Annotated in this window: 53 protein-coding genes (1 of these 53 only partly in view); 21 read left to right on the plus strand and 32 right to left on the minus strand. The window is 73.2% G+C overall.

Annotated features, from left to right (window positions below):
- The 3 genes in view from ACLJOU_RS12100 to ACLJOU_RS12110 are tightly spaced (each overlapping or abutting the next) and all read left to right on the plus strand, a layout consistent with a single transcriptional unit that may run on beyond the window.
- Window positions 1-2555, plus strand: the 3' portion of a protein-coding gene (locus ACLJOU_RS12100; protein ID WP_410566564.1) for an FtsX-like permease family protein. It extends 28 nt beyond the left edge of the window; 2555 of the gene's 2583 nt are visible here — the last part of the coding sequence; its start codon lies off the left edge, out of view; its stop codon occupies window positions 2553-2555.
- The gene (locus tag ACLJOU_RS12105; protein WP_410566565.1) at window positions 2548-3240 is read left to right on the plus strand and encodes an ABC transporter ATP-binding protein; all 693 of its coding nucleotides are present in this window, start codon (window positions 2548-2550) and stop codon (window positions 3238-3240) included. The genes ACLJOU_RS12100 and ACLJOU_RS12105 overlap by 8 nt, the downstream gene beginning before the upstream one ends.
- Window positions 3237-3905, plus strand: a complete 669-nt coding sequence (locus ACLJOU_RS12110) for an ABC transporter ATP-binding protein (protein WP_410566566.1) — start codon at window positions 3237-3239, stop codon at window positions 3903-3905. The genes ACLJOU_RS12105 and ACLJOU_RS12110 overlap by 4 nt, the downstream gene beginning before the upstream one ends.
- On the opposite strand, the gene ACLJOU_RS12115 is transcribed toward ACLJOU_RS12110, so the two are convergent.
- Window positions 3886-5070 (minus strand): FAD-dependent monooxygenase, encoded by a 1185-nt coding sequence (locus tag ACLJOU_RS12115; protein WP_410566567.1) that lies wholly within the window; start codon window positions 5068-5070, stop codon window positions 3886-3888. The genes ACLJOU_RS12110 and ACLJOU_RS12115 overlap by 20 nt on opposite strands.
- Window positions 5071-5243: 173 nt before the next feature.
- On the opposite strand from ACLJOU_RS12115, the gene ACLJOU_RS12120 reads away from it, so the two are divergent.
- Window positions 5244-5600 carry a VOC family protein gene (locus ACLJOU_RS12120; protein ID WP_410566568.1) on the plus strand — a complete coding sequence of 119 codons (357 nt, stop codon included), beginning with the start codon at window positions 5244-5246 and terminating at the stop codon, window positions 5598-5600.
- 94 nt (window positions 5601-5694) lie between these two features.
- Here ACLJOU_RS12120 and ACLJOU_RS12125 read toward each other — a convergent pair whose 3' ends face one another.
- Window positions 5695-6534 carry an oxidoreductase gene (locus ACLJOU_RS12125; RefSeq protein ID WP_410566570.1) on the minus strand — a complete coding sequence of 280 codons (840 nt, stop codon included), beginning with the start codon at window positions 6532-6534 and terminating at the stop codon, window positions 5695-5697.
- A gap of 98 nt (window positions 6535-6632) precedes the next feature.
- Between ACLJOU_RS12125 and ACLJOU_RS12130 the strand changes: the two genes are divergently transcribed.
- A complete protein-coding gene (locus ACLJOU_RS12130) occupies window positions 6633-7535 on the plus strand; it encodes a LysR family transcriptional regulator (protein ID WP_410566572.1) in 903 nt (300 codons plus the stop codon).
- A 3-nt stretch (window positions 7536-7538) separates the two neighbouring features.
- On the opposite strand, the gene ACLJOU_RS12135 is transcribed toward ACLJOU_RS12130, so the two are convergent.
- Window positions 7539-8168, minus strand: a complete 630-nt coding sequence (locus ACLJOU_RS12135; protein ID WP_410566574.1) for an FMN-dependent NADH-azoreductase — start codon at window positions 8166-8168, stop codon at window positions 7539-7541.
- Between the two features lie 62 nt (window positions 8169-8230).
- On the opposite strand from ACLJOU_RS12135, the gene ACLJOU_RS12140 reads away from it, so the two are divergent.
- Window positions 8231-8863, plus strand: a complete 633-nt coding sequence (locus ACLJOU_RS12140; RefSeq protein ID WP_410566576.1) for a TetR/AcrR family transcriptional regulator — start codon at window positions 8231-8233, stop codon at window positions 8861-8863.
- A gap of 43 nt (window positions 8864-8906) precedes the next feature.
- Entirely contained in the window at window positions 8907-9986 is a 1080-nt protein-coding gene (locus ACLJOU_RS12145) for a GDSL-type esterase/lipase family protein (RefSeq protein WP_410566578.1), read from the plus strand.
- A 21-nt stretch (window positions 9987-10007) separates the two neighbouring features.
- On the opposite strand, the gene ACLJOU_RS12150 is transcribed toward ACLJOU_RS12145, so the two are convergent.
- The gene (locus ACLJOU_RS12150) at window positions 10008-10475 is read right to left on the minus strand and encodes a winged helix-turn-helix transcriptional regulator (protein ID WP_410566580.1); all 468 of its coding nucleotides are present in this window, start codon (window positions 10473-10475) and stop codon (window positions 10008-10010) included.
- Between the two features lie 48 nt (window positions 10476-10523).
- Here ACLJOU_RS12150 and ACLJOU_RS12155 point away from each other — a divergent pair, with 48 nt between their 5' ends.
- The gene (locus ACLJOU_RS12155) at window positions 10524-11753 is read left to right on the plus strand and encodes an MFS transporter (RefSeq protein ID WP_410566582.1); all 1230 of its coding nucleotides are present in this window, start codon (window positions 10524-10526) and stop codon (window positions 11751-11753) included.
- Here the strand turns inward: ACLJOU_RS12155 and ACLJOU_RS12160 are convergent.
- From ACLJOU_RS12160 to ACLJOU_RS12175, 4 genes are read right to left on the minus strand one after another with little or no spacing between them, the layout of a single operon-like run.
- Entirely contained in the window at window positions 11644-11943 is a 300-nt protein-coding gene (locus ACLJOU_RS12160) for a hypothetical protein (RefSeq protein ID WP_410566584.1), read from the minus strand. The genes ACLJOU_RS12155 and ACLJOU_RS12160 overlap by 110 nt on opposite strands.
- Window positions 11930-12154 carry a hypothetical protein gene (locus ACLJOU_RS12165; RefSeq protein ID WP_410566586.1) on the minus strand — a complete coding sequence of 75 codons (225 nt, stop codon included), beginning with the start codon at window positions 12152-12154 and terminating at the stop codon, window positions 11930-11932. Before ACLJOU_RS12165 ends, ACLJOU_RS12160 begins: the two co-directional genes overlap by 14 nt.
- Before the next feature lie 46 nt (window positions 12155-12200).
- Window positions 12201-12656 (minus strand): Lrp/AsnC family transcriptional regulator, encoded by a 456-nt coding sequence (locus tag ACLJOU_RS12170; protein WP_043786019.1) that lies wholly within the window; start codon window positions 12654-12656, stop codon window positions 12201-12203.
- Window positions 12653-13795 (minus strand): M24 family metallopeptidase, encoded by a 1143-nt coding sequence (locus ACLJOU_RS12175; RefSeq protein WP_410566588.1) that lies wholly within the window; start codon window positions 13793-13795, stop codon window positions 12653-12655. Before ACLJOU_RS12175 ends, ACLJOU_RS12170 begins: the two co-directional genes overlap by 4 nt.
- A 484-nt stretch (window positions 13796-14279) precedes the next feature.
- On the opposite strand from ACLJOU_RS12175, the gene ACLJOU_RS12180 reads away from it, so the two are divergent.
- Entirely contained in the window at window positions 14280-15224 is a 945-nt protein-coding gene (locus tag ACLJOU_RS12180; protein WP_410566590.1) for a 5'-3' exonuclease H3TH domain-containing protein, read from the plus strand.
- 80 nt (window positions 15225-15304) lie between these two features.
- On the opposite strand, the gene ACLJOU_RS12185 is transcribed toward ACLJOU_RS12180, so the two are convergent.
- From ACLJOU_RS12185 to ACLJOU_RS12200, 4 genes are all read right to left on the minus strand, one after another.
- A complete protein-coding gene (locus tag ACLJOU_RS12185) occupies window positions 15305-16522 on the minus strand; it encodes a GNAT family N-acetyltransferase (RefSeq protein ID WP_410566716.1) in 1218 nt (405 codons plus the stop codon).
- Between the two features lie 53 nt (window positions 16523-16575).
- Window positions 16576-17778: a GNAT family N-acetyltransferase gene (locus ACLJOU_RS12190; protein ID WP_410566592.1), complete on the minus strand. Its 1203-nt coding sequence runs from the start codon at window positions 17776-17778 to the stop codon at window positions 16576-16578.
- Between the two features lie 69 nt (window positions 17779-17847).
- The gene (locus tag ACLJOU_RS12195; RefSeq protein ID WP_410566594.1) at window positions 17848-18612 is read right to left on the minus strand and encodes a DUF4333 domain-containing protein; all 765 of its coding nucleotides are present in this window, start codon (window positions 18610-18612) and stop codon (window positions 17848-17850) included.
- Window positions 18613-18770: 158 nt separating this feature from the next.
- A complete protein-coding gene (locus tag ACLJOU_RS12200; protein ID WP_410566596.1) occupies window positions 18771-21548 on the minus strand; it encodes a DEAD/DEAH box helicase in 2778 nt (925 codons plus the stop codon).
- 119 nt (window positions 21549-21667) lie between these two features.
- Here ACLJOU_RS12200 and ACLJOU_RS12205 point away from each other — a divergent pair, with 119 nt between their 5' ends.
- Entirely contained in the window at window positions 21668-22243 is a 576-nt protein-coding gene (locus ACLJOU_RS12205) for a hypothetical protein (protein WP_410566598.1), read from the plus strand.
- A 222-nt stretch (window positions 22244-22465) separates the two neighbouring features.
- On the opposite strand, the gene ACLJOU_RS12210 is transcribed toward ACLJOU_RS12205, so the two are convergent.
- The 7 genes from ACLJOU_RS12210 to ACLJOU_RS12240 all read right to left on the minus strand — a co-directional run bounded on the left by ACLJOU_RS12210 (window position 22466) and on the right by ACLJOU_RS12240 (window position 27373).
- Window positions 22466-23347, minus strand: coding sequence for a diacylglycerol/lipid kinase family protein (locus tag ACLJOU_RS12210; RefSeq protein ID WP_410566600.1), 882 nt, complete (start codon window positions 23345-23347; stop codon window positions 22466-22468).
- The gene (gene tatC, locus ACLJOU_RS12215; RefSeq protein WP_410566601.1) at window positions 23347-24318 is read right to left on the minus strand and encodes a twin-arginine translocase subunit TatC; all 972 of its coding nucleotides are present in this window, start codon (window positions 24316-24318) and stop codon (window positions 23347-23349) included. Before tatC ends, ACLJOU_RS12210 begins: the two co-directional genes overlap by 1 nt.
- 87 nt (window positions 24319-24405) lie before the next feature.
- Window positions 24406-24717 (minus strand): Sec-independent protein translocase subunit TatA, encoded by a 312-nt coding sequence (gene tatA / locus ACLJOU_RS12220; RefSeq protein WP_410566603.1) that lies wholly within the window; start codon window positions 24715-24717, stop codon window positions 24406-24408.
- Between the two features lie 31 nt (window positions 24718-24748).
- On the minus strand, window positions 24749-24961 hold the full coding sequence (locus ACLJOU_RS12225; RefSeq protein WP_410566605.1) for a bacteriophage holin: 213 nt from the start codon (window positions 24959-24961) through the stop codon (window positions 24749-24751).
- A gap of 9 nt (window positions 24962-24970) precedes the next feature.
- Window positions 24971-25951, minus strand: coding sequence for a helix-turn-helix transcriptional regulator (locus tag ACLJOU_RS12230; RefSeq protein ID WP_410566607.1), 981 nt, complete (start codon window positions 25949-25951; stop codon window positions 24971-24973).
- A complete protein-coding gene (locus tag ACLJOU_RS12235) occupies window positions 25948-26931 on the minus strand; it encodes a helix-turn-helix transcriptional regulator (RefSeq protein ID WP_410566609.1) in 984 nt (327 codons plus the stop codon). The genes ACLJOU_RS12230 and ACLJOU_RS12235 overlap by 4 nt, the downstream gene beginning before the upstream one ends.
- Window positions 26932-26941: 10 nt before the next feature.
- Window positions 26942-27373, minus strand: a complete 432-nt coding sequence (locus ACLJOU_RS12240; protein WP_410566611.1) for a winged helix-turn-helix transcriptional regulator — start codon at window positions 27371-27373, stop codon at window positions 26942-26944.
- 123 nt (window positions 27374-27496) lie between these two features.
- Here ACLJOU_RS12240 and ACLJOU_RS12245 point away from each other — a divergent pair, with 123 nt between their 5' ends.
- Both ACLJOU_RS12245 and ACLJOU_RS12250 read left to right on the plus strand, forming a co-directional pair.
- On the plus strand, window positions 27497-28417 hold the full coding sequence (locus ACLJOU_RS12245; RefSeq protein WP_410566613.1) for a zinc-binding dehydrogenase: 921 nt from the start codon (window positions 27497-27499) through the stop codon (window positions 28415-28417).
- 9 nt (window positions 28418-28426) lie between these two features.
- Entirely contained in the window at window positions 28427-29128 is a 702-nt protein-coding gene (locus tag ACLJOU_RS12250; RefSeq protein WP_410566615.1) for an SDR family oxidoreductase, read from the plus strand.
- Here the strand turns inward: ACLJOU_RS12250 and ACLJOU_RS12255 are convergent.
- Together ACLJOU_RS12255 and pafA are read right to left on the minus strand one after the other, a co-directional pair.
- The gene (locus ACLJOU_RS12255) at window positions 29125-30147 is read right to left on the minus strand and encodes a WD40/YVTN/BNR-like repeat-containing protein (RefSeq protein WP_410566617.1); all 1023 of its coding nucleotides are present in this window, start codon (window positions 30145-30147) and stop codon (window positions 29125-29127) included. The genes ACLJOU_RS12250 and ACLJOU_RS12255 overlap by 4 nt on opposite strands.
- Before the next feature lie 63 nt (window positions 30148-30210).
- Window positions 30211-31569 (minus strand): Pup--protein ligase, encoded by a 1359-nt coding sequence (gene pafA, locus ACLJOU_RS12260; RefSeq protein WP_091311474.1) that lies wholly within the window; start codon window positions 31567-31569, stop codon window positions 30211-30213.
- Between the two features lie 197 nt (window positions 31570-31766).
- On the opposite strand from pafA, the gene ACLJOU_RS12265 reads away from it, so the two are divergent.
- From ACLJOU_RS12265 to ACLJOU_RS12275, 3 genes are all read left to right on the plus strand, one after another.
- Window positions 31767-33191 (plus strand): bifunctional phosphatase PAP2/diacylglycerol kinase family protein, encoded by a 1425-nt coding sequence (locus ACLJOU_RS12265; RefSeq protein WP_410566718.1) that lies wholly within the window; start codon window positions 31767-31769, stop codon window positions 33189-33191.
- Window positions 33192-33294: 103 nt separating this feature from the next.
- Window positions 33295-34536 carry an alpha/beta hydrolase gene (locus ACLJOU_RS12270; RefSeq protein ID WP_410566620.1) on the plus strand — a complete coding sequence of 414 codons (1242 nt, stop codon included), beginning with the start codon at window positions 33295-33297 and terminating at the stop codon, window positions 34534-34536.
- Between the two features lie 4 nt (window positions 34537-34540).
- Window positions 34541-35317 (plus strand): class I SAM-dependent methyltransferase, encoded by a 777-nt coding sequence (locus ACLJOU_RS12275; protein ID WP_410566622.1) that lies wholly within the window; start codon window positions 34541-34543, stop codon window positions 35315-35317.
- A gap of 365 nt (window positions 35318-35682) precedes the next feature.
- Here ACLJOU_RS12275 and prcA read toward each other — a convergent pair whose 3' ends face one another.
- The 4 genes from prcA to dop all read right to left on the minus strand — a co-directional run bounded on the left by prcA (window position 35683) and on the right by dop (window position 39292).
- Entirely contained in the window at window positions 35683-36489 is an 807-nt protein-coding gene (prcA, locus tag ACLJOU_RS12280; protein ID WP_410566624.1) for a proteasome subunit alpha, read from the minus strand.
- 52 nt (window positions 36490-36541) lie between these two features.
- Window positions 36542-37396 carry a proteasome subunit beta gene (prcB, locus tag ACLJOU_RS12285; protein ID WP_410566626.1) on the minus strand — a complete coding sequence of 285 codons (855 nt, stop codon included), beginning with the start codon at window positions 37394-37396 and terminating at the stop codon, window positions 36542-36544.
- 113 nt (window positions 37397-37509) lie between these two features.
- The gene (locus ACLJOU_RS12290) at window positions 37510-37704 is read right to left on the minus strand and encodes a ubiquitin-like protein Pup (protein WP_003075646.1); all 195 of its coding nucleotides are present in this window, start codon (window positions 37702-37704) and stop codon (window positions 37510-37512) included.
- Between the two features lie 85 nt (window positions 37705-37789).
- Window positions 37790-39292, minus strand: coding sequence for a depupylase/deamidase Dop (gene dop / locus ACLJOU_RS12295; protein WP_410566628.1), 1503 nt, complete (start codon window positions 39290-39292; stop codon window positions 37790-37792).
- Between the two features lie 41 nt (window positions 39293-39333).
- Between dop and ACLJOU_RS12300 the strand changes: the two genes are divergently transcribed.
- The gene (locus ACLJOU_RS12300) at window positions 39334-39852 is read left to right on the plus strand and encodes an NUDIX hydrolase (RefSeq protein WP_410566630.1); all 519 of its coding nucleotides are present in this window, start codon (window positions 39334-39336) and stop codon (window positions 39850-39852) included.
- Here the strand turns inward: ACLJOU_RS12300 and ACLJOU_RS12305 are convergent.
- Genes ACLJOU_RS12305 through ACLJOU_RS12315 form a run of 3 tightly spaced genes read right to left on the minus strand, consistent with a single transcriptional unit; the run spans window position 39843 to window position 41799 of the window.
- Window positions 39843-40472 carry a hypothetical protein gene (locus tag ACLJOU_RS12305; RefSeq protein WP_410566632.1) on the minus strand — a complete coding sequence of 210 codons (630 nt, stop codon included), beginning with the start codon at window positions 40470-40472 and terminating at the stop codon, window positions 39843-39845. The genes ACLJOU_RS12300 and ACLJOU_RS12305 overlap by 10 nt on opposite strands.
- A gap of 53 nt (window positions 40473-40525) precedes the next feature.
- Window positions 40526-41467, minus strand: a complete 942-nt coding sequence (locus ACLJOU_RS12310; RefSeq protein ID WP_410566634.1) for an aldo/keto reductase — start codon at window positions 41465-41467, stop codon at window positions 40526-40528.
- The gene (locus ACLJOU_RS12315) at window positions 41464-41799 is read right to left on the minus strand and encodes a hypothetical protein (RefSeq protein ID WP_410566636.1); all 336 of its coding nucleotides are present in this window, start codon (window positions 41797-41799) and stop codon (window positions 41464-41466) included. Before ACLJOU_RS12315 ends, ACLJOU_RS12310 begins: the two co-directional genes overlap by 4 nt.
- Window positions 41800-41874: 75 nt before the next feature.
- Here ACLJOU_RS12315 and ACLJOU_RS12320 point away from each other — a divergent pair, with 75 nt between their 5' ends.
- A complete protein-coding gene (locus ACLJOU_RS12320; RefSeq protein ID WP_410566638.1) occupies window positions 41875-42213 on the plus strand; it encodes an ArsR/SmtB family transcription factor in 339 nt (112 codons plus the stop codon).
- Window positions 42214-42279: 66 nt separating this feature from the next.
- A complete protein-coding gene (locus tag ACLJOU_RS12325) occupies window positions 42280-43161 on the plus strand; it encodes a TIGR03620 family F420-dependent LLM class oxidoreductase (protein ID WP_410566640.1) in 882 nt (293 codons plus the stop codon).
- On the opposite strand, the gene ACLJOU_RS12330 is transcribed toward ACLJOU_RS12325, so the two are convergent.
- Window positions 43150-43974, minus strand: coding sequence for a DUF3626 domain-containing protein (locus ACLJOU_RS12330; protein WP_410566641.1), 825 nt, complete (start codon window positions 43972-43974; stop codon window positions 43150-43152). The genes ACLJOU_RS12325 and ACLJOU_RS12330 overlap by 12 nt on opposite strands.
- Window positions 43975-44050: 76 nt before the next feature.
- On the opposite strand from ACLJOU_RS12330, the gene ACLJOU_RS12335 reads away from it, so the two are divergent.
- Complete coding sequence (locus tag ACLJOU_RS12335; protein ID WP_410566643.1) at window positions 44051-44977, plus strand: DMT family transporter; 927 nt, start codon at window positions 44051-44053, stop codon at window positions 44975-44977.
- A 52-nt stretch (window positions 44978-45029) separates the two neighbouring features.
- Here ACLJOU_RS12335 and arc read toward each other — a convergent pair whose 3' ends face one another.
- Window positions 45030-46832, minus strand: a complete 1803-nt coding sequence (arc, locus tag ACLJOU_RS12340; protein WP_410566645.1) for a proteasome ATPase — start codon at window positions 46830-46832, stop codon at window positions 45030-45032.
- Between the two features lie 367 nt (window positions 46833-47199).
- Here arc and ACLJOU_RS12345 point away from each other — a divergent pair, with 367 nt between their 5' ends.
- Together ACLJOU_RS12345 and ACLJOU_RS12350 are read left to right on the plus strand one after the other, a co-directional pair.
- On the plus strand, window positions 47200-48114 hold the full coding sequence (locus tag ACLJOU_RS12345; RefSeq protein WP_410566647.1) for a hypothetical protein: 915 nt from the start codon (window positions 47200-47202) through the stop codon (window positions 48112-48114).
- Between the two features lie 13 nt (window positions 48115-48127).
- Complete coding sequence (locus ACLJOU_RS12350; RefSeq protein WP_410566649.1) at window positions 48128-48580, plus strand: hypothetical protein; 453 nt, start codon at window positions 48128-48130, stop codon at window positions 48578-48580.
- Between the two features lie 13 nt (window positions 48581-48593).
- On the opposite strand, the gene ACLJOU_RS12355 is transcribed toward ACLJOU_RS12350, so the two are convergent.
- Window positions 48594-49424: a tRNA (adenine-N1)-methyltransferase gene (locus ACLJOU_RS12355; protein WP_410566651.1), complete on the minus strand. Its 831-nt coding sequence runs from the start codon at window positions 49422-49424 to the stop codon at window positions 48594-48596.
- Between the two features lie 65 nt (window positions 49425-49489).
- Window positions 49490-50641, minus strand: coding sequence for a site-2 protease family protein (locus ACLJOU_RS12360; protein WP_410566653.1), 1152 nt, complete (start codon window positions 50639-50641; stop codon window positions 49490-49492).
- Between the last annotated feature and the right edge of the window lie 196 nt (window positions 50642-50837).

Below are 50837 nucleotides of genomic sequence, written 5' to 3' on the forward strand. Positions count from 1 at the left end.
AGGCCGCCCTCTCCAGCCCGCTGACGCTGATCGTGGCGGCCGTGACTTCCCTGCTGGCGTGCTTCCTGGGCACGGCCGCGGTGCTCCAGGCGTCCGCGGCCGGCGGCGCGGCGGTCCGGTACCAGACGGGCATCACCTGCCCGGACAGCTACGGCCCGATGTTCGGCAAGGGCAACATGCCGGTGCAGGACATTCCCGCGGTGACCGGCGCGATCCAGCGGCACGCCGCCGCGCACGGGTTCGGCGCGCCCGTCGTCGGCCAGTTCACCACCGTGCTGCGGGGCACCGAGTTCAACGGCGACCCGCACTACAAGATCCGCCTCGGCTACCGCGACCAGGCCGGCCTGGACAACCTGACGCTGCAGCAGGGCACCCGCGCGCCGGGGCTGTGGCTGGGCAACGTGGTGGCCGACGCCGAGCACATCGGCCTCGGCACGAAGCCGAGCCTGCAGGGTGTGCCGCTGCCGCCGGTCACCGGCATCTACCGCGACCTGCTGGACCCGCCGCCGCGGTGGTGGTGCTCGCAGCAGTCCGGGGCGGTGATCGACCGGCTGGTGGACGACCCGATCGACTCGATCGTCTTCGCCACCGACCGCAAGACCTTCGACGACGCGATCAAGGCGATCGGCCTGCCGACGATGCAGTACTTCCACGTCTCGTTCTACGAACCGGCGCCGACGACGCTGAGCGCGGCGGAGGACCTGCTGCAGCGCTCGAAGGACCTCGTCGCCGACGTCCGCGCCGACCTGACCGCGCAGGGCCTGGGTTCGCTGATCGCCGCCGACGTCCCGACGTTCGAGCGCTCGGTGCAGATCTCGCGCCAGGCGCAGGACAACGTGTTCGTCTCGATCCTGCCGCTCGCGCTGATCAGCGTCCTGGTCGGCTGCGCGGGGCTCGGCACGGTGGCGCTGCAGTGGTACCAGCGGCGGCACGCGCAGCTGCGGCTGCTGTCCGCGCGCGGCAGCGGCCCCGCGGCGCTCGGCGGGCTCGCCGTCGCGGAGCTGGGCCTGCCGGTCCTGCTCGGCGGCGTGGCCGGCGCGGTCGCCGCACGGCTGCTGCTCCGCGTGTACGGGCCACCCGGCGCCCCGGACCCCGCGGCCGTGCTGACGGCCACCGGGGTCGCGGCCGGGACGCTGGCCGTGTCGCTGGTGCTGCTGGCGCTGGTCGTGGCGGTGCGGGTGCACCGGGAGTTCGAGCTGGGCCGGGTGCGCCGCGGCGGCCGGAGAGTGCGGTGGCTGGCCTACTTCCCGTGGGAGCTGGCCACGGCCGGGATGGCTTGGCTGGGCTGGACGCGGCTGGCGCGCTACGGCACGACGTCACGGCTGGGCAACCCGCTGCCGCAGGTGGACCCGCTCGCCCTGACCTACCCGGTGTTCGTGGTGCTGACGGTGGGGCTGCTGACCGCGCGGCTGGCGTGGCTGGCGCTGCACGCCTCGCACCGGGCCCGGTTCTGGTCGCGCCCGGCGCTGCAGCTGGCGATCCGGCGGCTGGCCGGCGCCCGCGCCCCGGTGACCGGGGTGCTGGTCATCGGCACCCTCGCCATCGGCACGCTGGCCACCGGCATCGGCATCGCCCACGGCCAGGAGGAGGCCCTGGACACGAAGTCGGCCATCTTCGTCGGCAGCAACGCCCGCCTCGACACCGACAGCCCGATCGGGATGGGCGCGGTCGCGATGCCCGCCCCGCTGGCCGGGACCAGCACGGTGGTCGGCGAGCTGACCGGGACCGGCAGCGTGGTGCTCGTGGTCGACCCGGCGACGTTCACCCGCGGCGCCGCGGTGGACCGCGTGCCCGGCGACGACCTGACCGCGCTGCTGCAGAAGATCTCGCGGCCCGACCCCCGCGGCACGCCGGTGATCCGGGTCGGGCACACGACGAAGCAGAACGCCGAGCTGCCGGACGACCTGCCGGACGCGGTCGTCGCCGGTGACCTGCCGGTGTTCCCGATGATCGGCACCTCCCCCGGGTACGTCGTCTCGCGCACGGTGCTCAGCCACGCGCAGCTGGACGGCATTCCGAAGTGGAGCGTGCTGACGACGGCACCGATGGCGGAGGCGACGGCCGCGCTGCGGGCGGCGGGGGTGTTCATCCCCAACCGGATCAGCCGCGAGTCCGCATTGGACGGTCTGCCGTTCTTCGTGGTGTCGTGGACGTTCTCGTTCGTGGCGCTGCTGGGCGCGGTGCTCGGGGTGGTGGCCATCCTGGCGCTGCTGGTGGCGGTCGAGGTCCGGCGGCGGCAGAACGCCCTGGCCGGGGCGCTGGTGCTGCGGATGGGCATGCGGCCGCGGACGCTGCTGGCCAGTCACCTCATGGAACTCGGCGCGCTGAGCGGGCTGGCGATCGTCGTCGGGGTCGTGTGCGGGGTTTCGGTGGCGGGCCTGTCGGTGCCGCGGTTCGACCCGGCGACGTTCCTCGCGCCGCGCTCGGAGCTGCCGGACCCGCTGCCGTTCGTGCTGACCGTCGTCGTGATCGGCGTGGCGGTGGTCGCGCTGGCCGGCTGGATCGCAGTGCGCTCGGTGCGCACCGCCCGGACCGCGGAGCTGATCCGTGCCTGAGAAACCCATTTTTTCGCTGCGGGGCATCGGCGTCGACTACCCGACACCCGCCGGGATGGTCACCGGCGTCGACGACGTCAGCCTCGACGTGCCCGCACGCGGGATGACCGTGCTCGCCGGGCCGTCGGGGTCGGGGAAGTCGACGCTGCTGCGGGTGCTGGGCCTGTTCGAGCAGCCCGCGCGGGGCACGCTGACGTTCCAGGGCGCCGACGTCCGCAAGCTCAAGCATCGCGAGCGGCGGGCCCTCCGGCGCCACCACCTCGGGCTGGTGTTCCAGAACCCGGGCGACAACCTGCTGGCCTACCTGACCGTGGCCGAGAACCTGCACGCCGCGGCCGAAGCGGCCGGGACCGAGTGCACCGCGGAGGACATCCTCGGGCAGCTGGGCCTGCACGGCACCGGCAGCTGGAAGATCTCGGCGCTGTCCGGCGGGCAGCAGCAGCGGCTGGCGTTCGGGTGCGTGCTGGCCGCGCGCTCGACGGTGATCCTCGCCGACGAGCCGACGTCGCAGCTGGACGAGGCGTCGGCCGACCTGGTGCTGGAAACCCTGCAATACCTGGTGGACCAGGACTTCGCCGTCCTGGTCGCCTCGCACGACGAACGCCTCATCGACCTGGGCGCGCGGGTGGCCCGGCTGCACAAGGGCGCGCTCGAGGGCATCGAAGAACGGGAGCTGCCGGCATGACAGTCGTGGAAGCGGTCGGGCTGCGCCGCAGTTTCGCCCACCCCAGCGGGGACATCGAGGTGCTGCGCGGGCTGGAGCTGCGGGTCGCGGCCGGCGAGCTGGTGACGGTGTCGGGCCGGTCGGGCTCGGGCAAGAGCGCGCTGCTGGCGCTGCTGTGCGGGTTCGACTCCCCCGACTCCGGCTGCGTCCTGCTGGACGGCGTGCCGATCAGCGGCGCGCCGTCGTGGCACACCTGCGCGGTGCTGCCGCAGGCGCTCGGGCTGGCCAACGAGCTGACGATCGCCGAAAACGTCGCGCTGCCGCTGCGGCTGCGTTCGGACGTCCCGCGCCCCGCCCCGAAGGCGATCGCCGCGCGGGTCACCGAGCTGCTGGACGAGCTGGGCATCGGCGAGCTCGGCGACCGCTACCCCCTCGAGGTGTCGTTCGGGCAGCAGCAGCGGGTGGCGCTGGCCCGCGCGGTCGCGGGCCGGCCACGGGTGCTGCTCACCGACGAGCCGACCGCGCACCTGGACGCGGGCTCGACGCCGCGGGTGCTGCGGCTGCTGCGCCGCTGCGCCGAGGAAGGCGCCGCGGTGATCGTGGCGACCCACGACGACGAGGTCCACCGCATCGCCGACCGCCGCGTCCGCCTCCTCGACGGGGTGCTCACCGCGCTGCTGGACTGACCGAAGCCCTCGAGTCCGGCACACCGGCGTAGTCCGGCAGCTCGACGCCGTTAATCGCGCGCTCGGCCAGCGGCATGAGCGCCGCCATGTCCAGCTCGGCGCCGGTGAGGCTCTGCACGTGCAGCCGTCCGATTTCCTGGTTGGCCTCGACGAACGGGCGCATCTGCGTCTCGTACCGGGCGAAGGCGGTCTCCGGGTCCCATCCGGCGGCGGCCAGTTCCCCGGCGAGCAGGTAGGCGCCGACCAGGGCCAGCCCGGTGCCGCCGCCGGACATCGGCGACGAGCAGAACGCCGCGTCGCCGATCAGCCCGACCCGGCCGTCCGACCAGCGGTCCATGACCACCTGGGCGACCTGGTCGAGGTAGAAGTCCGGGGTGTCGTCCAGGTGCGCGAGGATGCGCGGGGTCAGCCAGCCCAGGCCGGCCATCCGCTCGCGCAGCAGGCTCTTCTGCGCCTCGACGTCGCGGTGGTCGACGTCGAAATCCGCCGACGGAAAGGAGAGCATGGCCATCGCCCGGGTGGCGTCCTTGAGCGGCCGCAGGCCGGCCGAGCGGCCCTCGTGCTGGTGATCGAGCATCCAGCGGTCGATCCCGAACTCGTTGGGCACGCTGTAGAAGGCCAGCACGAGCCCGAGGTGGCGGACGAACCGCTCGCGCGGCCCGAAAACCGTCGCCCGCAGCGCCGAGTGCAGCCCGTCGGCCCCGATCACCAGGTCGAAGCGCCGCCGGTCGCCGCCGGCGAAGGTGACGTCGACCCCGTCGGCGTCCTGGGCGAGCTCGGCGATCCGGTCGCCGAAGCGGTACTCGACCCGGGCGCGGGTGTCGTCGTGGAGCACCTGGGACAGGTCCCCGCGCAGGATCTCGATGTCGGCGATGTAGCCGTCACCGCCGTCGTCTTCGGCGCGGAAGGTCTCCAGCACGGTCCCGTCGGCGTCGACGGTGTGCGCGCCGGCGGTCTCGGTGCGGGCCGCGCGCACCGCCGCTTCCAGCCCCATGCGCCGGATGACCTCCTTGGCCACCCCGCGCGCGTCGACCGCCTGCCCGCCGGGCCGCAGCCCGGGAGCCCGCTCGACCACGGTCACCTCGGCGCCCCGCCGCTGCAGCCAGTGGGCCAGCGCGGGTCCCGCGATGCTCGCTCCGGCCACCAACACCCTGTTCCCGCTCATCGCGGTCCCCCCAACGTCCGGTCCGATGCCGGTCCGGAGTGTACGGCGCTGCGCACGCACCGGGGCGGCGCAACCGATCAGGAATCGAGAAGCGCTGGTCAGCGGGCCGGGCATAGCGTCAGGGAAGTACCGCAAGCGAGGTACCGCAGACCACGACTTCAGGAGCACCGCCGATGAGCACCCAGGGGATCAAGACCGTCCTGCACCCCGTCACCGACCTGGCCGCCGCCAAGGCCGTCTACACCGCCCTGCTGGGCCTCGAGCCGCAGGCCGACGCGCCCTACTACGTCGGCTACGACGTCGAGGGCCAGCACATCGGGCTGGTGCCGAACGGCGGGCAGCAGGGCATGACCGGGCCGGTGACCTACTGGCACGTCGACGACATCGAGGCGAAGCTCGCCGAGGTGACGGCGGCGGGCGCGAAGGTCAAGGACGAGCCGAAGGACGTCGGCAACGGCCGCCTGGTGGCGACCTTCACCGACGCCGACGGCAACGTCCTCGGCGTGCTGCAGGACCCGGCTCGATCCTGATGGCCCGATCCGGACGGCCCGATCCTGACGGCCCGATCCGGACGGCCCGATCCGGACGGCCCGATCCGGACGGCCCGATCCTGACGGCACAGTCCTAGTCGAGCGCGGTGGCCCGGCTGACCTTCTCCCAGGCCGCCAGGTCCGCCGCGACGGCCTCGTGGTGGGCGCGGATCGCCTCGACGGCGTCCGCGCCCAGCGCGAGGCGCAGCGGAGCGTCGTCGGCGCCCACCGCGCGGACGATCGCCGCGGCCGCCTTGGCCGGGTCGCCGGGCTGGGTGCCGTCCATGTTCTCGACCGCTTCCCGCGTTCCGCCGGTCGACACCGCGTAGGCGTCGATCGTGCGGGAGCGGTGCATGCGGCCGCCGCCGAACTCGGTGCGGAAGGCGCCCGGCTCGACGATCAGCACCTTCACCCCGAAGGGGGCCACCTCCGCGGCCAGTGCTTCGGAAATCCCTTCCAGGGCGAACTTCGCCGCGCAGTAGGCGCCGAACCCGGGCGGGGACACCTGGCCGCCCATCGAGCTGAGCTGCACGACCGTGCCGCTGCCCTGCGCGCGCAGGTGCGGCAGCACGGCTTTGGTCACCGCGACCGCGCCGAAGAACATGACCTCCATCAGCGCGCGCAGCTCGTCCATGGTCAGTTCCTCGACCGCGCCGACCGAGCCGTTGCCGGCGTTGTTGACCACGACGTCGATCCGGCCGAACGCCTCCAGCGCGGTCTGCACCGCGGCGTCGACCTGCCCGGCGTCGGTGACGTCCAGTGCCGCGGTCCGGATCCGGTCGCCGCCGCGCTCCCGCAGGTCGGCCAGGGTTTCCGGCCGGCGCGCGGTGGCCAGCACGCGGTCGCCCGCGGCCAGCGCGGCCAGCGCGATCTCCCGGCCGAAGCCGGCGGAGCAGCCGGTGATCAGCCAGACGCGGCCGTCGGTGTTCGTCATGCTCGTTTCCTCCCAGTGCTGTTCCTCCTTCCCATCCTGGAGACGAGGACGGCGGGGTCGCCAACACCGATGTCCTGCCGCGGCTACAGTCGGAGCCTGTGACCCCCGAGTTGCGGCAGCTGCGCTACTTCGTCGCCGTCGCCGACGCGAGCAGCTTCACCCGCGCCGCCGCCGGGCTGCACATCGCCCAGCAGTCGCTGTCCCAGCAGATCACGGTGCTGGAACGCGGTCTGGGCGCGCGGTTGTTCGACCGCGACGCACGCGGCACGCGGCTGACCGCCGTGGGGCGGCTGTTCCTGCCGGAGGCCCGCGCGGTGCTGGCCCGCGCCGAAGAAGCCGTCGCGACGCTCGGCCGGGCGGTGCGCGGCGAGATCGGCGACGTCCGGCTGGTCTTCCTCGCCACGACGGCGAACTACCTGCTGCCGCCGGTGGTCCGCGCGGTGCGCGAGCAGCTGCCCGGCCTGGCGGTGACGACGGCCGAGGCGTCGATCGCCGAGCTCGTCGAGGGCCTGCGCGAGGGCCGGTTCGACCTGGCCTTCACCCGGCCGCCGCTGGTCGGCGACCTGGTGTCCCGGACGTTGCTGACCGAAGAGGTGTGCGCGGTGCTGCCCGCCGGGCACCCGCTGGCCGGCCGTTCGTCGCTGGCGCTGGCCGACCTGAAGGACGAACCGTGGGTGCTGACCCCGCGCAGCAGCTGGGAGCCGTGGCACCGCGGCTACGACGACGACTTCGCCGCGGCCGGGTTCACCCCGCGGGTGGTGCAGCGGGCCGCCACCGTGCAGGGCCTGCTCGGGCTGGTCGCGGCCGGCGTCGGGGTCACCCGGCTGGCCCGGTCCTCGCACAGCCTCCGCCGCACCGGGGTGGTGTTCGTGCCGCTGGCGGGCGACGTCGCCCGCACGGAACTGGTGTGGATGCCGGGCGGGGACAACCCGGCGGTGCGGGCGATCGCCGACGTCGCGGCCGGGCTGGCGGCGGCCACCGACCTGACCCAGGCGGGCTGACCTTCAGAAGGTCTTCGCGGTGTCGCGGGCGGCTTCGGCGGCGATGCGGCCGGCTTCCCCGGCGTCGCCGGTGAGGGTGGGGTGGAACCGGATCTCGGTGACGTCGTCGATGCCGGTCCAGTTCAGCCAGCCGGTGAAGAACGGCGCCTGGAAGTCCGCGCCGAACTCGGGACCGAGCCCGGGTGCCCAGACGGCGCTGGTGTAGATGACCGCGGCCCGCTTGCCGCGGCCGTCGAGCAGGCGCCGGTAGCCGGTGACCGGGTCGACGCCGAAGACCCAGCCGGGCTGGGACACGACGTCGACGAACTGCTTGAGCACGTACGGCACGCCGGAGTTCCACATCGGGACGCTGAACAGGATCCGGTCGGCGGCGTCGAAGCGGGCGAACGCGGCCTGCGCCGCCGCCCACGCTTCGGCCTCCTCGCCCTGCGGGGTGCCGCCGCCGAAGACGGTCATCTTGGCGCGGGCCGCGGCCGGGCCGAAGGCGGGCAGGGTGCCGTCCCAGAGGTCCCATTCGTCGATGTCGGCGTCCGGGTGGAGACGGCGGTAGGTGTCCAGGAACGCCGCGGCCAGGCGCAGCGACTGCGAGTCCTCCCCACGCGGGGACGCGGAAACGTGCAGCAGATCAGGCATCTCGAAGCTCCTCGGAGGAGTGGCGGCTTCCGCCGGACGAAGAATCGGACTAGAGTCCGCTTATGTCCTCGAACCGTAGCGGACCGCAGTCCGCTTCGTCAACGTCCGCCGAACTGCCGGTTCTCGGCGCGCCCGTCCGGGAGCGGGCGGACGCGGCCCGCAACCGCATCCGCGTCCTGGAGGCGGCCGAACGGCTCTTCGCCGACCGCGGGGTCGACGCGGTGACCATGGACGACGTCGCGGGCGCCGCCGGCGTCGGCAAGGGCACGCTCTACCGCCGGTTCGGCGACAAGGCCGGCCTCGCCATGGCCCTGCTCGACGAGCGCGAACGCGAACTGCAGCAGCGGATCCTCACCGGCCCGCCGCCGCTGGGCCCCGGCGCGGAGCCCGCGGACCGGCTCGGCGCGTTCGTCGAGGCCTACCTGGGCTTCCTGGACCGGCAGCTGGACCTCGTCCTGCTGTCGGAAACCGCCACGACCGGCGCCCGGTTCCGGACCGGTGCGCACACCCTGTGGCGGCAGCACTGCCGGCACCTGCTCGCGGCCGGCGGCGCGACGGACGCCGAAGTCGCCGCGGACGTCCTGCTCGCGGCCTTGGCGGCCGAGCAGGTCCGGCACTGGCGGCGGGACCGCGAGATCGCCGCGGCGACACTGGCGGAGTCGCTCGTCCGGCTGGCGCGGACCTGGCTTCGGTGACGCACCGTGTCCGCCGCGGGGCCGGTCCGTAGAATCGGCGGCGATGCGTCGTCTTCGGTGGTACTGGGGAGCCCTCGTCCTCGCGTGCGTGGCCCTGCTGGCCGGTTTCTTCGTCTTCTTCGGCTCGGAGAGCCGGCCCGGGCGGCCGCAGCCGCGCCAGGGTCCGCCGGGCACCGGACCGCTCACCGTCGTCGCCATGGGCGACAGCACGGTGTCGGGCGAGGGCGCCGGCCAGTACACCGCCACCACCAACGGCCAGGGCGGCAACTGGTGCCACCGCTCCCCCAACGCGTTCGTGGAGCGGATCACCGTCCCGGGCGTCACCGCGCACGTCAACCTCGGCTGCTCCGGCGCGCCCGCCGAGCAGGTCGGGCTCGGCGACGTCAAGCAGTGGACCGAAGGCTCGCAGGCGCAGCAGCTGGCCGCCTTGGTGAAGGACCACCGGGTGGCCGCGGTGGTGATCGCGGTCGGCGCGAACGACGAGCCGAAGTTCTCCAACCAGGTCAACGACTGCTTCAAGGCCTGGTTCAACCCCGGCGGCCCCGGGTGCACCGAAGCGCTGAAGCGGACCTGGCAGTCCAAAGTGGACGCCATGGTGCCGAAGGTGGCTAAGGCGGTCTCGGACGTGAAGGCGGTGCTGGCCTCCGCCGGCTACGTCCCGGCGGACTACCAGCTGGTCCTGCAGTCCTACGCGGCCCCGATCGGCCCGGACCTGCCGGAGGAGCTGCGCAGCCTCAACGGCTGCCCGTTCCGGACCGAGGACCTGCGCTGGATCGCCCAGACCGGCATCGGTGTGCTGTCCACCGGTCTCAAGGCCGCCGCACAGCAGAGCGGGGCGCGCTTCCTGGACCTGGCCAAGGCGGGCGTCAAGCACGAGGCGTGCAGCGGCGGCGCGAACCCGGCGACGGAGTGGTTCACCCGCCTGACGCTGCAGCTGGCGGACCTCGGCCAGGCCGAACGCGCCGGCCACGCGCTCCAGGAGTCGTTCCACCCCAACGCGGCCGGCCACGCGGCGATCGCCGACTGCCTCACGGAGTTCATCGCGGCCAAGGACGGCAACGCGTCCTGCCTGGCCGGCGCGGACGGCAAGCTCCACGCGGTCCCGGAGGTCGTCGCCCGCTGACCCCGCGGGCCTCCGGGTCCGTCAGCCGGCCTTGCGAACCGTGGTCGTGTCCGCGTCCGCGGGGGTGCCGGCCGAGTCGAGCGGGGTCAGCGGGGGCAGCGGGACGCCGTGTTCGTCCAGCAGCACCGAGTGCGGTTCGCCGGCGGCGAAGGCGTGCCGTTCGCCCCACTGCCGCAGGGCGACGATGACCGTGAACAGGTCGCGCCCGGCCGGGGTCAGGACGTAGACCTGCCGCCGGCCCGAGGGCGCGGTCCGCCGGTCGAGGACGCCGTGGTCGACCAGGCGGCGAAGCCGGTCGGTGAGGATGTTGCGGGCGATCCCCGTGCGCTGCCGGAAGTCGGTGAACGACCGGGCGCCGTCCATGGCGTCCCGTACCACCAGCAGGCTCCAGCGATCGCCGACGAGGTCGAGCGCCCGCGCCACGGGACAGTTCGGGTCGGTCCAGCTCTCGGGCACCACACCTCCGGAAGAGTTGCTGTTCGAAACCATTCTGCCGTACGGTCGAATCAGTTGCAATTCGCTACCAATGGGGGCTGGATGGGCCGGAACACTCTGCTCGCGGCGGTCTGCGCGGTCGCGGTCGCGAGCATTTACGCGGCCCAGCCCGCGCTCGCCGGGATCGGCGCGGACCTGGGCGTCCCGGCCTCGGGCCTGGGGTGGCTCGTCGCGGCCGGGCAGCTCGGCTACCTGGCCGGGCTGGCCTTGCTCGTCCCCCTGGGCGACCTGCGGGACCGGCGGACGCTCATCGCCGGACACCTCGTCCTGACGGCGGCGGGCGCGCTGGCCGCCGCCTCCGCGACCCGGCTCTGGGTGCTGCTGGCCGGGCTGGGTCTGGCCGGCCTGTTCGCGGTCGTCGTCCAGACGACCGTCGCCTACGCCGCGGCGACCGCCGCGCCCGCCGAACGCGGCCGCACCCTCGGCGCGGTGACCTCCGGGGTCGTCCTCGGCATCCTCGGCGCCCGCATCGCCGCCGGAGCCCTGGCCACGGCGTGGGGCTGGCGCAGCGTTTACGTCGTGCTCGCCGTGCTCCTGGTGACGCTCGCGGGTTCGGCACTGAAGCTCCTGCCGCCCGATCCGCGCCCCGGTAGTTCCTCGTACCGGGCCGCGCTGACGTCGCTGGGCGGGCTGTTCCGCGACCGGCTGTTCGTCACGCGGGGGTTGGTCGCGTTCTTCCTGTTCGCCTCGTTCGGCGCGTTGTGGAGCGGGCTGGCGCTGCCGCTCGCGGCCGCGCCGTGGCGGCTGAGCGCCGCGCAGATCGGGCTCTTCGGGCTCGCGGGGCTGGTCGGCGCGCTCGGCGCGGCCCGGGCCGGGCGCTGGGCCGACGCGGGGTTCGCGCGCCCGGTCACCGCCGGCGCCCTCGCGCTGCTCGCCCTCTCGTGGCTGGCGATCGGGCAGGCGTCGTGGTCGCTCGGGCTCGCCGTCGCCGGCGTCGTGGTGCTCGACTTCGCCGTGCAGGCCGCGCACGTGAGCAGCCAGCACCTGCTGACCACCGCGCACCCGGACCGGACCAGCGGCGCCATCGGCGGCTACATGCTGTTCTACTCGCTCGGCTCGGCCTTCGGCGCCGCCGCGACGACGGCCGCGTACGCCACCGCCGGGTGGGCGGGCTCCAGCGTGTTCGGCGCGGTGTTCGCCCTCGGCGCCCTGGTCACCGCTCTCACAGATCGAGCGCGGCCCGCAGGGCGATGTCGATCCGCTCCTGGACGTCCTGGTCGATCTCGGCGACGCGCTCGTCGAACCACGGGCGGTAGAGCCGCGTCAGGTTGAGGGTCGACACCCAGTAGCGGGCGTCGATCGCCACCCCGAGGATGTCCATCGGGTCGCGGTCGAGCAGTTCGGTGCCGAGCAGCCACGGCCGCTCGGACTCGTTCACCCCGTCCGAGGACAGCAGCACCACCGTGCGCTGCCGGGCGGGATCGGTCGGGGGGTGGTACGTCCAGACTTCACCCCTTCGCACGCAGATCCTTTTCCGCCGCGCTGAGCTCGGCCTCGTCCGATTCCGCGACGGCCGGTTCCGGCTTCTGCGGGGTGTAACCCGTGCGCACCGCCTCGCGCCTGGCCGCCTTCGACAGCCAGGACGAGACCGAGATTCCGTGGGCTTTCGCGGCTCGCTCGGCGAATTCCAAGGCGCCGCTGTCCAGCGAAAGAGTGACCTTACGTGTTGCCATACCTTTTACCGTACCAGCGCCCCGGCCGCCGGACGGGGCGCCGGTGTCAGAACGTGGGCGAACGTCCCTCGAACGGCGTAGAGAGCACCACCGTCGTGCGGGTCGACACCTTCGCCGCCTCGCGGATCCGGCGCAGCAGGTCTTCCAGCGCCAGCGGTGACTGGACGCGCACCAGCAGGATGTAGGACTCGTCGCCGGCCACCGAGTAGCACGACTCGATCTCCTTGATGTGCTGGATCCGCTGCGGGTAGTCGTCCGGGGCCGCCGGGTCGTTGGGCGTGAGCGAGATCAGCGCCGTCAGCGGGAGGCCGATCTGCTCGCCGTCGAGCCGGGCGGTGTAGCCGAGGATGACCCCGCGCTGCTCGAGGCGGCGCACCCGCTGGTGCACCGCCGACACCGACAGCCCGACGCGTTCGGCGAGGTCGGTGAAGCTGCGCCGCCCGTCGGCCGCGAGCTCCTGGACGATCGACTGGTCCAGCGGCTCCAGGCCGCCGGTGGTCATGCGTCCAGCACGACGAGCTCGTGCGGCTGGTTGTTGACGGACTCGACGCCGTCTTCGGTGACGATGACGATGTCCTCGATCCGGGCGCCCCACCGGCCCGGCTGGTAGATGCCCGGCTCGACGCTGAAGGCCATGCCCGGCTCCAGCGGCAGCGCGTTGCCGGCGATGATGTACGGCTCCTCGTGCACGTCCAGGCCGATGCCGTGCCCGGTGCGGTGGATGAAGTACTCGCCGAACCCGGCCTCGGCGATCACGTTCCGCGCGGCCGCGTCGACGGCCTCGGCGGTCACACCCGGCTTGACCGCGGCGACCGCGGCGGCCTGGGCGCGCTGCAGCACCGCGTAGGTTTCGGCCACGTCCGCGTCGCGCGGCTCACCCACGGCGTAGGTGCGGGTGGAGTCGGAGTTGTAGCCGGCCGGCAGCGGGCCGCCGATGTCGACGACCACGACGTCACCCCGCTCGATGACGCGCTCGGAGACGTCGTGGTGCGGGCTGGCGCCGTTCGGCCCGGAGCCGACGATCACGAAGTCGGCCTGCACGTGGCCCTCCTCGACGATGGCGGCGGCGATGTCGGCACCGACCTCGGCTTCGGTGCGGCCCGGCCGCAGCCATTCGTGGACCCGCCCGTGCACGCGGTCGATCGCCGCACCGGCCTCGCGCAGCGACGCGATCTCCGCGGCGTCCTTGCGCATCCGCAGTTCCCGCACGACGGGCCCGGCCAGGGTCTGCTCGGCGTCGCCGAGCGCGGCCCGCAGCGCGAGGACGTGCAGGGCCGGGGTGAAGTCGCTGACGGCGACCCGCCCGGGCTGGCCGAGCCGGTCCGCGACGAGCTTGTACGGGTCGTCGCCGTCGACCCAGGTCAGCAGCTCCACGCCGAGGTCATCGACGGGGACGTCGGCGTACCCGGGCGCCTCCAGCTTCGGCACGACCAGCGCGGGAGTGCCCTCGGCGGGCACGACGAGGGTGGTGAGCCGCTCGAACGAGCCACCGGCCTGCCCGAGCAGGTACCGCAGGTCGGAGCCGGGCGCGATCAGCAGGGCATCGGTGCTCGCGGCGGCCGCGGCAGCGCGGGCACGGTCCAGCCGCGCCCGGAGGGCAGCGGCATCGGGAGCGGGCGTGTGAAGGGAGCGGCGCGACATGAGGCCGAGCCTAGTGGGACGGCGGCGCGGGCGGACCCGCCCGGGCCCACGACATGCCGGGCCGGGTGACGCGGCTCCCCCGGCGTGGTTGCGGGGAAGTCATGGCCGCGCTGCGTTCACCGGCCGCGTACCGGCAGCAGGGTGCGGGTGGCACCGCTGCCCGGTGCCCGCTGCTTCCCCACCCGGGCCGACCTGACCCGCGGGCCCGCCCCGGCCCGCGGGGGCGCCCCCGTTTTCCACGCTCCCGGGCACCACCGACAATTCCAGCTGGGGGCGCTGTCGGCGGTGCTCGAGCCGCTGACGGCCGCGGTGCTGTCCGCCGTGCTGCTGAGTGAACGGTTGAGCGGCACGCCGCGGAACACCGAGCCCGCTCCGCCGCGGTCTTCCCGGGCGGACCGGAACCGCCGCCGCCCACCCACCTCCGCCCGTGCCGAGTCGCGTGGCTCGCCCCTCGCCCGGGCCGAAGGCGTGGCAGGCTGTGCGGGTGACCGGACCACTTGCCCTGCTCGACTCCGCGAGCCTGTACTTCCGTTCCTTCTTCGCCCTGCCCGACTCGATGCGCGCCGCGGACGGGACGCAGGTCAACGCCGTGCGCGGGTTCGCCGACACCATCGCGCGGATCCTCACCGACCGGCGCCCCGCGCGGCTGGTCTGCTGCCTGGACGCCGACTGGCGGCCGAAGTTCCGCACCGATCTGCTGCCCAGTTACAAGGCGCACCGGGTGGCCGAGGAGACCGCCGGCGGCCCGGACGTCGAAGAGGTGCCCGACACGCTCACCCCGCAGGTGCCGATCATCCTCGACCTGCTCGAAGCGTTCGGCTTCGCCACCGCCGAAGCCGCCGGGTACGAAGCCGACGACGTCATCGGCGCGCTGGCCACGCGCGAGAAGACCGACCCCGTCGAGGTCATCACCGGCGACCGGGACCTCTTCCAGCTGGTGCGCAGCAAGCCGTCGCCCGCTTCGGTCATCTACGTCGGCAAGGGCTGGGCCAAGGCCGAGGTGCTGGGTCCCGCCGAGATCGCCGAGCGCTACAGCCTGCCCCGCGAAACGGCCGGGCCGGCGTACGCGGACATGGCCGCCCTGCGCGGCGACCCCTCCGACGGCCTGCCCGGCGTCGCGGGCATCGGCGAGAAGACCGCCGCGAAGCTGATCACGCAGTTCGGGTCGCTCGAGGCCCTGATCGCGGCGGCCACGGCCGGGGACTCGGCGGTCCCGCTCAAGACCCGGCTGCGGCTCAAGGAAGCCGCGGACTACCTCGCCGTCGCCCCGACCGTCGTCCGCGTGGCCGTGGACGCGCCGGTCGAGCAGTCGCGCCCCGACACCGTGCCCGCGACGCCGGCCGACCCGGAGCGGGTCGCCGAACTGGCCGAGCGGTGGAATCTCGGCAACTCGGTCGACCGGCTGCTCAAGGCCCTGCCCGGCGCCTAGATCACCGCCCACGCCCTGTCCGTCGACTCACCGCGACCGACCACCGGAGACCCAGCTCGACCACTCACCGGGCGGCACAACTAGAAGGACGTGCCGCACCACGGCGCGGCGGTCGTGGTGAACAGCTCGTCGGCGCGTCCGGGCGCCGCCGGGTCGCGGACGTCGATCCGGCCGGCCTCCGCCAGCGTCGTCGCGCTCCACTGCCCGAGGTAGAGCATGCCGAGCGTGTCGACGTCGAGCACCAGGTCCGCGGCCGCCGCGGTGCGCCCGCCGCCGTCCGGACCGATCTCGTAGTGCCCGGTGTTGGCCGGCAGCAGCCGGTCGGTCACCGCGACCACCACCGGGTCCGCCGCGCGGTAGCTGCGGGCGGCGAGCGCGGCGGCGACGTCGACCGGCCGCAGCCACAGGTCGTCCTCGACGGAGACCGTGGCCGCGTGGCGGTGGTCGGTCAGCATCAGGGCGAGGGGCTCGTCGACCGGGCGGTGCCGGGCGCGGACCTCCGAAACCAGGTCCACCGACAGCAGGAACCGCCAGAGCGCGGCCCGCGCGGCCGGCCCGGCGGCGTGCAGGTCGTGGACGTCGAGCACCGCGCCGTGGTCGGGTGAATCGACGGATCGACGGCTGATCGTGGCGTACACGACGAATCCGTCGTCCCCGTCCGTTCCACTGTGGACGGCCACCAGGTGTGCGTCCGGGTCGACGTGCCGGTCGTGGGCGATCGGCCACCACAGCGGCGGCCGCCCCAGCATGCCCGGGCGGTGCAGCCCGATCCGCCGGTACAGCGCCGGGAGCTCCCGCACCGCCTCCTCGGGCGTCAGCAGCCGGACGTCGCCGCCCGCCGCCACGCGCTCGTGCAGCCGCGCCGCGGGCCGCACCACCCGCAGGGTCTTGCCGAGCGCGGCCGAGCCGTAGCCGAACCGGCCGTAGATGGTGGGTTCGCTCGCGTGCAGGACGGCCAGCGGCAGCCCACGCGCGGCGAAGTCCGCCAGCTGCGCGGCCATCAGCGCGCTGAGCACCCCGCGGCGGGTCCGGTCGGCCCGGACACCGGCCCCGTCGACCGCGGCGGCGGGCAGGGTCCGCCCGCCGGGGACGGCGATCTCGGTGCCGAAGGAGCTGACGATCCCGACCGGCGTCCCCCGCTCGTCGAACGCGCCGATCTTGCCCGCGGCGGGCCACGACTCCCCGACCCGGGCCCACAGCTCGTCGGTGACGCGCCGGGAGTGCAACGCGCGGCGCAGCAGGTCGAACGTGCTTCGCCGCTCGTCCTCGGTGATCGGTCGGACGTCGAAGCCGGGCATGCCGCCGATCCTGCCGCCCGCCGCGGGGTCCGGCACCCGGTTTTCCGCCGCGCTCAGAAGTGGCTGCCGCTCCAAGCCGCCACGCCGGTCCCGAACAACCCGTCCGCGGCCGCCGGCGCCGCCGGGTCGTGGACCTCGATCCGGCCCGCCGCCGCCAGCGCCGACGGGCGCCACGTGCCGAGGTACACCATCGCCAGCGTCGTCACGTCCAGCCGCAGCCCCGCCGGCCGGTCCGTGCGGCCGGCCCCGTCCGGGGTGATGCGGTACCGGCCGCTGTTGCCCGGCAGCAGCGAGTCGGTCACCTCCACGACCACCGGATCCGCGTGGCCGTACGCCCGGCCCGCCAGCGCCGCCGGAACGTCGACGAGCCGGATCCAGTGCTCGTCGTCGATCCGGTCGACGTTGCCGGTCCGGTGGTCGGCCAGCAGCAGCTCGATCGGGTCGTCCAGCGGCCGCGACTCGGCGGCGATCCGGTCCACCAGGTCGACCCCGAGCAGGAACCGCCACAGCCCGGCGTACGCGCTCGCCGAGCCGGCGAACAGGTCCCAGAGCTCCATCGTCTTGGTCCACGGCGGGGTGAGCGGGGCGTCGACGCGGTAGACGGCGAACCCGTCCGGCCCGCCGGGGCCGTGGTGGACGACCGCCTTCACCGGCGAGGTGTACCGGCGCAGCTGCGTCTCGTAGAGCCGCCACAGCACTTCCGGCCGGGTCATCATCCCCGGCCGGAACTCCAGGCCGTCGTACACGCCGGGACACACTTCCAGCGCGCGGTCGAGGTCCAGCAGTTCCAGCTCCCCGCCCGCCGGGGCGTCCGGGCGCAGCCGCGCCCGGTGCCGGTCCAGGCTGTAGGTGCGGCACCGCGTCGCCAGCCCGTAACCGAACCGGCCGTAGATCCCGGACTCGGACGCGAGCAGGTTCGCGAACACGACCCCGCGCCCGGCGAAGTCTTCCAGCTGCGTCGTCATCATCGCCCGCAGCACCCCGCGGCGGGTGCGGTCGGCGCGCACCCCCACGGACGTCACCCCGGCCATCGGCAGCCGCGCCCCGCCCGGCACCGACAGCTGCGCGTCGAACGACCGCGCGGTCCCGATCAGCTCCGGGTCGAACGCCCCGATCGCGCCCCCTGGCGAGTAGTACCGCGCCGCGTACACCCACTCGGCGTCGTCGGAAGGCGGGTAGTGCACGCTCTCCCGGAACAGGGCGCTCGCCGCCCGGTGTTCCTCGGTGCCCAGCGTCCGGATCTCGAAGTCGGTCATGCGGCGGATCATCCCCGGAAACGCCGAAGCCCGGCCACCGGAAAACCCCGGGGGCCGGGCTGCGGCACGCTACTTGGCGACCGGCGGGGAAACTTCGTAGTTGCCGCCGTCACCCTTCACCGTGATCGGCACCTGCTGCGGCTTGCCGGCGATCGTGGCGGTGCACTCGAACTTCGCCCCGTCCTCCACCTTCTGCTCGGCGGGGCAGGTGACGCCGGTGACGCCGTCGATCTTGTAGGTCTCGGTCAGCAGCTTCTGCACGTCGGCCTGCATCTGCGTGTTGTTGAAGACCTGCGTCTTGAAGAACCCGGGCGCGACGAACCCGAGGACGAGGACCACGGCGACCACCACGATCGCCGCGACGGCGCCGATCAGCAGGCCCTTCTTCGACTTCGCCGGCTTCTCCCCCTCCGGGGCGCCGGGGAACTGCTGCTGCTGGCCGTAGTCGTACTGGCCGCCCGGCTGCTGCCCGTACTGCGGCTGCGCCTGGGGCCCGCTCTGCGGGTACGCCCCACCCGGCTGCTGCCCGTACTGCGGCTGGGCCTGCGGGCCGCTCTGCGGGTACCCGCCGCCGGGCTGCTGGCCGTAGGGCGGTGGCTGCTGCCCCCACTGCGGCTGCGGCGGGGCGTACCCGCCCGGCTGCTGCCCCCACTGCTGCGGTTGCTGGGGCTGCTGCGGCTGGCCCCATTGCTGCTGCTGGTTCGGGTCGTAGGAAGGCTGCTGCGGCTGCCCCCACTGCGGCTGCTCCTGCGAGCCGCTCGGCGGGTACGCGCCGCCCGGCTGCTGCCCGTAGTGGGGCTGCTGTGGGTCGTTGCCGCCATACGGCGTGCTCATCGTCTGCCTCCGCCTGCTTCACTCATCTAGCTGTCCACCCCGAAACACCGGCAAGCCGCGCACACACGGTGTCGCAGGCGATCCAACCACAGGTCGGACCCGAGCACACGTGCCCACGCTCACCGCCACCCCGCCGCCGAGCTGGGCTAACACCGAGTTCACGCGGCACCGGCGGCCACGACCCCGCGCCGGAGCGCCTTGACCGCCTCGGCCGCCGCCGCCCCGACCGGATCGGCCTTGCCCAGCACGTCCCGGATCTGGTCGAGCAGGTCGATCACCTGACGCGACCAGCGCACGAAGTCGCCCGCCGACAGCTCCTGGCCGTTCGCTTCGGCCGCGGTCAGCACCTTCTCCAGGGATTCACCCCGCGCCCAGCGGTAAACCGGCCACGCGAAGCCCGCGTCGGGCTCCCGCGTGCGGTCCAGCCGGTGCCGCCGCTCGTCCTCGGTCAGCTCCACCCACAGCCGGGCCGTCTCCTGCCACGCCTCCGGCACCGCCCCACCCGGCAGCCGGGGCTCGCCGGCGGTGTCCCGCCGGGCCTCGAAGACCAGCGTCGAGACGACCGCGGCCAGCTCGGCCGGGTTGAGCTTGCGCCACACGCCGTGCCGGATGCACTCCGCGGCCAGCAGATCGGACTCGCTGTAGAGCCGCGTCAGCCGCCGCCCGTGCTCGGTGACGCGGTCTTCGCCGTCCCCGGCCGACTCGGGCCCCAGGTAGCCGCGCTCACCCAGCAGAGCCAGGATCCGGTCGAACGCCCGCGCCAGCGAGTGCGTCGTCGCCGCGACCTTCCGCTCCAGCTGCTGCGTCTCCGCCGCCAGCCGCTGGTACCGCTCGATCCACCGCAGGTTCGCCTCGCGCTCGGCCAGCCCGTGGCACGGGTGCGCCCGCAGCGCCCGCCGCAGCGCGGCCAGCTCTCCGTCCTCGTTCGCTCCCGACCGCCGCTTCTGCCGGCCCGGCAGCGAAATCCCCGCGTTGCGCAACGCCGAAGCGATGTCCCGGCGCGTCCGCGGCGACCGCAGCTCGATGTGCTTCGGCAGCTTGATCCGGCCCAGCGCCTCGACCGGCGCCGGGAAGTCGGCCACCGACAGCGGGCCCGACCACCGGTCCTCGGTCACCACCACCGGACGCGGCTCCCGGATCGGGTCCAGCCCCGGATCGACGACCACGGCCAGCCCCGCCCGCCGTCCGGCCGGCACCGCGATGACGTCGCCCTTGCGCAGCTTCTCCAGCGACTCCGCGGTCCCGGCCCGCCGCACGGCCGTGTTCTGCCGCGACAACGCCTTTTCCCGCGCCGAAATCTTCGCGCGCAGCTCGACGTACTCGAGCATTTCGTCGAAATCACCGGTCACCGCGGCCGTGTAGCCCTTCAGGGCTTCCTTGTTCCGCTCGATCCGGCGCGCGGTCCCGACCACCGACCGGTCGGCCTGGAACTGCGCGAACGACTGTTCCAGCAGCTCCCGGGCCTCGGCCGCCCCGACCTGCGCCACCAGGTTGACCGCCATGTTGTAGCCCGGCCGGAACGACGACCGCAGCGGATAGGTCCGCGTCGACGCCAGGCCCGCGACCTGCTTGGGGTCCACGCCCGGCTGCCAGGCCACGACGGCGTGCCCCTCCACGTCGATGCCGCGCCGCCCCGCCCGGCCGGTGAGCTGCGTGTACTCCCCCGGCGTCAGGTCGACGTGCGCCTCGCCGTTGTACTTCACCAGCCGCTCGAGCACGACCGTCCGCGCCGGCATGTTGATCCCCAGCGCCAGGGTTTCGGTCGCGAACACGACCTTCACCAGCCCGCGGACGAACAGCTCCTCGACGGTTTCCTTGAACGCCGGCAGCAACCCGGCGTGGTGCCCGGCGATCCCGCGCTCCAGCGCCTCCCGCCACTCCCAGTACCCCAGCACACCCAGGTCGCCCTCGGGCAGGTCGGCCGTGCGCTCCTCGATGACCTGCCGGATCTCCTCGACCTCACCCGGCCCGTTCAGCCGCAACCCCGACCGGACGCACTGCGCCACCGCGGCGTCGCAGCCCGCGCGGGAGAAGATGAAGACGATGGCCGGCAGCAACCCGGCCCGGTCCAGCTGCTCGACGACGTCGACCCGCGACGGCGGCCGGAACCGCGGCATCCGCGGCGGCGCACCCCGCCGGCCCCGCGGCCCGCGCAGCCCCGCCGGCGCGTACTGGCGGCCGATCTCCTCGGTGCGCCGCAGCAGCGTCGGGTTGATCCTCAGTTCCGCGCCCGGCGCGTGCACGTCGTCGCCGGCGAAGAGGTCCAGCAGGCGGTTGCCCACCAGCATGTGCTGCCACAGCGGCACCGGCCGGTGCTCGTCGACCACGACGGTCGTGTCGCCCCGGACCTCCACCAGCCACTCGCCGAACTCCTCGGCGTTGCTGACCGTCGCCGACAGCCCGACCACCCGGACGTGCTCGGGCAGGTGCAGGATCACTTCTTCCCACACCGCACCCCGGAACCGGTCGGCCAGGTAGTGGACCTCGTCCATGACGACGTACCCGAGGTCGGTGATCGTGGAGGAGCCGGCGTAGAGCATGTTGCGCAGCACCTCGGTGGTCATCACGACCACCTGCGCGTTGCCGTTGATCGAGGTGTCCCCGGTCAGCAGGCCGACGGCGTCGGGGCCGTAGCGGGCCACGAGGTCGGCGTACTTCTGGTTCGACAGCGCCTTGATCGGCGTCGTGTAGAAGCACTTGCGCCCCTCGGCGAGGGCCAGGTGCACGGCGAACTCGCCGACGATGGTCTTGCCCGCCCCGGTCGGCGCGCAGACCAGCACGCCGTGGCCGTCTTCCAGGGCTTCGCACCCGCGGATCTGGAACTGGTCGAACTCGAAGGACACCTCCGCGGCGAAGCGCGTCAGCTGGGGGTGCTTCCCGCGGCGCGCGGAGGCCGCATAGGCCTCGGCCGGGGACGGAGAAGGGCTACTGGCCACGCCGTCAGGGTTTCACACACCTCCGACAGTTCGCACGTTGCGTGCGTCGACCCGCCGTACAGGCCGTTATACACCTTGGGGCGCGGAACCGGTTCGCGGTCGGCGGCGTCGGAGCGGGCATGACCGAACCGTGCCCGAGCTGCGGCCTGCTGGACCGGGTGCAGCACGTCCCCGCGGCCTACCACGGCGGCCGCTCGTTCTTCCGCGGCCGGGGCCCCGCGGTGGCGGTGCCCGCGGGCGACGGCGTCGTCGTGACGAACAGCCAGGTCAGCGGCGTGTCGGTGACGGCGGTCGCCCGGGCGCTGGATCCGTACCCTCCCCCGCGCCGCGGCGGCGGCCTCCTGGTGGCGGCGATCCTGCTGGCCCTGGTCGGGAGCAGTTTCCTCCCCCTGCCGTTCTGGGCGTCCGACGACCCGCCGCCGGGCGGCGCGGCGGCCGAGGCGCTGGGCATCGCGCTGTTCGCCCTGCCGTCGGCGTGCGTGTACGCCGCGGCGGGCGTGCTGGCCTGGCTGTACGCGCGCCGCGTGCGGGCCCACCGCCGGCAGCAGCGCGGGGTGCCGGCGGCGCAGCAGGTGTGGGAGCAGGGCTGGTTCTGCCACCGCTGCGGCGGCGTGTACTTCGCCGACGGGGGCCGCCTGCTGACCCCGGCCCACTTCCGCCACCTGGTGGCCCGAGCTGGCGGCTACGACCGGTAGGCGGCCCCGGCGTGGCGCGGCGGGGGCCGCTGCCCCGTCGGTCGTGTCCGGTCGGCGGACCGCGTTGTCTTCGTACTCGAGCTCGTCGGCGCCGGGGACGGCGAGCCGCCGCAGCAGGCATGGGTCCGGGCGCGTACTTGGCGAAGACGTCCAGCGGCGTGGCAGCGGGACAGGCCGTCACCGGGTCACCTCAACTCGGTACAACGTCCCTGAACATCACAGCTAGGCCAGCACCGTGAGCGCGCCCGGGACGCAGCTCGCCGTCACCGGGACCACGCCCTGCGGTTCCCCGTCGGCGTAGGCGGGCCAGGTGTTGCCCGCCAGGGTGACCGAGCGGGCCCGCAGCGTGCGGACCGCCGGGTGGGTCAGGTGCTTGCCCGTGCGCAGGCCCGGCAGCATGCGGACCAGGCCGCGGCGGGTGGCGTGGCCGATGATCGTCACGTCGAAGACGCCGTCTTCGGGGTCGGCCGTGGGGCAGATCGGGACGCCGCCGCCGTAGAAGCGGGTGTTGCCGATCGCCACGAGGGTCGCGGCGAGCTCGATGCGGTCGGTGCCCGTGTCGACGACGACCGGGCGGGAGCGGAACGCGGCCAGCTCGGCCAGGATGGCGACGTCGTAGCGGCGCGGCCCGGACGGCCAGCGCATCCGGTTGGCGCGCTCGTTCACGCTCGCGTCGAACCCTGCGCACAGCACCGTGGCGAACCAGGTGGGGCCCACGCGGCCGAGGTCGATCCGGCGGCGGGCGCCCGAGCGCAGGGCCGCGACCAGCGCGTCCACCGCCGGGAGCGGCTCGCCGGGGATGCCCAGAGCGCGGGCGAAGTCGTTGCCGGTGCCCGCCGGGACCAGCCCCAGAGCGACGTCGTTGTTCGCGCAGAACTGGACGCCCTGGTGGGCGGCGCCGTCGCCGCCGAGCACGATGAGCACGTCCAGCCCCTCGGCGTGGGACGAGCGCATCAGCGCGCGGGACTCCTCGACCGAGTGGGCGACGAGCACGTCGAGCCGGTCGACCGCCGTGCGCAGCCGCTCGGCGACGGTGCCGGCGATGCGGGCGGCCGCGCCGTGCCCCGACGCCGGGTGTACGGCGAGCGCGGCGTGGATCCCCACTACGTGACGTCGTCGGTGCTCGACCGGCCGCCGGACGCGGACGGGGTGGACGGCTCGTCGTCGATCGTGCTCGGGGTGTAGTCGAACGGCGCGGCCTCGTCGTCGGCCAGCTTGTCCCAGCCCTCGTCGACGCGGACCTTGTCGAGCTTGCGGTCGTGGAAGCGCGCCATCTGCACGGCGATCTCGAACAGCACCGTGAGCGCGCCGGCCAGGCCGAGCATGGAGAACGGGTCCGAGCCCGGGGTGGCGAAGGCCGCGAAGACGAACAGCACGAACACGATGCCGCGCCGCCACTTCTTCAGCTGCACGTACTTCACGACGCCGACGCGGTTGAGCATCACCACCAGCAGCGGGAGCTCGAAGCTGATCCCGAAGATGATCAGCAGCGACAGCAGGAACGAGATGTACTTGTCCGCGGTCAGCGCGGTGACGAACGCGTCCTGCCCGAAGCCCATGAGCAGCTGCAGGGCGTGCGGGAAGAGGATGTAGGCGAGCACGGCGCCCGCGGCGAACAGCACCGACGCGAACCCGACGAACGTCAGCGCGTACTTGCGTTCCTTGGTGTACAGGCCGGGCGCGATGAACGCCCAGAGCTGGTACAGCCAGGCCGGCGACAGGAGCACGGCCCCGGCCGCGATGCCGACCTTCAGCTGCGTCATGAAGGCTTCGAACGGCACGGTCTGCAGCAGCCGGCACCCTGCGGCGCTGTCGAGCCGCCGGCTCGGCGGAATGGCGCAGTACGGGTCCTTGACGAGGTCGCCGAGCGACGGGATCGGCCCGATGTTGGTGCCGAACCAGATGAACCCGAGAATTCCGCCGATCACCACCGCGAGCAGCGCGAAGCCGAGGCGGCGGCGGAACTCGTAGATGTGCTCGATGAGCGTCATCGTCCCGTCGGGATTGGCCCGACGGCTGCGCTTGCGCCGCTTCGACCGGCGGCTGTCACCGTTTCCGGAGGCGGGTTCCGCCACGGGTTGTTCCGTTCTCATCGGAGTCCGCGCAGAGCGCGCCGGGACGGCGCGCTCCGCGGACCGGGGACCAGGTGGGGCTGGAACCGCTCAGCTGGCGTTCTTCTGGGTCTGGTCGGCGGCCTGCTTCTTCTTCAGCTCGTCGAGCTGGCGCTGCAGGTCGGCCACCTGCTGGTCGGTCGACGTCGCGGCGGGGGTGGCCGGGATCTGCCGGGTCTCGACGGGCTCGACGTCTTCGTGCGCCGCGGGCTTGTCGCCGGTGAGGTCCTTGGTCTCGGCCTTGAAGATCTTCATCGACTTGCCGATGGACCGGGCCGCGTCGGGAAGCCTCTTGGCCCCGAACAGCAGCACGACGACGAGCACCAGGATGAGCAAATGCCACGGCTGCAATCCGTTCAGCATGGTGGCCTCCTATCTGCGTCTGGTAGGGATGTTACTGGTTTTCGGGCTTGCGGTGGCGCTGCGCGAACGCGACGCGCAACGCCGCCGACCGCGCGCGGACGAGCCCCGCCCGGTCCTGGGTGTGCGCAGCCACCATGCTTGCGGTCCGCCGGAAGGCACGCAAGACCTTGGCGGTCCGCACCAGCAGGACCACGAGGAGGGCCAGGCCGATCACGACGAGTGCAACGGTGGGCAGGTACGGCACGCCGCCAGCCTAGTGGTCGCAGGTTGACGGAAGGTGACGGGCTCGGGCCACGGCGTCGGCGGCCCGGCGGCCGACGTCGGACGCCAGGTCGGCCGGGCTCTCCACCAGCGCTTCCCCGGCCAGTCCCAGCACCAGGCGGACCATCCACGACTGGTCGGCGTAGCGCATCCGGATCCGCAGCCGGCCGCCGTCGAGCTCGTCGAGCTCCTCGCACGGGTAGTACTCGGCTACCCAGCGTGCGTCCGGATCGAGGACCAGGACCGCCTCCCGCTGGTCGGGCCGCTCGCGGAAGACACCCTCCGAAAGGTCGGTGGGGTGGGCGTGCGCGGGCGGCCGCGACGGCTCCCCGAGGATCGTCAGCTCGTCGATCCGGTCCAGCCGGAACAGCCGGACGGCCTCGGCCCGGCGGCACCAGGCCTCCAGGTAGCCGACGGCCTGGACGATCAGCAGCCGCATCGGGTCGACCGTGCGCTCGGTGATCTGGTCCTTGGACGCGGTGTAGTAGCGGATCCGCAGCGCCCGCCCGTCCTGCAGCGCGCGGGCGACCTCCTCGCGGGTCCGCGCCGTCTTCTTGCCCTCGCGCACTCCCCCGCCGACGACCACGCCGGCCGGCTGGGCCTGTCCGGCCGCGGCTTCGATCTTGGCGATGGACCGGCGGACGGCGTCGCCGTCGACCACGCCCGGCGTCTCGGCCAGCGCGCGCAGCGCCACCAGCAGCGCGGTCGCTTCGCCGCCGGTGAGCCGCAGCGGGCGGCTCATCCCGGCGTCGTGGGTGACGACGATCGTGTCGCCCTCGAAGGACAGGTCGATGAGGTCGCCGGGGCCGTAGCCGGGCAGCCCGCACATCCACAGCAGCTCGAGGTCCTTGCGCAGCTGCTTCGGCGTGACGTCGAAGTCCTGCGCCGCGTCGTCGATGCGGACGCCCGGGCGCGCCAGCAGGTACGGGACGAGCGCGAGCAGTCTCGACATCCGGTCGGTGGACCCGCTCACCGCGCGCTCACCTGCCGGGCGACGACGGCTTCCAGCCGGTCCTGGACGCTCTTGGCCAGCACGTCGGGTTCGAGCACGACGACGTCCGGCCCCTGGGCGGTGATCCAGTCCGCGGCCGACTCCGGGTAGAGCAGGCCGATCTCGACGAGATCGCCCTCTTCGCCGTCGACGGTGGTGCGGCCGACCACGGTGCCGCGGCGGCGGACCCCGGCCGCGCGGCCGTCGGCGACCCAGAGCCGGGCGGTGGTCACCGGCGCCGGTTCGCTCTCGCCGGTGGCCGTGACGAGCTTGAGGAGGTTGACGCCCTCGGGGCGCCGGACCTCGCCGGGCCTGCCGGCCGGGCGGACCTGGCCGGTGACGCGGGAGAGCCGGAAGCAGCGGGTGGCGCCGCGATCGCGGTCGTGCCCGACGACGTACCAGCGGGCCCGCCACGACACCACACCCCACGGTTCGAGGGTGCGCATGATCCGCTCCGGGGAGCCGCTGCGGCGGTACTCGAACCGGACCGCCTGGCCGTTCTGGACCGCCGCCAGCAGCGGCCCGAACGCCGGCTCGGCGCGCACGCGCGGCTCGACCACGGTGGGCGCCTGGTCGTCGACCTCCAGCCCGGCGGCGCGCAGCTTCACGAGCGCGCCCTGCGCCTGGCCGGTCAGCTCCGGGGAGTCCCACAGCCGGGACGCCAGCGCGACGGCGGCGGCTTCGTCGGGGGCGAGGTCGATCTCGCCGAGTTCGTAGTCGCGGCGGGCGATCCGGTAGCCCTCGATCGCGTCGAACGCGGAGTTGCGGCCGGTTTCCAGGGGGATGCCGAGCTCGCGCAGCTCGGTCTTGTCCCGCTCGAACATCCGGAAGTAGGCGTCGTCGCTGGCCGCGTCGCCGTACCCGGGCACGATGCCGCGGATCTTTTCGGCCGTGAGGTACTGCCGGGTGGACAACAGGGCCAGCACCAGATTGACCAGCCGTTCGGCGCGTGCGGTGGACACCCGGTAGAGCCTAGCCCGCGCCGTCCGGCCCGATCGTGAGGTCCGGGGTGCGCGCGTCGTAATCGGTGCGGGCGGCGTCGACGGCCTCGAAGTTCTCCTCGGCCCACGCCTTGAACCCGGCCATCAGCGCGCGCAGCGATTCCCCCAGCGGCGTAAGGGAATAGTCGACGCGGACGGGGACCGCCGGGGTGACCTCGCGGCGGACGAGACCGTCCCGCTCGAGCACCCGCAGGGTCTGGGTGAGCATCTTCTGGCTGACCCCGGCGATGCGCCGCGAAAGGTCGCTGTAGCGCTGCGGGCCGTCACCGAGCGCGACCAGGATGAGGCTGACCCACTTGCCGGCGATCTCGTCCAGCAGCTTCCGGGTGGGGCACGCCGCCAGGTAGGCGTCGTAGGCGGCCTTTTCGGCCTGCCGCCGCTGTTCCGCCGTGCGCGTGGGCACCGGGCGAACCTCCGTCTCGCGAACCTCACCGTGCGGTGGGCACCTGCAGGTGCGTACTTCCCGATGGAGAGTAGCTCCCCCTACGTTCGTCGGGAAGACGGCCTTTCCCTGGAGGAGACGAAGATGCGAGCGGTGGTGGTCCGGCGGTTCGGCGGCCCGGAGGTGCTGGAGCAGGTCGAGGTGCCGGTGCCGGAGCCCGGCCCCGGCCAGGTGCGGATCCGGGTGGCGGCGGCCGCGGTGAACCCGGTGGACCTGGCGACCCGCAGCGGCGCGCTGAGCGCGGCGGGCGTGGTGCCGCCGCGGGAGGTGCTCGGGCTCGGCTGGGACGTGGCGGGCACGGTCGAGACGGCGGGCGGCGGGTTCGCCGCGGGCGACGCGGTGATCGGCCTGCGCGACCGGATCGGGACCCCACTGGGGGCCTACGCCGAGCAGATCGTCCTGGACGTGTCGGCGGTCGCCCCGGCGCCGCCGGGGGTGCCCCCGGCCGCCGCGGCGACCCTGCCGCTGAACGCACTGACCGCCGCCCAGGCCCTGGACCTGGTGGAGACCACCGGCACGGTGCTGGTGACGGGGGCGGCCGGGGCCGTCGGCGGGTACGCCGTCGCGCTCGCCCACGCGCGCAAGCTCCGGGTGGTCGCCGTGGCTGCCGAGACCGACGAAGCCGAGGTCCGGGCGTTCGGCGCGGACGAGTTCGTCCCACGCGGGCCCGCGTTGGGCGACCGGGTCCGCGCGCTGGTGCCGGGCGGGGTGGACGCGGTCCTCGACGCGGCGCTCCTGGGCTTGGACGCCCTCGACGCGGTCCGCGGCGGCGGCGAGTTCGTGGCGTTCGCCGCCGGCGCGGCGCCGCTGCCGCTGCGCGGGATCCGCGTCCGCCACGTCTGGATCCGCGCCGACGGCGAACGGCTGGCCGAGCTGGCCAGGCTGGCGGTGGACGGCGTCCTCCCCCTGCGGGTCGCCGGGACCCGGCCGCTGGCCGAGGCGGCGGCCGCGCACGAACGGCTGGCCGCGGGCGGGCTGCGTGGCCGGCTCGTGCTGATTCCCTAGCCTGGAGGCATGGCTGATCGTGTTCTCCTCATCACCGGTGCCTCCCGCGGGATCGGCGCCGCGACCGCCCGCCTCGCCGCGGCCTCCGGCTTCCGGGTCGCCCTCGTCGCGCGCCGGGCCGAATCCGTCGCCCCGCTCGCCGCCGAACTCGGCGCGGAACGGGCGCTGGCCCTCGGGGCCGACGTCGGGGACTGGCCGGGCATCGCCGCCGCCGTCGACGAGACCGTGCAGCGGTTCGGACGGCTCGACGCCGCCTTCGCCAACGCCGGTATCGGGGTGGGGACGACGTTCTTCGGCGATGACGACGACCCCGACCCGCGGGCGTGGGAACCCATGGTCCGCACCAACGTCCTCGGCGCCGCCTACACCGCCCGTGCCGCCCTCCCCGCGCTCAGGGAGACCGCCGGGCACCTGCTGCTCACCGGCTCGGTCGCCGGCCGTTACATCCGCAACGCCAGCCTGTATTCGGTGACGAAGTGGGCCGTCACCGGGATGGCGGGGGCGATCCGGGAGGAGGCCGTCGGCACGGGGGTGCGCGTCACGCTGATCAACCCCGGCATCACCGACACCGACATCCTCAGCGAAGAGCAGCGCAAAAAGCCCCACCTGCAGGCCGACGACATCGCCCGCGCCGCGCTCTACGCCCTCTCGCAGCCCCCGTCGGTGGACGTCAACGAGATCATGGTCCGCCCCACGGGCCAGGTGCTCTAGCGGAGCCGGGCGACGCGGCCCTGCGCGCCGCTGGCCCAGCAGGCCGTTCCCGCGCAGTCGACGCTGTCGAAGCTGCCGGTGTCGAACGACGTCCAGTGCCGTCCGCCGTCGGGGCTGTAGTCGCTGCCGCCCGGGCCGACGGCCAGTACCGTCCCGCCGCGCCAGGCCACCCCGGAGCGGTATCCCGCCGGGTACTGCGCCGGGGTGCGCCAGGTCCGGCCGGCGTCACCGGTCAGCGCGACGGCCGGGCCGGGCGCCGCCGGGTTCGCGAAGTCGCCGCCGATCGCGACGCCGTGGCGCGGGTTCCGGAACGCGAGCGCGAACACGCCGGCGGACGGGCTGCTCGGCAACGGCGTGTCCGACGCCGTCCAGTGGCGGCCGCCGTCGCCGGAGTGCAGGACGCGGGCGGTGGCGCCGCCGCCGGTGGCGAGCCACGCGTCGAACGGCCCCGCCGTCGTGACGCACTGCCCGCTGGCCGCGAAGCCGGCTTCGCCCGGCAACGCGGGCGGGAAGCCGCTGTCCGGGACCGGCCGCCAGCTGCGGCCGCCGTCGTAGGTGGCTTGGACGCGGAACCTGCCGTCGACCGGGTCGCTCATCGCCAGGCCGCGCCAGGGGTCGAAGAACGCGAGGCAGTCGTAGAACGCCGCCGCGTCGGTGTTCCGGAACGTCTGCCGCCAGTGCGCGCCGCCGTCGTCGGTCCGGTAGACGCGGGAGTCGGTCCCCGGCCCGATCGACAGGACCACGGCGTGGTCGGCGTCGAAGGCCTCGACGTCGCGGAACTGGAGGGCCTCGGTGCCCGGCGGCCCGACGGACTTCCAGCTCGCCCCGCCGTCGGTGGTGCGCAGGACGGTGCCCTGCGTGCCGCTGACCCACACGACCCGCGCACTGACCGCGGACAGGCCCCGGAACTGGGCGGTGACGCCGGTCGGTTTCGGCTCCCACGCCGGCCGGTGCTCACCCGCCGACGCCGGGGCCGCGATCGAGACCAGCAGGGCGCACACGAACAGCACGACACGCATGCGGGAGATCCTGCCGCACCCGCCCGGCGACTTTCGTAGGGAACACCGGGCGGGCGCGCCGGACTAGAGCGAGCTGATCAGGCGCTCCACCCGCTCGTCGACCGAGCGGAACGGATCCTTGCACAGGACCGTGCGCTGGGCCTGGTCGTTGAGCTTCAGGTGCACCCAGTCGACCGTGAAGTCGCGCCCGGCGGCCTGGGCGGCGGCGATGAAGTCGCCGCGCAGCTTCGCCCGGGTCGTCTGGGGCGGGGTGTCCTTGGCGGCCTCGATCTCGCCGTCGTCGGTGACCCGGCGGACCAGGCCCTTGCGCTGGAGCAGGTCGAAGATGCCCCGGCCCCGGCGGATGTCGTGGTAGGCCAGGTCGAGCTGGGCGATGCGCGGGCTGGACAGGTCCAGGTCGTGCTTGTGCCGGTAGCGCTCGACCAGCCGGTGCTTGATCGCCCAGTCGATCTCGGTGTCGATCTTGCCGAAGTCCTGCTGTTCGACCGCGTCGAGGGCGCGGCCCCACAGCTCGACGACGCGCTCGTTCGCCGCCGTCGTGCCGTTGTCCTTGATGTGCTGGAGCGCGCGGGCGTGGTATTCGCGCTGGATGTCCAGTGCCGAGGCCTCGCGCCCGCCGGCCAGCCGCACCTGGCGGCGGCCGGTGAGGTCGTGGCTGATCTCGCGGATCGCCCGGATCGGGTTGTCGAGGGTGAAGTCGCGGAACTGGACGCCGGCCTCGATCATCTCGAGCACCAGGTTCGCCGAGCCGACCTTGAGCATGGTCGTCGGCTCGGCCATGTTCGAGTCGCCCACGATGACGTGCAGGCGCCGGTAGCGCTCGGCGTCGGCGTGCGGCTCGTCCCGGGTGTTGATGATGGGCCGGGACCGGGTCGTGGCGCTGGAGACACCCTCCCAGATGTGCTCCGCCCGCTGGGAGAGGCAGTACACCGCCCCGCGCGGGGTCTGCAGCACCTTGCCGGCTCCGCAGATGAGCTGCCGGGTGACCAGGAACGGGAGCAGCACGTCCGCGATCCGCGAGAACTCCCCCGCCCGGGTCACCAGGTAGTTCTCGTGGCAGCCGTAGGAGTTGCCCGCCGAGTCGGTGTTGTTCTTGAACAGGAAGATGTCACCGCCGATGCCCTCGTCGGCGAGCCGCCGTTCGGCGTCGACCAGCAGGTCCTCGAGGATCCGCTCCCCGGCCTTGTCGTGCGTGACGAGCTGGACCAGGTCGTCACACTCGGCCGTCGCGTACTCGGGGTGCGAGCCGACGTCGAGGTAGAGCCGCGAGCCGTTCGACAGGAACACGTTGGAGGAGCGTCCCCACGACACGACCCGCCTGAACAGGTACCGCGCCACCTCGTCGGGCGAGAGCCTGCGCTGTCCGTGGAAGGTGCACGTGACCCCGAACTCGGTCTCGATGCCAAAGATCCGCCGCTGCATTCCACCAGAGTAGGCGCTGCACCCCCGTCGACGGTGCGCCGTTCGGGCGTCGACACGCCCCCAGTACGCCACAGACGGTGAAATCTCGCCGAATCAGGCACGATTGGAGCACAGCTCTTGACGTGCGGAAGGCGGACTCCTTGTCACACCAGCTCATCCGGGCGTTCCGGCGGGTCGGCCGGACCGATCGCGCGCTGATGCGGCGCAGCGCCGCCCTGCCCGCCTCGAAAGCCGACGACGCGCTGATGGTGTTGTCCAGATCGGCGAACAAGTCCCGCCTGTGGTGGGGCGTCGCCGCGCTCCTGGCCGCGCGCCCGGGCGAGACGCGCCGGGCCGCGTTGCGCGGGGTCGTCGCGATCGCCGGGGCCAGCGCCGCGGCCAACGTCATCGGCAAGCCGCTCTTCCCGCGCCGCCGGCCGGCCGAGGAGGAGACGCCGGTGCGCCGCCGCCTGCGGAAACGGCCCACCTCCTCGTCGTTCCCCTCCGGGCACTCCGCGTCCGCGGCGGCCTTCGCGACGGCGGTCGCGATGGAGTCGCCGCGGGCCGGGCTCGCCGTGGCCCCGCTGGCCCTGGCGGTGGCCTACTCGCGGGTCCACACCGGCGTGCACTGGCCGTCCGACGTCGGGGTCGGGCTGGGCATCGGGGTCGGGGTCGGCCTGGCCACCCGGCACTGGTGGCCGCTGCACGACGACATCCCGGGCCGCGCCGTCCACGACGCGGACGCGCCCGAGATGGTCGACGGCGAAGACATGCTCGCGGTCGTCAACCCGAACTCCGGCGTGGCGGGCCAGGACCCGACCGACGACGTCAAGTTCGCCTGGCCCAAGGCCACGCTGCTCTACCCGGACCCCGAGCAGGGCCTCCGCGCCCAGATCGAAGCCGAGCTCGACGCCCGCGGCACGATCCGCGCGCTCGCCGTCGCGGGCGGGGACGGCACGGTGGCGGCGGTGGCCTCCGTCGCCGCCGAACGCGAACTGCCGCTCGCCCTGGTCCCGGCGGGGACGCTCAACCACTTCGCCCGCGACGTCGGCGTCAGCTCGATGCCCGACGCCGACGCGGCGACCGAGGTCGGCAACGCCGTCCGTGTCGACCTCGGCGAGGTCGAGATCGACGGGACAGGCGAACCGGCCCACCGCTGGTTCGTCAACACCGCCAGCCTCGGCGGCTACCCGGAGATGGTCCGGCTGCGCGAGAAGCTGCAGGAAAGGCACCCGAAGTGGCCTTCGGCGGCCATCGCGCTGGCCAGGACGCTGCGGCACGCCCGGCCGCTGAACGTGCGGCTCAACGGCAAGAAGACCCAGGTCTGGCTGCTGTTCGTCGGCAACGGCACCTACGCACCCAAGGGCTTCGCCCCGAGCCGCCGTCCCGCGCTCGACACCGGCCTGCTCGACATCCGCTACCTGCGCGCCGACCTGCCCTACTCCCGCGCCCGGTTCCTGCTGGCGATGATCACCCGGAGCCTCGCGGCCAGTCACGTCTACCAGGAGCTCGACCTGCCCGAACTGGACGTCGAACTGCTCGACGGCAACCGGCGCGTCGCCACCGACGGCGAGGTCGGCCCGCTCGGCAACCGGTTCCGCTTCCGGTCGCGCCCCAGCGCCCTGACGCTCTACCGGCCTTGAGGTTGCTTTACCTTCTCTCAACGAACCCACAGGCGCTTCCCGCTAGCTTCGCGACCGAGTTGCGGGCACTCCTGCCCGCGGCCAGGGGACGAGCGGGGATTCGATGGACGGGCACGGCCTGGCTAGCGTCATCCACCGGGCCGCGAGCGACCCGGTGCTGCCCGGTGACGTGACCGCCCGCGCCCGCGACCTCGGCCCGCTCGAATCACCGCTCATCTGGCTCGGCTTCGCCTCGGCCGCCGTCGCGGTGCTGGCCGTGGTGGTGGCGCTCTGGTACCGCCGCCGCGTCCGGCGCTGGGGGTTCACCGCCTTCGGCGTGCTCCTGCTGCTGGCGTCGGTCACGGCGCTCAACAGCTACGTCGGGTACGTCCGCACCTCCGACGACCTGGCCCGGCTCCTCCAGCGCGGCCCCGGCGTGGTCAACCTCGCCGGCCGCCTGCTGGACGACGGCAAGGAGGCCCCCGAGCCCTCGTCGGGCTCGGCGGGCTCGTCGCCGGATTCGTCGTCGGATTCGTCGGCCACGCCGCGGCCCGGTGCGGGCAAGGCGGCCGCGGGGCAGCGGATCGACGTCGTCAACCTCGCCGACCCCGCCCACGGGATCCCGACGGGCAGCAACTACGTCGTCCTCCCGCCCGGCTACGACAGCGACCCCACCCACCGCTACCCGGTCGTCTACCTCATCCACGGCTACCCGTTCGGCGGCCCGCGCGACTGGCTCACCTCCGGCGACGCCCCCGGTTCGCTCCTGGCGCTGCAGCAGGCCAACGTCATCGCGCCGATGATCGTGGTGAGCGTCGACATGACCGCGGGCAACCCCAGCACCGACTGGGAGTGCCTGAACGTCCCGGGCGGCCCGCAGCTGGAGAGCTACCTCGCCGAGACGGTCGTCCCGGCCATCGACCAGCGGTACCGCACCATCGCCGACCGCACCCACCGGGCGCTGGGCGGCATGTCCGGCGGCGGGTTCGGCGCGCTGAACATCGGCCTCCACCACGTCGACGAGTTCGCCACCCTGGTGATCGCCCTGCCCTACGACGACCTGAACGACTCGATCGGCATCCTCGACGGCAACCGGGCGGCCATCGCCGCCAACACACCCCGCCGCTACCTGCCGACGATGAAGTTCTCCGCGCCGATCTCGGTGATGCTGGCGGTCGGCACCGGAGCACCGACCGACGTGACCACGGCCCACCGGATCGCGGACGCGCTGCACGCCCGGGGCCAGGAGGCGGTGGTGCACGCCGAGCGCGGGTTCAACCACACTTGGCACACCGCCCGGGCGACGCTGCCGTATCTGCTGGCGTTCGCCGATCAGACCTTCCGGGCTCCGCCTGCGGCATCATGAGCGGGTGGATCTCGAGGTTGCCTACGGGAGTGGGCCGGCGGAGCGCACGCGGCTGATCCGGACCCCGCACGGCCGGTTGGAGTACCTGCGTACCCAGGAGCTGCTGCGCCGGTTCCTGCCCGCCCGCGCCCGGGTCCTGGATGTCGGCGGTGGGACCGGGGTGCACGCCGGGTGGCTGGCCGCGGACGGGCACGACGTCCATCTGGTCGACGTAGTCGCGGACCACGTTTCGCAGGCGGCGACGTTGCCGGGGGTGACCGCCGAGGTCGGGGACGCTCGGCGTCTCGGCGTCCCGGACGGTGCGTTCGACGTGGTGTTGCTGCTCGGGCCGCTTTACCACCTGGTCGACGGCGCCGATCGGGCGCGGGCGCTCTCCGAGGCGCGTCGGGCGCTGCGGCCGGGTGGGGTGCTCGCGGCGGCGGGGATCAGCCGTTATCTGTCGCTGCTGGAGACCGGTGCCGGGGGGACGCTCACCGCTTCGCGGGTCGCTCCGGTCCGGGAGGTCATCTCGACCGGTGCCTATGACGGGCATGCCGGGTTCGTCGCCACGCACTGGCACACCGCCGGGGAACTGCGGGAGGAAGTCGGTGCCGCGGGGTTTTCGCAGGTCGAGGTGTTCGGGGTCGAGGGGCCGGCTTGGCCTGCTCTTGATGCCGCCGGGCTGGGGCGGTTCGGTGACCTTGTCGATTCCGCTCTGCGGGCCGCGCGGATCGTGGAACGGGATCCTCGGGTTGTCGAGACCAGTGCTCATCTGCTGGCTGTTGCGCGGCGAGCGGGGTAGCTCTGGTGGGGGTAGCTCTGCCGGGGTCTGCCCTGCCGCGGTCAGCCCTGCCGGGGTCTCCCCGCCGGCCCGAACGCCGGATTGTTCAACGGCCGACAGGCTGTGTCAAGGCGGGAAAGCGTGCCTTGACACAGCCTGTCGGCCGCTGATGCGGCTGCGTATCGGGTCGGCAGGGGGGTGTGGTCGGAGGCCCTTCGGGCCTTGATGTGCTCACGTCGGCTTTCGGCTCACCGATGCCCGCACTCTTGTTTGGCGGTGCGCAGGGGCTCCCGGGCTGCGACGCCGCGATCGCTCGCCGTTCTGCTGCGGCCCGAATCGCCGAAGCGGGGCGCGCCTCTCGGCTGCGCCCCGCTTCGGTTGTGCTCTTACTCTGCTTCCAGCTTGCTCTCCGGCTCCTCGCCCTGGGGGTCCGGGACCGGCAGGAGCGTGTCCAGCGCTGTTCCGGTCAGCCTGCGGAATGCGCGGCGGGGGCGGTCGCGGTCCAGGACCGCCACCTCCAGCTTGATCGGGTCCGCCTCGCCGTTTCCGTTCGCCGCGGCTCCCGCCGACGATGACGAGGCCGAGCCGGACGCAGAGCCCGCGGAGGTCGCCGGGGCCGGCTGGCTCGGGGTTCGCAACGCCGCCACCGCCACGCCCAGGGCCGCCTGGAGGTCCAGGCCGTCCTCGAACGTCTCCTTCAGCTTGGCCGAGATCTTGTCCGTCTGGCCGCCCATCACCACGTACTGGGGCTCGTCGAAGATCGAACCGTCGTACGTCAAGCGGTACAGCTGGTCCTCCGCCGAGCTCGCGGCGACCTCCGCCACGCAGATCTCCACCTCGAACGGCTTCAACTGCTCGGTGAAGATGCTGCCCAGCGTCGCCGCGTACGCGTTCGCCAGTGCCCGGGCGCTCACGTCACGCCGGTCGTACTGGTAGCCCTTCAGGTCCGCGTGGCGGATGCCCGCCACGCGCAGGTTCTCGAACTCGCTGTAGCGCCCGACCGCGGCGAAGCCGATGCGGTCGTAGATCTCGGAGACCTTGTGCAGGGTCGCCGACGGGTTCTCCGCCACGAACAGCACGCCGCCCGCGTACTTCAGCACCACCACGCTCCGGCCGCGCGCGATGCCCTTGCGCGCCAGCTCGGAACGCTCCCGCATCAGCTGCTCGGGAGAGGCATACAACGGCATCGTCACGGTGTGCGCTCCAGGTCTTTCGGTGTTCCAACGTTCACTGGTCCGGCTCCGGTCAGGACAGCCGGCGCTGCTGGCGCTCGATGCGGCCGGCCACCACCGCTTCGGCCACGGCCGCCGTCTCCGACTCCGACAGCTGGACGGCGCCCTTCTCCGCGGTGATCGTCACGACGCTCGGGAAGATCCGGCGCACCAGGTCCGGGCCGCCCGACGCCGTGTCGTCGTCCGCCGCGTCGTACAGGGCCTCCACCGCCACCCGCACCGCGCCTTCGACGTCGGCGTCCGGGTCGTGCAGCTTCTTCAGCGCCGACTTCGCGAACAGCGAACCCGAGCCGATGCCCGCGTAGCCGCCGTTCTCCTCGTAGCGCCCGCCCGCGGCGTCGTACGACACGATGCGGCCGGCGTGCTTGGCGTCCTCGGCCTCCAGGTCGTACCCGACGAACAACGGGATCGCGGCCAGCCCGGCCATCGCCATCTCGAGGTTCGCCTTGACCATCCCGGCCAGCTTGTTCGTCTTGCCGTCCAGCGACAGCGAAACGCCTTCGATCTTCTCGTAGTGCGCCAGCTCGACCGCGTACAGCCGCACCATCTCCACGGCCAGCCCCGCCGTGCCCGCGATGCCGACCGCCGAATACTCGTCGGTGACGTGCACCTTCTCGATGTCGCGGCTGGCGATCAGGTTCCCCGACGTCGCCCGCCGGTCACCCGCGATCAGCACGCCGCCGGCGAAGGTGCACGCGACGATCGTCGTCCCGTGCGGCACGCCCAGCTCGGCCGCACCGCCCGACACCCGCCGCTCCGGAAGCAGCTCCGGCGCCTGCACCCGCAAGAAGTCCGAAAACGACGACGTCGCCGACGAGAAGTACGGGGCCGGCAGCGCGGGACCCGAGATGCCCCTGGTGTTGTCCATACGTGCTCAAAAATCCCATCTGTGCGGGCCGGACGCCCCGCGCGCGAGAAACGCCACGCGGAGCCCCGGCCGCCGGCTGAACGGTCGGCGGGGGCGGCAGTGCCCCCGAGCGGCTATTCGCCGCCCTTCTGCACGTAGGCCCGGACGAAGTCCTCGGCGTTCTCTTCGAGCACGTCGTCGATCTCGTCGAGGATCGTGTCCACGTCCTCGCCGAGCTTCTCGCGCCGCTCCTGACCCGCCGCGCCGGTGTCTTCGAACTCCTCGTCGGAGTCACCACCGCCGTGCTTTTCGATCTTTTCCTGGGCCATCTCGCCTCCCGGTGTGGCTGATGTTTCCTAGCCTACCCAGCGGCCCCGACATTCGGGGCAACGCCGCGATCGGTGTGCCAACCGCCTAGTCCGAACCGGTGAGCGCCTCCACCAGCTCTTCAGCCGTCGCCGCGTTGTCCAGCAACTTGCCGACGTGCGCCTTCGTGCCCCGCAGCGGCTCCAGGGTCGGGATCCGCACCAGCGACTCCTTGCCAACGTCGAAGATGACCGAGTCCCACGAAGCCGCCGCGATCGAGGTCGCGTACTTCTCCAGCGCCCGGCCGCGGAAGTAGGCGCGCGTGTCCGACGGCGGCGTCGTCACCGCGGCCAGCACCTCCTCCTCCGTGACCAGCCGCTTCATCGACCCGCGCGTCACCAGCCGGTTGTACAGGCCCTTCGCCAGCCGCACGTCCGAGTACTGCAGGTCGACCAGGCGCAGCCGCGGCGCGCCCCAGGCCAGCTGGTCGCGCTGCCGATAACCCTCCAGCAGCCGCAGCTTGGCCGGCCAGTCCAGCCGGTCCGCGCACTCCTGCGGGTCGCGCGCCAGCGCGTCCAGCACCTCGCCCCAGACCCGCAGGACCTCCTTCGAGGCCTGGTCGGCGTCCGTGCGCTCCAGGTTCTGCGAAGCGATCTCGTGGTAGGCGAACTGCAGGTCCAGCCCGGTGTACTTCTTGCCGTTGGCCAGCGCCACCTGCTTCTTCAGCGTCGGGTCGTGGCTGATCTGGTGGACGGCCTTGACCGGCTCGTCCAGCTTCAGGTCGTCGAACCGGATGCCGGACTCGATCAGGTCCAGCACCAGCGCCGTCGTCCCGACCTTCAGGTACGTCGAGTACTCCGACATGTTCGCGTCGCCGATGATGACGTGCAGCCGCCGATACTTGTCCGCGTCCGCGTGCGGCTCGTCGCGCGTGTTGATGATCCCGCGCTTGAGCGTGGTCTCCAGGCCGACCTCGACCTCGATGTAGTCCGCACGCTGGGAGAGCTGGAACCCGGCCTCTTCGCTCTGCTGGCCGATCCCGACCCGGCCGGAGCCGGTCACGACCTGCCGCGACACGAAGAACGGCGTCAGGCCCGCGATCACCGCGGTGAACGGCGTCGACCGCGCCATCAGGTAGTTCTCGTGCGTGCCGTAGCTCGCGCCCTTGCCGTCGACGTTGTTCTTGTACAGCTGCAGCTGCGGCTGGCCGGGCACGGAGGCGGCCTTCATCGCCGCCTCCTCCATCACCCGCTCGCCGGCCTTGTCCCAGATGACCGCGTCGCGCGCGTTCGTCACCTCGGGCGCCGAGTACTCCGGGTGCGCGTGGTCGACGTACAGCCGGGCCCCGTTGGTCAGGATGACGTTCGCCGCGCCCAGGTCCTCGACGTCCGGGTCGTGCCCCGGTCCGCCCGGGCCGGTCAGGTCGAACCCGCGCGCGTCCCGCAGCGGGCTCTCCACCTCGTAGTCCCACCGCGCCCGCCGGGCGCGCGGGATGTCGGCCGCCGCCGCGTACGCCAGCACGACCTGGGTGGAGGTGAGTACCGGGTTCGCCGTCGCGTCGCCCGGCACGGAGATGCCGTACTCGACTTCGGTTCCCATGATCCGCCGCATGTCACCACCCTACGGGGTCGTCCTAGTGGAACGATGCACCCATGCCAGGCAGTGACGAACTCGTTGCCCTCTATGACCAGGCCGGAGCCGTGGTCGGCACGGCCACCCGGGCGCGGGTCCGCGCCGAGGCGCTGTGGCACGCCGCCGGCGTCGTCCTGGTCCGTTCGGGTGACGGGGAAGCCGTTTACGTGCACCTCCGCACCCCCGGCAAGGACGTGTTCCCCTCGACCTGGGACTGCTGGGCGGGCGGCGTGGTCGCCGCCGGCGAGACCCCGGCCGAGTGCGCCCGCCGCGAACTCGCCGAAGAACTCGGCGTCCAGGGGGTGGAACCCGTGCCGCTGTTCACCAAGGTCTACGACGACGGCCGCAACCGCTGCCACAACTTCGCCTTCGAGGTCCGCTGGGACGGCCCCATCCGCCACCAGGCCGAGGAGATCGTCGAAGGCCGCTGGATCCGCCTCGACGAGCTCCGCGCCTGGGTCGACGACCCGGCCCCGGAGCTGCCCTTCATCCCCGACGGCCGCGAAGGCGTCCAGGAGTGGTTCCGCCGTTACGGCTGAGCGGCGAGCTTCGCCGTCATCGCCGGCAGCAAGCGCTTCGCCGCGTTGACCGCCCTGGCCTCCGTGCTCGCCGAGACCGTCAGCTCGGACACGAGCCTTCCCTTGGCCAGCAGGACCGTGCAGGTCTTGCCGTCGCACCGGGCCTGCTGCACCTCGACGCCGGGCTGGACCGGGACGCTCACCGTCTTGCCCGCGCACTCGTTTTCCGCGACGGCCCGGGCGGCCGATCGGTCCGGGAACACCACGACGCGGTGGCTCAGCACCGATCCGGTGGAGTAGCGCCAGGTCGCGGTCCGGCTGCCCGCCGACGGCCCGTCCGCCAGGCACCCCGAAGCCGCGGCCGAGCCCGGCTGGACGCCTTCTCCGGCGACGTCGGCGTCGGACAGCAGCGCCTGCTCCGCGAGCCGGCCCGCATCGGGCACGACCGGAGACGGCGTGACCGGAGCCGCCTTCGCGGGGCTCACCGGGGCGCCCGGAGTGGGCGAGGGAGGCGGCGCCGTCGAAGTGGCGGGGACCGGATCGTCGTAGTACGTCTCGAGGTTGTCCGGGTCGGGCCCTTCGCAGCCCGTGAGGCCGACCAACGCGACCGCGGCCAACGCGATCGCCTGCCGATGACGCACCTGCTCCGGCCTCCTGTCGTCCGTGGCGTGCCTGCGAAGGGTAGTGCAGCCCCTCAGTCCCACTCCAACGAGGACCGGTGTCGCCAGTACGCCCCGGGCTCTTCGGCGAGCGCGGACAGCGCGTCACGTTCGGCCGCGGTCAGCTCCAGGGCCGTGGCCCGCAGGTTCGTCTCGAGCTGCGCCGGGCTCGCCGGGCCGATGACCGCCCGGTCCACCCAGCCGTTCGCCAGCACCGCGGCCACCGCGACCGCGTCCGGCCCGGTCCCGCGGGCGGCCGCGATCTCCCGCACGGCGGGCGGGGCCTCGACGACCAGCCTGCCGTTGGCCAGGGTTTCCTTGACCAGCACCCGGTTCCCGGCCGCGTGCGCCGCCGCCAGGGCCCGGCCCGCCGACGGCTCCAGCAGGTTCCACGTCGACTGCACCGCGGAAAACACCGGCTGCCCGGCCACTTCCAGCGCGAACGCCCGCTCGACCGCGTCCGCCTGGGCCGGCCCGGACGTCGAAAAGCCCACCGCCACCCCGTTCGCGGAGAGCTCCGCCAGCGCTTCGAGCAACGGCTCGTCGGTGAACAGCGGACTGTCCACAGTGAGCGAATGGACCTGGTAGAGGTGCACCCGGTCCCCCAGCAGCGCCAGGGTTTCCGCCCACTGCGCGGCGAACCGCGCCGCCGAGTGCTCCTTGACCTCGTGCACCTCGGCGTCGAGCCGCCACTGCCCGACGTAGGCGTAGCCCCACTTGCTGGAGATCTCCACGTCCAGGTGGCCGCGGTCGGCGAGCCACCCGGCCAGGAACTCCTCGGAGCGCCCGTACGACCGGGCGACGTCGACGTGCCGGACGCCCGCGGCGTACGCGTCGTCGAGCACCGCGAACGTCGCCGCGCGCATCGAAGCGACGTCCCGCACCGGCGGCAGCGCCCCGTCGCGGCCCAGGTTGATGTACGCGGGACGGCCCAGCGCCGCCAGGCCGAGCGCGATGCGGTCCACGCGCGCGCTCACGCCGTCTGCTTGTGCCGCAGGATGGCCAGCCACTGCCCCGCCGTCTGCGCCTGGCGGTGCAGCTTCTCGAGGCGCGCGGCGGGGGCCCGGACGTAGCCCTTGCCGAAGACGGGGGCGATCTGCCGGAGGCTCGCACCGCCTTCACGGGCCGCGAGCAGCAGCCAGTCCGAGGCGTCGGCGCAGGCCGCGGACGCGCGGCGGAGTTCGCCCAGCATGTCGATCAGCTCCGGGGCACTCACCTCCCCCGCCTCGACGGCGGCGGCCGTCGTCTCCAGCCAGGCCAGGACGTCGGCTTCGGTGATGGGGGCACGGGGCCGGGTTTCTTCGCTCACGCCGGCGAGTATAGGTCGTTATACGCTCGGTTCGGCACAGCACACGCCGGGGCGGTTATGCTGATCCCGAAGCCCATGACTGCGCACACCGAACCCGAAGCCGACGTCGAGCCGCTGCTCGACGTGTTCAAGGCGCTCGCGAATCCGGTGCGGCTGCAGGTGCTGCGGTGGCTGCGGGAGCCGGTGCGGCACTTCCCCGTCGACCGGGCCATCGCCGATCCCGTCGAAGTGGGCGTGTGCGTGACGCACATCCAGGAGAAGACGGGGCTGGCGCAGTCGACGGTCTCGGCGTACATGGCCGAACTGCAGCGCGCCGGCCTGGTGCGGGCGACGCGCGTCGGCAAGTGGACGCACTACAAGCGGGACGAAGCCCGGATCGCCGGGCTTGTCGACCTGCTCGGCCGCACCCTCTGATCCACTCCCCTCTCCCCCGCGGCCCCCGCTTGCCTGTCATATCGAAGATCTGCGATACTTCGATTTATGGGTATGATCGAGAACATGCGGCTCGGCCGCTACGGGATTTGGACGTTCGACTTCGAGGACCAGCCGGCCGGCCTGATCCGGGATTCGGTGCAGGAGCTGGAAGAACTCGGCTGGCCGGCGATCTGGATCCCGGAGAGCGAAGGCCGGGAGGCCCTGACCCACGCCGGCTTCCTGCTCTCGGCCACCGAACGCCTCACCGTCGTCAACGGCATCGCCCAGATCTGGTCGCGCGAGGCGCAGTGGACCCGCGGCGGGGCCCTCCTGCTGGCCGATGCCTACCCGGACCGCCACCTGCTGGGCCTCGGCTTCGGCGCCGGCAAGCCCGGCGTGAAGCCGCTGCGGGCGATGAACGACTACCTCGACGCCCTGGACACCGACGCGAAGGTCAACCCCGCGCCGCGCGCTCCGATGCGGCGGATCCTCGCCGCCTACGGCCCGAAGATGCTGGAGCTGGCCCGCGACCGGTCCGCGGGTGCGCACACCTACCACGTGACCCCGGAACACACGGCGCAGGCGCGGGAAATCCTCGGCGCCGAACCGTTCCTCGGCGTCGAGCACGCCGTGCTCTTCGAGACCGAGCCGGCCCGGGCCCGGGAGATCGCCCGCGCCCACCTGCACCCGTACCTCACCTCTCCGTACAACATCGCCAAGTTCCGGCGGCTGGGCTACCCGGAGGCGGACCTCGACGGCGGGCGCGGCAGCGACCGCCTCGTCGACGACCTCGTGTTCTGGGGCGACCTCGACACGATCACCGCGAAGCTGCGCGGACACCTCGACGCGGGCGCCGACCACGTCGGCGTCCAGGTGATCGGGGTCGAGCCGGGGACGTCGGCCATGCCGCACTGGCGCCGGCTGACCGAAGCGCTGCTACCCGCGTAGGCCGAACCGCGCGGTGCAGTGCCACACGCGCTTGAGCACCTGGGGGTCGTGCCGGCCGGCGCGGACGGCGTCACCGATGATGCGCGCGTCGAGCCACCCGTCCTCGGCGATGGCTTCGCCGGCCCGCACGGCCTCCGCACCGCGGTAGTCCGCGTGCTCGGCGAGCTTGGCCACCGGGAGCCGGAACCCGTGGTGCCAGTACGTCGGGCACCGGAACTCCGCGGCCGCCGCCTCGACGTCGGTGCCCCGGAAGGACGGGTCCAGCACCAGGGCGGCGACGTCGTCGGGCAGCCGGAGCGGGCCGTGGACGTGGGCCTCGATGTAGTCGTCGAGCTCGTCGGGCGCGTCCGCTTCGACGAGGGGGATCAGCGGCATGTGCGCCCGCGTGCCGAAGTGCGCCGGGTCGCGGAAGCTGTCCGGGTAGCAGAACGTCGTGCGCTCCAGCACGTGCCGTTCGAGCCGGAAGTGCGCCGAACCGAACCGCACGGAGCCGCCGGCGGGACGGCGGCGGTAGTCGAGCGAGCCGTACTTCGGGCGCTCGGACGGCGGCAGCCCGTCGTAGACGCCGCCGAACATCCGGTGTTCCCAGTGCCACCGGGCGCCGCCGGGGTGCGCGGTCAGGCCGCCGTTGCCGGTGCCGGTCTCGAACTGCGAGCGGTAGACGCCGTCGGTCAGCCAGTGCCGCAGGAGCGGCACGGCGCCCACCAGCCGGTCCGGGTGGAAGTGGACCGTGACCTCCAGGTCCTCCGGCAGCGGTGGTCCGGTCGCCCGGCCGGCGACGTGTTCGACCGCGGTCCGCCATTCGTGCCCCATGGGATAGGTCGTTATACACAACACGGCGTCGGAAAACCACTGGCTTCGCGGGCGGTTCCCCGGTTTGACTGCGGCCATGCAACGGGCGGAGTTCGGGGTCACGGTGCGGTTCGCGCTGCTGGCCGTCGTGTGGGGTGCGAGTTTCCTGTTCATCAAGGTGGGGCTGACCGGGCTGTCCCCCGCCCAGGTCGCGCTCGCCCGGGTCGCGCTGGGCGCGCTGGCGCTGGCCGTCGTCCTCGTCGCGCGCCGGCGGCCGCTGCCCCGTGATCCCGGGCTGTGGGGGCACCTCGCGGTCGTGTCGGTGCTGTTGTGCGTGGTGCCGTTCCTGCTGTTCTCGTGGGCGGAGCAGTACATCTCGTCCGGGTTGGCGAGCATCTTCAACGCGACGACGCCGCTGGTCACGATGCTGCTGGCGGCCGTCGCGCTGCCCGAGGAGCGGTTCACGCCGCCGCGGGTGCTCGGGCTGCTGCTGGGGTTCGCCGGCGTGCTCACGATCGTCGGGGTGTGGCACGGCGTCGACGTGACCCACCAGCTGACGGCCCAGCTCGCCTGCCTCGGCGCGACCGCCTGCTACGGCGCCTGCTTCGTCTACATGCGCCGGTTCCTCTCACCCCGTGGGACGGACCCGGTGGTCGTCGCGTTCGGGCAGACGGCGTCCGCAACGGTCATCCTGGGGCTGCTGGCGCCGGCGATCGCGGCGACGCCGGTGCACCTGAACCTGCCGGTGGTGGCGAGCATGGTGGCGCTCGGCGTGTTCGGCACGGGTTTGGCCTACGTGTGGAACGTCCGCATCATCGCGGCCTGGGGCGCCGCCAACGCCTCCGCGGTGACGTACCTGACGCCGGTGGTCGGCGTGCTGCTCGGCGTGCTGGTGCTGGGTGAGCCGGTGAGCTGGAACCAGCCGGCCGGGGCGCTGCTCGTCGTGCTGGGCATCCTCGCCGCGCGCGGGAAGTTGCGCCTGCGCCGCTCAACTCCGGCCGACGCCGACCTGGTCCGCCGCTAGACACGGCGATGGGGCGGCTGGATCACCAGCCGCCCCATCGCGCGTTCGATCCCTACAGGTACTGACCGGTGTTCGTGGCGGTGTCGATCGCCCGCCCCGAGTCCTGGTTCTTGCCGGTGACGAGCGTGCGGATGTAGACGATCCGCTCCCCCTTCTTGCCGGAGATCCGGGCCCAGTCGTCCGGGTTGGTGGTGTTGGGCAGGTCCTCGTTCTCCGCGAACTCGTCGACGATCGCGTCGAGCAGGTGCTGGACGCGCAGACCCGGCTGCTTCGTCTCGAGCACCGACTTGATCGCCGACTTCTTCGCCCGGTCCACGATGTTCTGGATCATCGCGCCCGAGTTGAAGTCGCGGAAGTACAGGACTTCCTTGTCCCCGTTGGCGTAGGTCACCTCGAGGAACCGGTTCTCGTCGCTCTCCTCGTACATCCGCTCGACGGTGTGCTGGATCATCGCGTCGAACGTCGCCTTCGGGTCCCCGCCGAACTCGGCGAGGTCGTCGGCGTGGATCGGCAGGCCTTCGGCCAGGTACTTGGAGAAGATGTCCTTCGCGCCTTCGGCGTCCGGACGCTCGATCTTGATCTTGACGTCGAGCCGGCCCGGCCGCAGGATCGCCGGGTCGATCATGTCCTCGCGGTTGGAGGCGCCGATGACGATGACGTTCTCCAGGCCTTCGACACCGTCGATCTCCGACAGCAGCTGCGGCACGATCGTCGTCTCGACGTCGGACGAAACGCCCGACCCACGGGTCCGGAAGATCGAGTCCATCTCGTCGAAGAACACGATCACCGGGGTGCCCTCGGAGGCCTTCTCGCGCGCCCGCTGGAAGATCAGGCGGATGTGCCGCTCGGTCTCCCCGACGAACTTGTTGAGCAGCTCGGGACCCTTGATGTTCAGGAAGTAGGACTTCCCGTCCGCGTTGTCGCCCCGCGCCGCCGCCACCTTCTTGGCCAGCGAGTTCGCCACCGCCTTGGCGATGAGCGTCTTGCCGCAGCCCGGCGGGCCGTACAGCAGGACGCCCTTCGGCGGCCGCAGCTGGTACTCCTGGTACAGGTCGGCGTGCAGGAACGGCAGCTCGACCGCGTCCCTGATCTGCTCGATCTGCCGGGTGAGGCCACCAATGTCCTCGTAGCGGACGTCGGGCACCTCCTCCAGCACCAGGTCCTCGACCTCCGCCTTCGGCACGCGCTCGTACGCGTAGCCGGCCTTGGAGTCGACCAGGAGCGAGTCGCCCGGCTTGAGCGGCTGCTCGGCCAGCAGGTCGGAGAGCAGGACCACCCGCTCCTCGTCCGCGTGCCCGACCACCAGGGCGCGGGGGCTGCCGCCCTCGACGTCCGGTGCGAGCACTTCGCGCAGCGCGCACACCTCACCGGTGCGTTCGAAACCGCCGCCTTCGACCACGGTGAGCGCCTCGTTGAGCCGCAGCGCCTGGCCGCGGCGCAGCGACGAGATCTCCACCGCGGGCGAAACCGACACCCGCATCTTCCGGCCGGCCGTGAAGACGTCCACCGTGTTGTCCTCGTACGCCTCGACGAAGACGCCGTACCCGGACGGTGGCTGGGCCAGCCGGTCGACCTCTTCGCGGAGAGCGAGGAGCTGTCCTCGCGCTTCGCGCAGCGTTTCGACCAGTTTGGTGTTGCGTTCGGTGAGCTGGCTCACCCTTTCCGAGGCCTCGGCGAGCCGCTGTTCGAGAACGCGGTTCTGCCGTGGCGAGTCCGTCAGTTTGCGGCGCAGCAGCGCCACTTCTTCCTCGAGAAAACGGATCTGCCGAGCCTGCTCGTCCGCCGTCGTCCCAGCTCCGGATGTTGCTGAAGGGTCGGCCTCCTCGCGCCGACCTCCGGGAAGGTCATGATGCATCGGGCACCTCCTCGGAGTGCTTTTCATTCCACGGTACCGGCGATCACCGACAAGAAAAGGCCTTTCCGGATCACAAGATCGGCGCGTCGCGGTTTGCCGACCGTCCCCAGCACGGACATTCCCGCAGCGCAAGCGGCCATTTCGGTGCCGTGGCGCCGGTGTGTCGCGGGTCCGGACAGGCCGGGAACAAGCAAGCACGCCGGGAGTACCCCGCCCCCCGGAGCGCCAACCCAGGCGCGGAACCCGGGCGATTCCGGCCAGTTCCGCCCTAACCGCGCGGCGGCCGGGCCCGGTGGCTAGCATCGGGCGACGCTGTGCCGGGCCCGACGGCCGGGCGCTACCGAAGGAACGCTAGGGGGCACCAGTCATGACCTACCCGCCGCAGCAACCGGGCGGCTACGGGCAGCAGCCCGGCGGTTACGGGCAGCAGCAGCCCGGGCCGTACGGCCAGCAGCCCGGCGGCCACCCCCAGAGCGGTTCCCAGCCCCAGCCCGGCTACGGCGGCGGCACCCAGCAGTTCGGGCAGCCCGGACCCTACGACGGAACCCAGCAGTACGGCCAGCCCGGCCCGTACGACGGGACCCAGCAGTACGGCCAGCCCGGCGGGTACGACCAGTCCGGCCAGGGCGGTTACGCGCCGCAGACGGGCCCTCAGCCCCAGCAGTACGGCCAGCCGGACCAGTGGGGTCAGCCGCCGCAGGCCTTCGGCGGTCACGACCCCTACGGCGGTGGCGGCTTCGGTGAAGCACCGCCGCCGCGGAAGAAGAAGACCGGCCTGATCGTCGGCATCGCGGTGGCCGCGGTGGTGCTCGTCGGCGGGGGTGTGACCGCCTTCGTCCTCGCCAACCGCGACGACGAGCCGACCGCCGCCCCGCCCGCGAGCAGCAGCTCGGCGGCGCCGACGTCCGCACCGAAGTCCTCCTCGCCCAAGCCGAAGACGACCTCGCCGACCGGCCCGACGTCGAAGAGCAAGCCGGCGGGCGGCCCGGCCCCCGGCGGCAAGGCGAGCTCCCAGGAGCTGTTCGACTCGACCATCTCCGCCTACAACGCGGGCGACGAGAAGGCGCTGGGCGACGTCATCTGCCGCAGCGTCTACGAGGGCACGACGGGCCAGATCCCGAAGGTCACGGTGAAGCTGACCGGCACGCCGGAGGAGACCGGCGACAAGGCCACCGTCCGCTACTCCGCCACCGACGGCAGCAAGACCAAGGTCGGCACGATGTCGGCGCAGAAGGAATCCGGGCTCTGGTGCCTGTCCAACGTTCGGGCGGACGGCTCGTGAGCGCCCGGCGGCGGTGAACCGCCCGTACGTCGCCGGGCTGGTCCTCGCCGGCGCGGCCGGGGCCGGCGTGGTGCTCGGGCTGCTGCTGGTGGCCCCGTCCGGTGCCCCGCCCGCCGCGTCCGCCACGCCGGCGCCGCCGCGGCCCAGCCCGCCGTCGTCCGCCGCGTCGGACGAGGCCGACACCGCGGCGGTGGCGGTGCTCGCCCGGGCGATCGTCGACGCGATCGCCCGCCACGACTCCGCGGCGTTCGGGAAGCTCACCTGCCGCCCGCAGACCGCCGAGGCGCTCGCCGGGCTCCAGCGCACGTGGGACGCGGCCGGCCCGGTCACGGCCCGGCTGACGGCGCCCCCCGAGCTGCGCGGCGAGTCGGCGACGGCGAAGGTGCACGTCGAAGCGGCGGGCGGGGTCAAGGACACGCCCTTCCCGCTGCACAAGGAGAACGGCCGCTGGTGCGTGCCGGGCTAGGCGGGCCGGCGGCTCAGCCCTTGCCCTTGCTCGGCCGGCGCGACACGCGCGGGGACACGGTGCCGTCCGCCAGCCGCCGCGCGGTAAGCAGGAACGCCGTGTGCGCCACCATCCGGTGGTCCGGGCGGACCGCCAGGCCCACCACGTGCCACGGCCGCATCAGCGTCTCCCACGACTCGGGCTCGGTCCAGCACTGCTGCTCGCGCAGGGACTCCGTGACGCGCGACAGCTGCGTGACCGTCGCGACGTAGACCGTCAGCACCCCGCCGGGCACCAGGTGCGCGGCCACGTTCGGCAGCTGGTCCCACGGCGCCAGCATGTCCAGCACGACGCGGTCGACCTCGCCCTCGTGCGTCGCCAGGTCGGCCACCGTGAGCGACCAGTTGGCCGGCTTCTCGCCGAAGAACTTCACCACGTTGCGCTCGGCGTGTTCGGCGTGGTCGTCGCGGATTTCGTAGGAGTGCACCCGCCCGGCCGGGCCGACCGCGCGCAGCAGCGAGCACGTCAGCGCGCCGGAGCCGGCACCCGCCTCGAGCACGCGCGCGCCCGGGAAGATGTCGCCCCACATCACGATCTGCGCGGCGTCCTTCGGGTAGATGACCTGCGCGCCGCGGGGCATGGAGAGGACGTAGTCCGGCAGCAGCGGGCGCAGCGCGAGGTAGGTCGACCCGCCCGCGGACGTCACCACCGAGCCCTCGGGACGGCCGATCAGGTCGTCGTGGGCCAGCGCGCCGCGGTGGGTGTGGTACTCACCACCGGCGGCCAGCGTCAGGGTGTAGTGCCGCCCCTTCGAGTCGGTCAACTGCACCCGATCACCCGCGCGAAACGGTCCGCTGACCGACAACACTTCCTCCTGCTGTAACCCGTTTGGCCGACGTCGAATCTTCGCAGGCGGCGCGGGCGCGGGGCTCAGCGGGTGCGGCGGTTCAGCGCGGCCCGCAGGTCCTCCCGGCGCAGCACGCCCGCGGGACGGCCCTCGTCGTCGACCACGAGGAACTGCCACGCGGCGGTTTCGCGGACCCGCTCGACGACGTCCTCCCCCGGCTCCGACGCCAGGAGGACGGTTTCGGCCCGGATCGGCTCGGCCGCCAGCTCCGCCGGCGCGTGCGGCGAGGTGCTCGCGAGCCGCTCCGCCGCGCCTTCGTCCAGCAGCCCCGCGGCCACGCCGTCGGCGCGGACCAGGACCACGCCGCGCCCGGCCGATGCGGCCAGCGCGTCCGACACCGGGCTCTCGGCGGGCAGCTGCAGCACCGGCCGGACCAGCTCGCCGAGGACCAGGCCCTCCGGCCACGTGCGGCGCGCTTCGGCGGCCAGTTCCGAGCGCGCGCCGAGGATCACGAACCACGCCGTCACGACGCAGACACCCAGCCGCAGCCAGCGGTCCGGGCTCGCGGTCGCCAGGCCCCACAGCGCCCAGACGAGCAGCCCGGCGGCCACGACCGCACCGCCGGCGACCGCGGCGCGCGTCCCCTTGGCGCGGATGCCGGTGACCGCCCAGACGCCGGCGCGGACCAGCCGCCCACCGTCCAGCGGCAACCCGGGGAGCAGGTTGAACACGCCGACGGCGAGGTTGGCCACGGCGCACTCGCCGATCAGGAGCCAGACCGCGCCGTCCGCGGGCACGGCGAACATCAGCAGGCCGCAGAACCCGCCGAGCAGCAGGGAGACCGCGGGGCCGGCCGCGGCGACCAGGCCTTCGTCACCGGGGCGCCGCGGCGTACGGGCCACTTCGGACAGGCCGCCGAGCAGGAACAGGCGCAGCCGCCGCACGGGGATCCCCAGCCGCAGGGCGACCAGGCAGTGCCCGAGTTCGTGGGCGAGCACGGAGAGCCCCAGCAGCAGCGCGAACGCGCCCGCGAGCAGCCACGACGTCGCCGTCGACGCGTCCGGGAGCAGCCGCCCGACCAGCGGCGCGTAGAGCACGACGACGACCAGCGAGCCGACCCACCAGGAGGGCGCGAGCAGCACCGGCACCCCGGCGACCCGGAACAGCACGAGACCGCCGTCCGAGACGACGGCCTGCCGGGAACCCCCGGTGCCCTGTTCACTGGTCGCGGCCATGCGGAGAGCCTAGAGCCCCGCGTGTGGGTCCCGGGTGATCCGCCCCCACCGGTGTCGCCCACCGGTGTCGCCCCGTTACCTTCTTCGTAGTTCCTGATCAAGGAGCTGTGGTCACCAGGCCCGGCATGACTCAGGCCCCCAGTCGCTCGCATGATCCGGGGGGTGGTGTCACCGGGTCTGGTGGCATCGAGGGACC

This window comes from Amycolatopsis sp. cmx-4-61 (genome assembly GCF_046548775.1).
Lineage (GTDB): Bacteria > Actinomycetota > Actinomycetes > Mycobacteriales > Pseudonocardiaceae > Amycolatopsis.

Excerpts from the sequence above, each read along its gene's own strand:
- ACLJOU_RS12110 (WP_410566566.1), top strand. The coding sequence starts at position 3,237 with ATGACAGTCGTGGAAGCGGTCGGGCTGCGCCGCAGTTTCGCCCACCCC.
- ACLJOU_RS12115 (WP_410566567.1), bottom strand. The coding sequence starts at position 5,070 with ATGAGCGGGAACAGGGTGTTGGTGGCCGGAGCGAGCATCGCGGGACCC.
- ACLJOU_RS12120 (WP_410566568.1), top strand. The coding sequence starts at position 5,244 with ATGAGCACCCAGGGGATCAAGACCGTCCTGCACCCCGTCACCGACCTG.
- ACLJOU_RS12125 (WP_410566570.1), bottom strand. The coding sequence starts at position 6,534 with ATGACGAACACCGACGGCCGCGTCTGGCTGATCACCGGCTGCTCCGCC.
- ACLJOU_RS12135 (WP_410566574.1), bottom strand. The coding sequence starts at position 8,168 with ATGCCTGATCTGCTGCACGTTTCCGCGTCCCCGCGTGGGGAGGACTCG.
- ACLJOU_RS12140 (WP_410566576.1), top strand. The coding sequence starts at position 8,231 with ATGTCCTCGAACCGTAGCGGACCGCAGTCCGCTTCGTCAACGTCCGCC.
- ACLJOU_RS12145 (WP_410566578.1), top strand. The coding sequence starts at position 8,907 with ATGCGTCGTCTTCGGTGGTACTGGGGAGCCCTCGTCCTCGCGTGCGTG.
- ACLJOU_RS12150 (WP_410566580.1), bottom strand. The coding sequence starts at position 10,475 with ATGGTTTCGAACAGCAACTCTTCCGGAGGTGTGGTGCCCGAGAGCTGG.
- ACLJOU_RS12155 (WP_410566582.1), top strand. The coding sequence starts at position 10,524 with ATGGGCCGGAACACTCTGCTCGCGGCGGTCTGCGCGGTCGCGGTCGCG.
- ACLJOU_RS12165 (WP_410566586.1), bottom strand. The coding sequence starts at position 12,154 with ATGGCAACACGTAAGGTCACTCTTTCGCTGGACAGCGGCGCCTTGGAA.
- ACLJOU_RS12170 (WP_043786019.1), bottom strand. The coding sequence starts at position 12,656 with ATGACCACCGGCGGCCTGGAGCCGCTGGACCAGTCGATCGTCCAGGAG.
- ACLJOU_RS12175 (WP_410566588.1), bottom strand. The coding sequence starts at position 13,795 with ATGTCGCGCCGCTCCCTTCACACGCCCGCTCCCGATGCCGCTGCCCTC.
- ACLJOU_RS12185 (WP_410566716.1), bottom strand. The coding sequence starts at position 16,522 with ATGCCCGGCTTCGACGTCCGACCGATCACCGAGGACGAGCGGCGAAGC.
- ACLJOU_RS12190 (WP_410566592.1), bottom strand. The coding sequence starts at position 17,778 with ATGACCGACTTCGAGATCCGGACGCTGGGCACCGAGGAACACCGGGCG.
- ACLJOU_RS12195 (WP_410566594.1), bottom strand. The coding sequence starts at position 18,612 with ATGAGCACGCCGTATGGCGGCAACGACCCACAGCAGCCCCACTACGGG.
- ACLJOU_RS12205 (WP_410566598.1), top strand. The coding sequence starts at position 21,668 with ATGACCGAACCGTGCCCGAGCTGCGGCCTGCTGGACCGGGTGCAGCAC.
- tatA (WP_410566603.1), bottom strand. The coding sequence starts at position 24,717 with ATGCTGAACGGATTGCAGCCGTGGCATTTGCTCATCCTGGTGCTCGTC.
- ACLJOU_RS12245 (WP_410566613.1), top strand. The coding sequence starts at position 27,497 with ATGCGAGCGGTGGTGGTCCGGCGGTTCGGCGGCCCGGAGGTGCTGGAG.
- ACLJOU_RS12250 (WP_410566615.1), top strand. The coding sequence starts at position 28,427 with ATGGCTGATCGTGTTCTCCTCATCACCGGTGCCTCCCGCGGGATCGGC.
- ACLJOU_RS12255 (WP_410566617.1), bottom strand. The coding sequence starts at position 30,147 with ATGCGTGTCGTGCTGTTCGTGTGCGCCCTGCTGGTCTCGATCGCGGCC.
- pafA (WP_091311474.1), bottom strand. The coding sequence starts at position 31,569 with ATGCAGCGGCGGATCTTTGGCATCGAGACCGAGTTCGGGGTCACGTGC.
- ACLJOU_RS12265 (WP_410566718.1), top strand. The coding sequence starts at position 31,767 with ATGCGGCGCAGCGCCGCCCTGCCCGCCTCGAAAGCCGACGACGCGCTG.
- ACLJOU_RS12270 (WP_410566620.1), top strand. The coding sequence starts at position 33,295 with ATGGACGGGCACGGCCTGGCTAGCGTCATCCACCGGGCCGCGAGCGAC.
- prcB (WP_410566626.1), bottom strand. The coding sequence starts at position 37,396 with ATGGACAACACCAGGGGCATCTCGGGTCCCGCGCTGCCGGCCCCGTAC.
- ACLJOU_RS12290 (WP_003075646.1), bottom strand. The coding sequence starts at position 37,704 with ATGGCCCAGGAAAAGATCGAAAAGCACGGCGGTGGTGACTCCGACGAG.
- dop (WP_410566628.1), bottom strand. The coding sequence starts at position 39,292 with ATGCGGCGGATCATGGGAACCGAAGTCGAGTACGGCATCTCCGTGCCG.
- ACLJOU_RS12300 (WP_410566630.1), top strand. The coding sequence starts at position 39,334 with ATGCCAGGCAGTGACGAACTCGTTGCCCTCTATGACCAGGCCGGAGCC.
- ACLJOU_RS12320 (WP_410566638.1), top strand. The coding sequence starts at position 41,875 with ATGACTGCGCACACCGAACCCGAAGCCGACGTCGAGCCGCTGCTCGAC.
- ACLJOU_RS12325 (WP_410566640.1), top strand. The coding sequence starts at position 42,280 with ATGGGTATGATCGAGAACATGCGGCTCGGCCGCTACGGGATTTGGACG.
- ACLJOU_RS12330 (WP_410566641.1), bottom strand. The coding sequence starts at position 43,974 with ATGGGGCACGAATGGCGGACCGCGGTCGAACACGTCGCCGGCCGGGCG.
- ACLJOU_RS12335 (WP_410566643.1), top strand. The coding sequence starts at position 44,051 with ATGCAACGGGCGGAGTTCGGGGTCACGGTGCGGTTCGCGCTGCTGGCC.
- arc (WP_410566645.1), bottom strand. The coding sequence starts at position 46,832 with ATGCATCATGACCTTCCCGGAGGTCGGCGCGAGGAGGCCGACCCTTCA.
- ACLJOU_RS12345 (WP_410566647.1), top strand. The coding sequence starts at position 47,200 with ATGACCTACCCGCCGCAGCAACCGGGCGGCTACGGGCAGCAGCCCGGC.
- ACLJOU_RS12360 (WP_410566653.1), bottom strand. The coding sequence starts at position 50,641 with ATGGCCGCGACCAGTGAACAGGGCACCGGGGGTTCCCGGCAGGCCGTC.